Below are 57671 nucleotides of genomic sequence, written 5' to 3'. Positions count from 1 at the left end.
TGGGTCTTGTAGCGTTCGGAGTTCTCGAACCATTCGAGACTGGTCTGGGCGGCTTTCTGGAGCTTGACCACGTCCACCCAGCGGGATTCCTCGTAGTGCGCCAGAGCGGCGGGAATGTCGACGATCCCGAGCCGGCGGAAGCTGTCGGTGAGCTGGATGGCGTCTTCCATGGCGAGCTTGGTGCCCGAGCCGATCGAGAAGTGAGCCGTGTGCGCAGCATCGCCCAGAAGGACCAGATTGCCTCTGTGCCAGGTATCGCAGTGAACGGTCGGGAACGACCGCCAGAGCGATCGGTTGGTCAGCAACTTGTGGCCGGCGAGGTATTCCGCAAACAGCTCCTGGCAGAACGCCACGGTGTCGTCTTCGCTCGCGCGATCGAGACCGGCTCTGCGCCAGACCTCTTCGCGGCACTCCACGATCCAGGTCCCGAGTCCGGTTTCGCCGGCCGCGCCGGCTTCACCGGATTCGAATGGATAGGCATGCACCTGAAACAGGCCGTGCGGCGTGTCTTTGAAAACGAAGGTGAACGCGCCCAGTGGTTTGTCGGTCCCGAGCCAGCAGAACCTGCATTTGCGCCAGTCGACCTTGGCGCCGAAGTGCTCGGAATAGGTTTCGCGAATCGCGCTGTTCACTCCATCCGAGGCCACGATGAGATCGGCGTCGGCAAACTCCGCCACATTCTCCACCTCTCGTTCGAACTCGAGCTCGACGCCCAGCTCACGGCAGCGTCTCTGCAGAATCAGCAAGAGCTTCTTGCGCGACAGTGCGGCGAAGCCGTGACCCGTCGAGATCACGCATTCGCCGGCGTGGTGGGTCTCGATGTCACGCCAGTACTTGAAGTTGGCGGTGATCTCGGCGTAGCTCTCCGGGTCCGCGTCCTCGAACGCTCCGAGGGTTTCATCCGAGAACACCACACCCCAGCCGAACGTGTCGTCGGCACGGTTCCTCTCGAGCACACGAATCCGCGAATCCGGAAAGGCCTTGCGCATCAAGATCGCGAAGTAAAGTCCCGCCGGGCCTCCTCCTATGCAGACGATTCTCATGGTGTGAACTGCCGTCGGCAGCTGTCCCGATTCTACCGGGCGAGCGGTAAGAGGTCGGGCAGCGCCCAGCGGGACCTACCAATCAGGCGCCATCAGCCGGCGCCTGCCGTCCTTCGACAGCCTGACGCCGGGCTCGTCGAGATTCTCACGATCCCAGAGCTGGCAGGTGACCTGTTTGTGTTTCTGGTCGAGCCCTTCGCAGTAGTTGGTGTAGACGCAACGGCGAATCTCGTCGCCGCGGCCGAGGCCGATCTTTCGGAACCAATCCGGGTCGGCGAGGCTCTGCCGGGCCGCAGCCACGATGTCGGCGTCGCCGCGGCGGAGGATGGCCTCGGCCTGCTCGAAGGTCGAGATTCCACCGGCCACGACGACGGGCGTGGCCAGGCCCGCCTCGCGTATCGCGGCCCGAATGCGGGCTGTTGCCGGTACGTTGCGTCCGAAGGGACCGGCCCGGTCCGAGATGGCGGTCGGCATGCACTCATAGCCACTGGGGCCGGTGTACGGATAGACCGCCCAGCCGATCTTGGGCTGCAGGGCGTCCTCGAACTTGCCGCCGCGTGACAGCGACAGAAAGTCCATGCCGGCGCGAGCGAACTCGACCCCGAAGTAGGTCGCGTCTTCGATCGAGCTGCCGCCTTCGATACAGTCCTCGCTCAAATAGCGGCAGCCCACCGCGAAGCTCTCCCCTACTCGCTCGCGAACCGCCTGGAACACCTCGAGCGGGAGTCGTACACGGCCCGCGAGCGAGCCTCCGTAGCCGTCGTCGCGCGAGTTCAGGCGCGAGAGAAAGGAAGCCATGGTGTAGGCGTGCGCAAAGTGCAGCTCAACACCGTCGAACCCCGCTTGCTGCGCCCGGCCGGCGGCGGCGGCGAAGAGTCCGGGCAGAACTCGAGGCAGTCGGCGAACGTGCTCCAGGTGGGTGTCGGTGACCCGCTCGCGGTAGCCGAAGCGGAGCGACTCGAGCTCCCTCGGAGTGAGCACCGTTTCCAGCTCTTCCTCGCCGAGGCCCTTCAGGAAGTCTCGCACGCGGGTGTCGGAATCCGGCCAACCGGCGGAGCGGCGGTGGCGATCCTCGATCTCGAGGTAGCGATCGAAGAACTGCTCCGGCCGCGGGCGGCGGCGGACGGTCAGAAAATCGATGATCTGTATGAGAAGCCGGGTGTGCCCCGCGCTCGAGTGCTTGACGGTTCGCGCCAATCGGCGCAGGCCGGGCACAAACCGATCATCGCCGATCCGTAGCAGCGGTCCGCTCGGGATGTCGCGAATGCCCGTGGCTTCGACCACCAGGACCCCCGGCCGTCCGCGAGCGAAGCGCTCGTACCAGTCCAGGATCTCCGGAGTCACGAAGCCGTCTTGGCTGGCCCGCCAGGGCACCATGGCCGGTACCCAGGTTCTCTGCTCGATCTCCACGGGGCCGAGCCGGAGCGGGCTGAAGAGCCTCGAGCTCGAGGCTTCTGCGGCTGTCGGCCAGCGGGCCCAGAGTTGAGAATGCTTGATCCGCTCGGGCGGCTTCCACACTGGACTAGAGGTGCCCTGGGCGGAGGATCTCGCGGGCCACGATGAGCTGCTGGATTTCGCTTGTCCCCTCGTAGATCCGCAGCGCGCGCACCGAGCGGTAGTAGTGGTCGATCGGGTGGGTCTTCAAGACCCCGCCGCCGCCAAGGATCTGTACCGCATCGTCCACGATGCGCTGCGCCGATTCGGTGGCGTGATACTTGGACATTGCCGAACGGAGCGTGACGTCGGCGTCGCCATCCAACGCCGCCCGGGCGGCGCGAAAGGTGAGGAGCCGGGATGCCGCAAGGTCTGTCGCCATGCGCGCGATCTTCTGCTGAGTCAGTTGGAAGCGCGAGAGCTGCCGTCCGAACTGTTGGCGCTCGACCGCGTGTCTTCGAGCCTCCTCCAGCGCCCGCGCCGCCATGCCGCACGCCGCGGCCGCAACCGTGGCCCGCAACCGATCCAGCGTCCTCATCCCGATCTCGAAGCCTTCGCCTTCATCACCCACGAGTGCCGAGGACGGCACCCGGCAGTTCTCGAAGGCGATCTCGCCCAGGGGGTGGGGCGCGCTCAAGACCTGCTCGCTAACAAATCGCAATCCGGAGGCGTCGGCAGGCACGACCAGACACGACAGACCGTCCGCCGACGTACGGACGAAGGTCGAATAGAAATCCGCCAGTCCGGCGTTGGTGATGAAGGTCTTGAGCCCGTTGATCGTGTAGCCGTCGTCCAGTCGCTCGGCCCTTGTCTCCAGCGCCCGAACGTCGGAGCCGGCATTGGGCTCGGTCATCGCGAATCCGGCCATGGCGGTGCCGTCAGCGACTCTGGGAAGCCAGCGGCGCCGAGCCTCATCCGTACCGTAGAGCGCTATCGGCAACGATCCCAGGCACTGGAGTGCGAACACGGAGTCGGCGAGCGGAGAGACGGCCGCGAGGATCTCGCGGATGAGGCAGCAGGCCACCGTGTCGACCCGTTCGGAGACACCTCCGAAAGCTGCCGGCACGGCGTACCTGCACCAGCCACCGGTGCCCAGGAGCTCGAGAATCTCGCGGGCCTGGATGCGGGCCTCGCCGTCGTCGTCCAAGAGCCCGAGCGGCGCGATCTTTTCGGCCGCAAACCTCGCCGCTGCCGCCGCCGTCTCCCGATGCCCGGCGTCGAGGAAGGGAGCTACGGTCTCGAGATCGCCAGCCCTACTCAAAGCGCGGTTTTCGCTTCTGGACGAAGGAATCATAGGCCTCGCGAAAGTTGGGATCTTCCATACACGCGGCCTGGATCTCGGTCTCGGCGGCCATTGCGGATTCAAGATCCATGGAGGCCTCCCGCAGCACCATTTTCTTGGTGATCTCGAGGCCGAAGGACGGCCCCTGGGCGAGGCGCTCCGCCCAGTCTCGAGCCTCCTGCGCCAGGCGGTCGTCCGCCACCACGCGGTTGTAGAGCCCGATTCGGTGCGCCTCATGGGCGTCGATGAAATCACCCGACATGAGGAGCTCCATCGACCGACCCAGGCCGACGATTCTGGGCAGGAGCCACGAGGCTCCCATGTCGGCTCCGGAGAGGCCGACCTTGGTGAACAGATAGGCGATCTTGGCGCGCTCGGAGGCGATCCGGATGTCACAGGCGGCGGCGATCACCGCTCCGGCCCCAGCCACGGTGCCGTTGAGGGCGCCGATAACCGGACGGCGGCAGCGCAGAATCGACAGGATCAGATCGCCGGTCGAGCGCGTGAACTCGAGCAGGCCGCGATAGTCCTTGGCGAAGAGCTCACCGATGATGTCTTCGACGTCACCCCCGGAGCAGAACGCGCGCCCGGCTCCGGTGAGCAGGACGGCTCTCACTCCGGGCTCGGTGTCGAGCGCGAGAAAGACCTCCTTGAGCTCCCGGTAGACCTCGAAGGTCAAGGCGTTGAGCCGATCCGGCCGGTTGAGCGTAACCGTCGCGACCCCGGTCTCGCGATCATGCTGGTAGAGAAAGCTCTGCGGGTCTATCGCCATCTAGTGTCCGTCTCCGACATAGTTTTGCAGACTGCTGGTTCCAGCGGCGTTGCTCGCGAGTGGCTCCGGAATCAGCTCACCACGGCGGTGGCCTCGATCTCCACCATGGCGCCAGGCTCGAGCAGTGCCTGGACCTCCACCAGCGCCATGGCAGGATAGTGACTTCCCATCAGGCTTCGGTACGCTCGCCCGATGTCTTTGATTTGAGCCAGATACTCCGAGCAGTCGGTTACATAGATAGTGAGACGGCCGACGTTCGCAGCTTCGCCCCCGGCCGCGTTGACGACCGCGACCACATTCGCCAGAGCACGAGCGAACTGCGCGACGAATCCACCCTCGACCAGGCGCTGATTCTCGTCCCAGCCGATCTGGCCGGCAACAAATAGAATCCTGCCGCCTTCGGGTGCGAGCATTCCATTGGAGTAACCCCGCGGGAGCTTCCAGCCGTCGGGCTCGATCACTGCCATGGGAAGCTGTCCGAGGCGCTCTCGGTCCTCACTCACGACTGCACCGCTCCACCGTCCAGCACCAGTCCCTGGCCATTGACACCGCCCGCCCGCGGGTCACACAGGCTCAGCACCAGAAAGGCAACCTCCTCCGGCGTCATGAGACGGTTCTGGGGGCTGGTTCTCTGGAGATGCTCCCTGGCCTTGGCGGCCTCGGAGCCGGTCTTCGTGACGATCCGGGCGACCGACTCGTCGGTCATCGGCGTGTCGACGAAGCCCGGGCAGACGGCGTTCACGGTGACCCCGGCCGTGGCGACCTCGGCCGCAACCGAGCGCGTGAACCCGAGGGCGGCGTGCTTGGAAGCCGCATAGGCCGCCATGTACGGTCCGCCGACCTTGCCCGCGACCGAGGCCACGTTGACCACCCTCCCCCAGCCCCGTTCGACCATTCCTGGTACGAAGGCCTGGGTACAGAGGAAGGTACCGGTGGCGTTGACCGCCATCATCCGGTTCCAGCTCTCGAGCGAAATCGCCTTGAGTGGTGCCGAGTCCGCGACGCCGGCGTTGTTCACCAGAACGTCTACCTGACCGAGCCGTTCCAAGGCCGCTCGGTGGAGCTCCGCTATCTGGTCGGGATCGGAGACGTCACACGGAATCGCCCAGGCCTGGCGATCGGCAGCGCGCAAGCTCGCGGCGACTGCCTCGATCTCGTCCGTGGATCGTGCGCTGACCACGATCCGGGCTCCTTCTCGGGACAGAAGATCGGCAATCGCCGCGCCGATTCCGCGTCCGCCGCCGGTTATGACGACACCTTTGCCCTCGAGGATCACGGTGCCACGTTAGAGGGGCGGCGAAGACACGTCAAGACGAACCGGCTTCGGCCGCGATCACGGCGTCGCGCAGAATGGAGCCCAGCACCGCGATCGTTTCCCGGCCCTCGGCGGCGGTCGCCGCCGCCGGATCACCGAAGTAGGCCTTCGGGCCCTGCGCCTCTTCGAAGCTCCGCTTGCCCTCGCCGATCGCCACCGAGAGCGACGCCGGGTTCGCGGCCAGCTCCCGCTGGATGTCCTCCCGGACCAGGTCCGGGCGCGCGGCCATGACCACCGAACCTTCGAAGCGCCCCGCGTGGCAGGCTCCCGACCTGAACTCCTCGGTGAGCCTCGGTGCCCAGGGCTTGCGGGTGAGGTCCGGAAACGCGAGAACCACGCCTTCGGCCTCCAGCTGCCGGACGGCCTCGTGGATTGATGCCAGATGCGTCGGGTCGAGGTGGGCGTTGGCGATGGCGAGCGTCCGGATGCCGCCGTGTCGCAAAGAGGACCCGATATCGACAATCAGCTCGGTCACGGCGCCGGGTCGAACCGAGAGGGTCCCCGGAAAACCGGCGGCAAAGAGTGCCGAGGTGTAGGCGAGCGCGGGCAGGAGCACGACGCTCCTTCCAGCTTCTGACAGGAGGCCGGCTCCGCTCTCCGCCATCGCCAGGGCGATGATCCGATCTGTTGCGAGGGGCAGGTGAGGGCCGTGGGCCTCGACCGCGCCGATGGGAAGGACGCCGATCGCCGCACCGCCCTTCAGCCCTCGAGCCTCCTCCCAGGTCATCTCGTCGAATCGCTTTACCGGCATGGCGAAAAAGGCTAGCACGCCAAACCGAGGCGCCGCGCTAAGGAAAGGGCCGGAAGGGAATCTCGATTGGGTTCCGAGCTCCGGGGTCGCCATTCGTCGGCTCGGCCGTCTTCTCGCGCTCTTCGAACCGCCGCGCGATGGAGTTCCCGGCCAGATCCTCGAGCCCGGGATGAACCTGCACAGAGTGCTCACCCGGCCGCCACGGCAACGCCGGCAGGAAGCTCCAGCGTGTCCCGTCCTCCGCAAGCACCACCTGGCCTTCGACGGCTTCTCCATCCGGCCCAGCGACTCGAAGAAGTCTCAGCAGGAGCGCCCGATCGAGCGGCTCCGGAAAGACGATCGCAAGCCGGGCCTCGGCGGATTCGGGCACTTCCAGCTGCCACCGGCCAGGATCCGGCGATTGGCGATCGGCGGGGCCGACGCGAAACCTCTTCTCGAAACCCGCGGCCAGCGGCAGCCCACGGGAATCCTCGAGCTCGCGATCGACGACCAGCCTGTAGACCTCTCCGGCTCGAATCGGCGGCCCCATGACCAGGTTGGGTCCGACGCCGCGCTTGACCCGGCCGGGGTGAAAGAACAAGGTCAGGCGCCTCTGCCGGGCGTCCCAGAGTCCGTTCTCGATTTCTACGAAGGGCAGCTCGACTTCCGACCCGGTGGAGTCGAACAGATGGATGTGAGTGGTGACCTGCTTGGCCGCCATCGGAGCCGAGAACTCGAGGTAGAGCCGCAGAGCGTTCTCCGGAATCTCGTCGGCCGAAGGATAGGCAGCCAGAACCCGCGCCGAAGGCACGACGTTCGGCTCCGAGATCGAGAAGCTCAGCAGCTCGCTCGCCGTGCCACGGCCGGCCTGCCCGCTCAAGATGTCGAAGACCCCGCCGTCGAAGCGCGCGTGGTACTCGAGTCCAGCAACGAGCGGGAATCTCGGCGTGAAGCGAAGTCTCGAGTCGTCCAGGCGGTAGAGCCCCAGAACGGCCGGGCCATCGGGCCATGCCGGATCGGTGCGAAGGGACAGGAGCCGTTCCCACTGGTCGACGGTCAGGCTCGCCTCGTCCAATCGGTTTAGCTCCGCCAGTGGCAAACCGGTAACCACCAGGGAGCCCGAGCCGGGATTCCCCTCGACCGCCTCGAAACGCAGTGACGGCGCGGGGGCTCCGGCTTCGCCGAGGGGGGCGCACGAGACCCAGAGCAGGGTCAGCCCCAGCAGACTCCGAACAACGAGCCGCCTCCCAGCCATCTCGATCTCGAGAATCAGAAGTGCCGGGTCTGAAGCGTCACCAGATCGAGCGTCCCTCCCGGTAGCCGCTGAAGGGCGACGAAGAAATCCGGGCTCAGCAGGTCCAGCTGCTGAATCCCGGTTCCGGAATGGGGTTCATAGCTCAGCCCAGCCAGGTAGGTATCGGGCTCCTCCAGAATCTCGCCTTCGAACTCCTCGATCGACTTGGGATCGACGACCATCAGCGGCAGGTTGCTGTTGGCGATCAAGAGCCGGTCCTCACCGCTCTTCTGGTAGACGACCATATCCAGCGGGTAGTTGCCCGAGCCGAACTCCGCGATCGTACGGCCCTTGACGTGCTTGCCGGGCTCGAGATCGCTGACTTTGAAGGTCACGAAAGGCGTGCAGAGATAGGAGGCGAGGACGTGAGACTCGCCCTTTAACCGGTATGGAACGAAGGTCCGGATCGGAGCGTGAGTCTCGAATGCGCCATGGGCGCCGTGAAAGATCTCCAGGGTGGTCGCGGCGGATTCGCCCGCGAACGGGAACGGGATCCTCCACATGGTCGACGCGAACTCCTCGTTGGACAGTCCGGCGACGAACAGGGTCTCGTCGGCGTAGGCCATGTCGGTAATGGTGTCGGCCCGCAGGCTGATGCCTTTCTTCCACATGTGGGTCTTGGCGGCGTCCACCGGGTTCGCAAGTGCGGCGCGGGTGTACTCGACGCCCAACAACGAGACTTCCCGGATGGAACCGTCGTTCTCGATTCGGAGCAGGATGCTGGCGTCGGCGATGTCGTTGGGCAGGAGCCAGCGGGAGTCCCATTTTCCGCGCCCGCGTGAGACCGCCAGATAGACCTTGCGCGACACCGGATGTACCGCCAGATCGTGGATCATGACCTGGTCGGCCGTGGTGCCCAGAGCCGCGCCGATCTTGGTCTCGATGTCCTTGATCGACAGCCCGTCCTTGACCTCGCCGGGCTCGGAGTCTCCGACGTCGATCGCGAGAACCGCTCCCGCTTTGCTGTCACCGATGAACAGGACGCCCTCCGGGCCGAAGGCGAGTGCGCTCATCGAATGGATCTCCGGGGCCCGGATCTCCTCGGCGTTCTCTGTCCCCTCGGAATTCTGGGCCAGGGTGACGGTAGATCCCAACAGGCCCGCCGCCAGTAGTGCCAGGCCGAAGCTGAATACGATGTGTCTCTTCATGAACATGCCTCCGAGTCGTCTTGTCGGTCGCTAGCGGCGCGCCTTGGATACGGTCCGCCACACCAGATAGATTCCACCCAGCACAAGCAGCACCGCCCAAAAGACCTGCGCCGACGGCAGGATCTTCTTCAGAAAATCGAATCGGGCCGCGTAGCCCATCAAGCCCAGTGCGGACAGAACGACGCCGGCCACGAGGAGATTGGTGCTCTCCTTCTTGCTCGCAATCGAGGTTGTGATGAAGGAAAGCCCCAGGATCATCGGGAAGCTGGGCAGCCAATCCAGGATCTTTTTGAAGCTGGTGTAGTTGAGGGTCAGGGCAAACGCGAGAATCCCGAAACCGACCCAGGCCACGGCCCAGCCCGCCGACCGCGGCGCCTTGCTGAAGCCGAAGTAGTCCACCAGCGAAGCCACACCGGCGAACACCAGCAGGCTCGGCCAGAGATCCTTGAACTGCGGGATATTCGCGCCCTGGGCGTTGAGCAGCAACCACAGCCCACCTATGAGAGCGCCTATTCCCAATGCCAGCGATAGTCCGACGCTCTTCCTCTCCCCTGATGCCGTCATCTTGTTCTCCTCCTCAGGTCTCGAGACCGTTTCAGTCGCCGGAGTCTACTCCAAGTGCCGGCGCCGTCGCGTCGTCGGCGGCTTGTCGACCGGCGCGGTGCGGCTCTATGATCCGCAGTGATGCCGAGTCCCGACGAAGCCCGCAACTACTCGGCGCACGCTGTCACGCGCGATGGCGAGCCGCTCACCATCCGTGCGATCCGCCCCGAAGACAAACAACACTTTCTGGACGCTTTCCACTCGGTAAGCAAAGAGACCATCTACTTCAGGTTCTTCGAGCTCAAGGAGGACCTCACCGATCGTGAGCTCGCCTACCTGACCGACGTCGACTTCATCGATCACGTGGCTCTGGTAGCGATCCTGGGCAAGCCTGGCAATCAGGAGGGCGCTGGAGTCGCTCGCTACGTCATCGATCGCGGCACAGACCCGCTGCGCGCCGAAGCCGCCTTCGCTGTAGTGGACAAACATCAGAACAAGGGCATCGGTACCCAGCTGCTCTACCATCTCGCCGACGTGGCCAGAAACGCCGGTGTCGAGGAGTTCACCGGCGAGGTTCTGGGCGAGAACCTCAAGATGATGGAGGTCTTCTTTCACAGCGGCTTCGACATTCATCGCAACGTCGAGTCGGGAGTCATCCATGTCTCCTTCTCGATCAAACCCGACGGCGGCGGGCCGCCCCGACTCTTCGGCGCGCCACCCGAGCCCGACGCCGGCTAGTCCGGAGCCGTCAGTCGAACAGCGCGTTCATCTCGCCGTGCAGGATGATGTCCTGGGCGAAGCCGTAGTTGCCCGACCCCTTGAGCTCATCGAGAGCCCTGCGAACCAACGTCGCCGAGGCGAGGGAGAACAGGCCACCGATGCTGACTCTGCCTACGCCGAGCTCCTCCAGGCGCGGCAGCGGTGGGCAGTTACCGCCGGCGAGGATGTTGATGGGCCCGTCGATCTCGCGAACCAGGGCGGCGATGGTTTCGTCGTCTCGAACGCCCGGCACGAACAGGCAGTCCGCGCCGGCTTCGCCATAGGCGTTGGCGCGCCGCACGGATTCGGCGAAGACCTCAGGGCCGTTCCCCACCCGTAGATAGCCGTCGGTCCGGGCGTTGATGACCAGATCCACACCGGTTGCGCCCGCCGACTCTCGGGCCACGCGAACCCGCTCGACCGCGAGCTCGAAATCCAGCAGCTGGCCACCCCGCGCGTCTTCCAGGTTCATGCCCACCGCTCCCGCCGCCACGGCCCGGCGAACGGTCTCGGCGACATCCTCGGGATCTCGGCCATAGCCGGATTCGAGGTCGGCGGTCACCGGAACTTGGACGGCGTCGGCGATCCTGCGGACCATCGACAGCATCTCCTCCCGCGAGATCTTCTCTCCGTCGGCATAGCCCAGGATCCAGGCGATTCCGGCGCTCGATGTGGCGACCGCGGGAAAATCGGCCTCCTCGACCAGCCGCGATGTTCCGACGTCACTGGTGTTTGGCAGGACCAGGATCTCGGGATCGAGATGGAGTTTCCTGAAGAGCTCGGCCTTGTCTTGCTGCTTCATCGAGACCACCGCCGGAGGTTATCAAGCCGGCACACCCACCTCCCGCCGATCCAGCGTAGGCCTGGGCCGCGTAGATCATTGGGGCGAAAGATCGCCTGCTAGCATGGTTAGAAATGCCTCGAGAGGGCCACCGCCGAAGACTGCGAGCGAACCGAGCCGGACGAGTACAGTCGTTGGCGATTCTGGTCGGCGCCTTGCTCTTAACTGTGCTGGCGACGCCGGTCTTCTGCGAGAACGCCGAGCCGCAGGCCGCCGAAGTCAATCCTCTGGAGCTGACCGCCGAGATGCGCGCCTTTGTCGATCGGCTCGTTCAGCGCGACCAACCGCGCCATCTGCGACTGTTTGGACTTCAGGACGCGATCTTCGACCCAGACGAGGGCCTGGGCGTTGCCTATAGCGACTCCACTACGCACACGGCGGCCGGTACCTTCGAGACCCGCAGCGGCAACTGTCTGTCGTTTACGCTCTTGTTCGTGGCCATGGCCCGGTATGTGGGCCTCCAGGCTCATTTCATCGAGGTCGATGAGGTCACCGGGTGGAGCCAACGCGGCGACGTAGGCGTGAGTCATTGGCATATGTACGCGGAGGTCGAGCTCCCGACGGGCGCCGTACGGGTAGATTTCCTGCCCTGGTTAGAACGACGCTACCGCTCGAGCAGACAGATCTCCGAGGCTCGAGTTCGCGCGCACTACCACAACAACGTCCGCGCCGACGTGCTGACCCAAGGTTTCCCCGGTAAATCTCTGGTCCATTTTCAGAAGGCCCTGCAGCTGGATCGGACCTTCAACCCTGCCAGAATCAACATGGCCGTCGCGCATCGCAGAACGGGAGATCCGGCCAAGGCTGAGGCCGGCTTGCTACAAGTGCTCCGAGATGAGCCGACCAACGCCGTGGCGGCCACGAACCTCGCCGGGCTCTACCTTGCCTCAGGTCGCCAGGAAGATGCCAAGAAATGGCTGAGGCGTCGGGAGAGATTCCTGAATCGGAACCCTTTCCACCACTTTCGCCTCGGCCTGAGCGCCCTTCACGCGGGCGGCTTTGCTCGGGCACGGACACACTTCAAGCGAGCGATCGCGCGGCAGCCCGACGAGCCGGCCTTCTTCGAGCAGTTGGCAGAGTGCCACTTTCGACTCGGCGAGACTCGCAAAGCCCAAAAAAGCCTGCGCAGGGCTCTTCGCCTCACTAGGGATCCCCAGCGCCGGCGGTCGCTCGAAGAACGCCTCGACGAGGAACGGCGTCAGGCCGATGGTAGCTCCTGAGCGGCCCACCGAACGACGACCCTCGCGCTGATCGGGCCGAAGAATGTCGGGCAACAGGCCAGAACAGACAAACTCGCCACGGCCGGTTTGGCCGCTGGCGCTGATCTTCCTGCTCGCTCTCGCGGTTCGGGCCGTCTACTTCGCCGAGCTTCGCGGCTCGCCATTCTTCGCGGTTCTTCTCGGCGACGCCTATCGCTATGACGCCTGGGCTCGGGAAATCGTCGCTGGCGACTGGATCGGCAGCCAAGTCTTCTATCAGGCACCGCTCTACCCCTATCTGTTGGCGCTGGTTTACAAGCTGGCGGGCCCGTCAGCCGGGATCGTACGCCTGGCGCAGGCATTGGGCGGCGCAACCGCATGCGTGCTTCTGGCACTCGTGGGCAAGCGGCTCTTCGCGCCTCGGGTCGGTTGGCTCGCTGGGATCATGCTGGCGCTCTATCCGCCGGCGGTCTTCTTCGACGGTCTGCTCCAGAAAGCCAGCGCCGGACTCCTGTTCTTGACCGCCCTTCTCTACCTGCTCAGTGGGATCGAAAACGGCCGCCGAGCTTCCTGGCTCGTAGCGGGCCTGACAATGGGAGGCCTGATACTCCTGCGCGAGAATGCGATGCTCTTGCTACCGGTGATCGGACTCTGGCTGATTGTCGAGTCCCGGGGAAATGGAATCGCGGCCCTCGGCCGCAGGGCGGCGCTCTTCACTCTCGGAGTCGCGCTGTTTCTTGTACCGGTCGGCCTGCGTAATCGGGCCGTGGGCGGCACGTTTCTGATCACGACGTCGCAAGCCGGGTCGAATTTCTTCATCGGCAACAGTCTCGAGGCCAACGGCCGGTATAGACCGCTGCGGCCTCAGGGCGGCGACGCGCGGGTCGAACGATTCGACGCCAGAGAGCTGGCCGAAGCCGACACGGGTCGCGAGCTGACGGCGGAGGAAGTCTCGGACTATTGGTTCGGCAGAGCACTGGCCGACATCCGATCGGATCCAGGGCACTGGCTTCGGCTGATGCTTCAGAAGTCGCTCTTGCTCTGGAACGCCAGAGAAATCGTCGACACCGACAGCATCGAGGCCTATGGCGACTCCTCGAGTCTGCTTGCAACGCTCGCCGCGGTGTGGCACTTCGGCGTTCTCGCTCCGTTGGCGCTCTCGGGCCTGTGGCTCACTAGGGGGCGCTGGCGAAGTCTCTGGCTTCTCTACGGCATGTTGCTCGCAATGGCGGTGAGCGTTGTGCTTTTCTACGTGGTCGCTCGGTACAGATACCCGATGACGCCACTGCTCATGCTTTTCGCCGCCGCCGCGGTGTTCGAAACCTGGGAGCTGGTCAAACGGCGCAAGCTGTCTGCGCTGCGCCCGGTCGCGGCAGTTCTATTGATCGCGGCCGTCATCACCAACTGGCCCCTGGCGGCGGCGGCGGGCATCGATAGCCGAGCCACGAACTACCTCAACCTGGGCATCACCTTGAGCGCGGAAGGCGACCCGAGGGCGGCGATACCCCAGCTCGAGAGAGCGATCTCCCTCGCCGGGGACTTCGCGCCCGCCCGCCGACAGCTCGGCCGGGCCCTGGTGCGGACGGGCCGCACGGCAGACGCCATCCCGCAGTTCGAGCGGGCTCTCGAGATCGAGCCGGGCGACGCCGAGGCTCACAACCAACTCGGCTACCTGTTGACTCAGGCCGGAAGACTGGACGAAGGGGTCCGGCACCTGCGAGAGGCCGTCGAGATCGACCCGGACCTCGCCTTTGCCCACAACCAGCTCGCGAACGTTGCGGCGAGCCGTGGGCAACTCGAGGAGGCGGAGGCCGCCTATCGCAGGGCATTGGAGTCGGATCCCGACCTGGCCGACGCTCGCTACAAGCTGGGACAGCTTCTATCGACGCGCGACGACGCCGAGGCGGTTATTCATCTAGCCGCGGCGGCCCGTCTTCTCCCCGACTTCGCCGGCGCGCACTATTCCCTGGGAGCCGCGCTCGAGCGCCGGACGCGATTCCTCGAAGCAGCCAAGGCCTACCGGCGCGTTCTGGTACTCGATCCAGGACATGAGGAGGCAGCGGCGGGGCTCGAACGGCTCCTCGCCTCGGGCGATTCGGATAACAATACGAGTCCGGTTCGAGACTGACCGAACCGGGCTCGGATACTCAGCGCCAAGAGCATGACCCCGCGAACCGCACTTCCAGCCCTGTTGGCTCTCTCGTTGTCGCTCGGCGCGGCGGTCGCTCGGCCGGCTCGTGGCCAGGTTCCAGGCGAGTCGGAGACATTCAGCGAAACAGTCCAGGTCAACGTAGTCAATGTCGAGGTATACGTTGCAGACAAGCAAGGGCGACCGGTTTCGGACCTGACGGTCGGCGACTTCGAGATCTTCGAGGACGGCCGACCGATGCAGATCGCGAATTTCGCCAGATTTGTCAACCGAAGGAGATCTTCTCCGGACGCCGGTGAGGCGGCGCCCCCTCCAGCCGCTGACTCGAACCGGGCCCGGATTCCGCTGCTCGAGCCCACCGAAGTACCCGAAGACGAGCGAGTGCGATTGGTGGTCTATATAGACAACGTCAACATCCGTCCGCTCGAGCGCAAGCGCGTCATGGACGAGTTGCGCAGCTTCCTCGTGACCCGGCTCGAGAACGACGATCGCGTGATGGTCGTCTCGTACGACCGGGCGCTCAACGTGCGACAGACCTTCACCAGTGACTTCGGCCTCGTTACCGAGGCGCTGCGGGAGGTGAACGAGGTCAGGGGCGAAGGTGCTCAGTTCGACTCCGTGCGACGCGGTCTGATTCGCCTGCTGGATAAATCCGAAAGCGCCGATCAGGCCTTGATGGCCATCCGGCCGCACGCGGATTCTCTTCTGGATACGCTCAATCGTTCGGTCGACGCGCTCAAGGAACTGGTCGAGAACCTTGCCGGCCTACCGGGAAGAAAGGCCGTCCTCTACGTCAGCAGTGGGCTGCCCATGGTGGCAGGAGCGGATCTTTTCAGTGCCGTCGAGTCAAAGTTCGAGTCCTCGTCGGCGATGAGTGACTTCCTCAACTACGACGCCGCGCGGAGGTTTGAAGAGCTCGGCGCGAGCGCCAACGCCCATGGCATCACTTTCTACACCATGGACGCCGGCGGCTTGCGGCCCAACCTGGCCGGGGCCGCCGAGAATCCGGGTGTGGCCGACGATCGGATGGCAACGCACTTGTACAGTGATCACTTCGCCAACATGCAGGATCCATTGTTCTTTCTTGCCGATGAAACCGGCGGTCGGGCGATCCTGAATCGCAACGACATGCTGCCGGCACTCAACGAGATCGGCGAAGATCTCAACACCTACTACTCATTGGGCTACTCACCTGGTCACTTCGGAACCGGGCGGCGTTACGACATTCAGGTCAAGGTGAAGCGCCGGGGTCTGCGGCTGCGCTACCGCAGGAGCTATCGCGACAAGAACGAGCGGAGCCTGATGGACGAGCGAACCCGAGCGGCTCTCGTGCACGCGGTAGAGGACAACCGTTGGAACCTCGAGCTCGAGATCGGTCCTCCCGAACCGCGCGACGCCGACACTTTTGTCGTTCCGGTTCGAATCAGGATTCCCCTGAAGAACGTCGTGCTGCTACCTCGAGGTGATTTTCATCAAGTGAGCCTCAAGTTGTATGTCGGCGCCATGAGCGACGTCGGAGGCCTCTCCGCGGTCGAAGAGATACCCCTCGGGCTCAGGATCGCAAATGAGAACGCGGAGGCCGCGCGCGGCGAAAGCTGGCTCTACACGCACAGACTTCTGCTGCGGGCCGGTCGACAGAGTCTGGCGATCGGTTTGCGCGATCAGTTCAGCGGCGAGGCTGCGATAGTCACCCGCCTGGTGAGCGCCGGGCGTTGAGCCTTGCCAGGTCGGATGCGACCGCGGCGTTTTCCGGATTGATCTCGAGTGCTCGTTGCAGATGCTCTCGGGCCTCGTCGACCTGCCCGGAGATCACGAGAGATGCAGCCAGTATGTGGTGCAAGCCGTCGTCGTTCTCCCTCAGCGCCAACGCTTTTCGGTAGAGCGCTACCGCCTCTGCAGATCGCCCTTGCGCCGTTCGCAACCGGCCGAGATCGATCCAGGCCTGGAGTAGCGTCGAATCGAGCTCGACCGCTTTGTTGAACGACGCTTCGGCCTGGTCCCAGTCTCGCGCTTGGGCGCTCATTCGGCCCGCAAGGTGGTGAAGAGCAGCTGCTCTCGGGTTCGCCGCCAGTGCTCTCGTGAGAGCTCCAGCCGCGCGCTCGGCTTGGGACGACGCGCTCAAGTCGGTCACCAGCAGCATCCAAGCCTCGATCAAGCGCGGATCGAGATCGACGGCTCTCTCAAGAGCCTCGATGGCAGCCACGGAAGAACCGCCGTCTCTGGCAAACAGCGCCTTTGCCCGCGCCAGATGGGCCGGCGCGATGCGCGAATCGAGGTCCAGGATCTTCTCAAAAGCGCCCAGAGCCTCGGCGAAGCGACCCAGCTGCCCGAAGACAAGGCCCCGGTTGAGCCTCGCCTCGAGGTAACCAGGCCTGAGGGAAATGGCGCGATTGAAGCTGTCGAGCGCCGCATCCAGTTCACCACGGTCAAAGTGGATCTTGCCGACGGTATTGTGCGCCTCGGCAAACTCGGGCTCGAGCCGGAGAGCCCTTCGCGTCGCCTCGTGTGCCTTGTCCAGGCTACCCTTGGCTGAGTAAGAGATGGCCAGGTTGTTCCAGGCCGCGGCGGCCTGGGGATCGAGAGCCACAGCCCGCTCTCCGGCAGCCGCCGCCTCGTCCAGGCGAGACGCCGCTGCCAGGGCTACCCCCAGGAGGTCGTGAGCACGCGACGCTTGGGGATTGAGTCTGACGGCCTCCTGAAGGCTACCGATGGCGGCCCCGTAGTCCAGTCGCTCGAGCTGCACCGAGCCGGCGTTGTAGTAGACCTCCCAATCCTCGGCCAGGACTTCGGCGGCCAGGCGAACGTACTTTTCCGCCTCGCGTTTCTTCCCTGCCCAGATCAGGACCTTGGAGAGGTTCTTATAGGCCTTGGCCTGCGCCTCGTCATCGACCCGGGCCAGAACGGCGGCGCGAACGCTCTCGTCGATCGGCCCGGCCCAATCCGCGGGCAGGCTGACGAGCCCCATCTCGCTCATTCGCTCGACCAGAGCGCGTGCCAGAACGCCGTTCCCCTCGACCGTCGGGTGGGCGTGGTCCAGGAACAGCTCGTCGCCCAGATTGGCGTGCCCCGCCGTCTCGACCATGCGCTGCTTGAGGAGCGCCCGGAAATCCACCAATGGAGCTTGGCCACGGCTCGCGGCTTCGAAGACGAGCTGGTTCGTTCTGGCGAGAGCGCGGAGCGGGCAGACGTCTTCTTCGATGGCCCGGGCAAAGGATGTCGCAGCCTCGTCGAAGAGCCCGAGCGACTGTAGCGCTCGCCCCAACTGGAAGTGACTCTCGGCGTACAGTGGGTCGATGGACACCGCGGCTGCCGCGGCTTCCCGCGCTCGTTCGCCCTCGCCCGCCGCGAGAGCGTCGGCGGCCTCGACCACGAGCTCGGCGACTCGAGCTCGCTCGTCTGCCTTCAGCTCATCGCTATGCTGACTCTTGAACGGTCCGAAGTCCTTTTCGTTGACTGGGATTGAGGCCAAGATGACTCGCGCACCCACGGAGCTCGCCAGATCGATCATGCGCTGCAGGTTGAACCGGTAGTGATCGAGAACCTGCTCCTCGAAGCCATCGTCGCGGAAGTAGTAATTCAAACCCGCCGAGCTCTCGAGCAACTCCTCCACTTCCCCCTCGAGCTCGTAGGCTCGGCGTGCTCTGGACGGACGTCGCTCGACGACCTTGCGACCGAGCGCTACAAGGCGACTTCTCTGCAGCAGAAGCTTGCTGCGGGTGATTGCCTTGGGCTCATCTATGATGTCGCCGTAGGTTCGTTTTTCCAAGAACTCGTTGTGGCCGGAGAGAATGATGAAGAGATCGGGCTGGTAGTCGATCAGCTCTTCCATCAGCTTGGCGACCCGATAGCTGGCGTAGGAGATCCCACCGGCATTGATCACCTGCCATTGCCTCTCCGGAGCCGCGGCCTTCAGATAGGTCCGCAACCAGCCTGAATACGAGGTGCTGTCGTCGAACGGCCGGCCGTATGTGACCGAACCGCCCAGGGTGAAGATCCTGAAGGTCTCCGGGGTCTTCTTTCGGTCGAAGGCTTGATCGTTGAAAAGGGAGAGCTTGTTCCTCGCCGTCCGCATCTTCCCGGTCTCGCCCTCGCGCTCGAACAGTCTCAGCTCGCTGGCAAAACCGACATATGGATCCCTCTCCACCACGATCGGCCTGACACCAAGAAGCGCGAGCACCACCTCGGCGAGCCCGAGAAAAAGAGCGACTGTCACAGCGGTAAAGGCAACTCGCTTTCCCCGAGAGATCGGCGTCAGGTCCTTTCGTTTTCGAGATGATCTCGGCATGTCGTAGGCCCTTCGAAGCCTCGAAAGTCAGTGCCTTGACTCGCGGTCAGGCAGTGGCCTCGACCAAGATTCTAGCTCGGCCTCTTGTGCGGCCATTGCCCGAGCGGCGCCGACACCCTACCGCTTGCCCGACGGCCTCGCACCGGCCCACCATCTTTGCTAGCCTTGCGTCGCTCTCCGGGTTCCATGCCGACAAGAATTCTCGGCCTCTCCGCCTTCTACCACGACAGCGCGGCCTGCCTGGTCATCGACGGCAAGATCATCGCCGCGGCACAGGAAGAGCGATTCAGCCGAGTCAAGTTCGACGCGGACTTTCCGCGCCGAGCGATCGGCTACTGCCTCGAGGAAGGTGAGCTATCGAGCGCCTCCGATCTGGACGCCGTGGTTTTCTACGACAAGCCGATTCTCAAGTTCCAGAGACTGCTCGAGACCTATCTCGCCTACGCTCCGAATGGCCTGCCGTCGTTCCTCGAAGCGATGCCGCTGTGGATGCGAAAAAAGCTCAGGACCCGCGATCTGCTCCGGCGCGAGCTCGATTTCGAAGGACCGATCTACTTTACCGAGCATCACGAGTCTCATGCTGCGAGCGCGTTCTTTCCCTCGCCGTTCGAGGAGGCGGCAATCGTCACTGCCGACGGTGTCGGCGAACGCGCCACCGCATCGATCGGGGTCGGCCGTGGCAACCAGATTTCGATACTCGAAGAGCTTCACTTTCCGCATTCCCTGGGGCTCCTCTACTCCGCCTTCACGACGTTCTGCGGCTTCAAGGTCAACTCGGGCGAGTACAAATTGATGGGACTCGCGCCCTTCGGCGAGCCCAAGTACGTCGACCGCATCCTCAACGACCTGGTGCATCTCTACGACGACGGCTCACTGCGCCTCAACCTGAAGTACTTTGCCTACTGCACGTCTCTGCGCATGACGAATCGACTCTTCGCCGAGCTGTTCGACGGTCCCGCCCGCCTACCCGAGGCCGCGATCACTCAACGGGAAATGGACCTCGCGCGATCCGTGCAGGCGGTCACCGAGAGAGCCATGCTCGGCATGGCAAGGCGCGCACGCGCGATGACCGAGTCCCCGAACCTGGTCCTCGCGGGTGGGGTCGCTCTCAATTGCGTCGCGAACGGACGCATCGTGCGGGAGGGTTCCTTCGACAACGTCTGGATCCAGCCTGCGGCCGGTGATGCCGGCGGGGCCCTGGGCGCCGCGCTGTTCGTTCACCACCAGCTGAACGGTGGCGGGAGGAAGGCCGATGGCCAGAACGATCGGCAACAGGGCTCCCTTCTCGGGCCCGCTTTCAGCAATCGCGAGGTGGCCGCCTTCCTCACCGAGCGCGGGCTCGACCCCGCCGAGCTCGACGATGAGGGGCTGGTCGACCGGGTGGCGGCACTACTGGCCGAAGGCAAGGTGGCCGGCTGGTTTCAGGGGCGCATGGAGTTCGGCCCTCGTGCCCTGGGCGCTCGTTCCATTCTCGCCGATCCGCGACGCGCGGAGACGCAGACCGTCCTGAACCGGAAGATCAAGTTCCGGGAGTCGTTTCGGCCCTTTGCGCCGGCTGTTCTCGTGGAGCACGCCCCGCAGTACTTCGGGCTCGACGGCGACAGCCCCTACATGCTTCTGGTGTGCGGCGTCGATCGGCGGCAGCGCCGCTCCGTTCCCGAGAACGCCGAACAAGACGCAGCCGGCCTCGAGCGCCTGCGCCAAGTTCGCTCGACGATACCCGCAGTCACGCACGTCGATGGATCCGCGCGCGTCCAGACCGTTGGCGCTGAGGCCCAGCCTCGATTTCGAGCGCTTCTTGAACGCTTTCACGAGCGAACCGGCTGCCCCGTGCTGGTCAACACGTCCTTCAACGTGCGCGGCGAGCCGATTGTGCGCACACCGGCGGAGGCCTACCGCTGTTTCGAGCGAACCGATATGGACTTTCTCGTTCTCGGCTCGTTCATCGTCGAGAAAGACCCGACCCGGATCGCGCGGACTCGTTGGACGGCTCGGCAATCTAGCGAGGCAACGTCGGGCTCTGCCCCTGACACGGTAGAGCGAGACGCGCGGCGCTTTGGTCTCATTCTGGCGGTTGTGCTCATCGTTCTGGCCGTGCTGGCTGGCGTCTTCGCTCATCCTGGGCGCGCGCGCGTCGCCGGAGCGGCGGCCGCTGTCGTAGCTCTCGCGAGTCTGCTGAAGCTCCCGGTCTGGACCCTTGTCTACCGGCTCTGGATGAGGCTTGCCGAGAGAATCGGCAAGGTCGTTTCCGGTGCGGCTCTGGTGCTCAGCTTCTTCTTGGTGGTGACTCCCTTCGGTCTGTTCCGGCGCATGGTCGGTCGACCCTCCCTCGATACGCGATGGCCGGGTCAGCGGCAGACGAACTGGCGTCCGAAGCAGACCCCCGCGGAGGGCGACGACCGCTACCGTCGCCAGTACTAGTGGCCTGCTTACCCGGATAACCGTGGGGGGTGAGCTGATAGCCTGTCACGGCCATGTTGTCGTTGCTCAAAGAGTACTGGCAGTTCCTCAAGCAAGAGAAGAAGCGTTGGATGTTCGCGCTCGTGCTGGTGCTGCTTCTGGTGGGTGCCCTGGTGACGGCGACCTCGAGCGCCGTCGCTCCCTTCATCTACGCACTGTTCTAGTCTGCACCTCGTGGGGAGCCTCGCGCCATCTGTGGTTCCGCCGCTATTCCGGGAGCGACCGGGCCTGTTGGTCTGTCCTCTGTGTAGAGCCGTTCTCGAGATCGTGGACAACGGCGCCCAATGCCGCCGCTGCGGCGAACCCTATCCCTGCAACTCCGGGATTCTCCGGCTCTACCGCGAGGAAGAGTACGACCCGACCAACGCCGTCACCGCACGGGTCAAGAGCTTCTATGAAGGAACGCCGTTTCCGGACTACGAGAGCCTCGACAGCGCAGCGAGTCTCATTGACAAGGCCCGGCGGGGCCTGTTCGCGCGGGTGCTCGATGACCAGGTTCCCGCCAACGCAACCATTCTGGACTGCGGATGCGGAACCGGTCAGCTGACGAATTTCCTGGCCCTGACCCCGGATCGAACGGTCGTCGGCGCCGACGTCTGCGGCAATTCCCTCGAGCTCGCACAACGCTTCAAGCTCGAGAATGGCATTGACAACGCCACGTTCGTGCAGATGAATCTCTTTCGAGGGGCACTCGCTCAATCGAGTTTCGATCTCGTTGTCGCCAACGGAGTTCTGCACCACACCGCCGATCCGCGAAGAGGATTCACTGCGCTGACCCGCTTGGCCCGCCCGGGTGGCTACGTCCTCGTGGGTTTGTACAACACCTGGGGCCGGCTGCCCACGGATCTGCGACGACTGGTGTTTCGGTTGATGGGAAACAGGAGCGAGCGCTGGCAAGGCCTCGATCCGCGATTGCGAAAGCCCGAGTTGGGTGAGGCGCGCCGCCGCAGCTGGTTCAACGACCAGTACCGACATCCCCATGAGACCAAGCACTCGATCGGAGAGGTGTTGGGCTGGTTCGTCGAAGACGGAGTCGAGTTTGTCAATGCGATTCCGAAGGCGACGGCGCTCGACAGATTCACGGCCGATGAGCGGCTCTTCGAGCGCAACCCCGCGGGTAGCGCACTCGACCACGCCCTGGTGCAGCTCGGCATGGCCCTCGGAAGCGGTGAGGAGGGCGGTCTGTTCTTGGTAATCGGCCGCAAGAAGGATGGTCCTGAGTGACGTCTCCGCCGCCGTTCTCACGAGCTCACAATCTCGCGCCGCATGTCGTGGCCTGGTCTCTGCTGGTGGTCACGACTGCTCTGCTGTTCGTTTCGTCCTTCGAGAGCTGGGGGGAACCGATCATCGATCTCGGTCGAGATCTGTACATCCCATCCCAGATCCTCGAAGGCCGGGTTCTCTACCGCGACCTGCTCTACAACTACGGGCCCGCCGCGCCCTATCTACTGGCGGCCATCACCGCTCTTTTCGGAGATGCCCTCTGGGTTTTCGCGGCATGTGGCGCCCTCACGGGTGTGACCGCCATGGTAGGCCTCTATGGGGTCGGTTGCGCCCTGGGTGGCCGCGGATTCCGAGGTGCCGCGGTGGGTTTTGCCTCGGCGTTTCTCTTCCTGACTCTGAGCTTCTTCACCAACTCGACGGGAGGCGCCAATTTCGTTCTCCCCTACTCGTTCGCGGCCACCTTCGCCGCCGCCTGCTCGATGGGGTCTTTCTTGCTGCTCCTGCGCCACCTCTATGGCGCTCGGTCGCCGGTCTCGCTGAGCGGCAGCGTCCTCCTGCTCTTCGCTGCCGTACTTTCCAAGCAGGAGATCGGCCTCGCGATCGCGGCCGTTCACCTGTTGGCATGGTGGGCTCACCGCATGCCTCGGAAAGCCATCCTCGGCACTCTGGCCTCGGCAGCGCTCGTCGCCGTGCTGTTTCTCGCCGCGTTCGCGCCCCGGGAACCGCACGGCGATCTCGAGGCTCTGCCCGAGCACGGTCTGTTCTCGGAGAACCTGACCAAGTTCGCCGGTGACTCTCAGAGCGCCGACTTCTTCAAGTCGGTGAGCGGCTTCGACAGGCCCCTGGAGAATCTCGTCCGCACGCTCGTGCCTGTTGGGAAGATCGCTCTGGTCTTGATCTTGGCCGGGGTGGGCGTCGTCGCGACCCGGTTCTTCGAACGCCGTTACCTCGGCGTCGTGAGCGCGATCGCGCTCGTGGCGCTGAGCGCCTTCTTGATCTGGCTCTGGGCGGAGGTGCGGCTGTTTCAGGCGACTCCCGTTGTCGCGATCGTGGCGATGGTGGGTTCTCTGGCTCGCGATCGCCGGGATCCAGTGCTCTTGCTGGCGGCGTTCGCCTTCCTCTCCGGGCTCCGGGTTCTCCTGCAGTTTCATCCGATGTGGTACGGCTTCTATCTTCTCGTGCCGAGCTATGCTTTTGTCGTGTACGCGCTCGGCGTTCGACTTCCGGCCGCTCTGCCCCACCGTTTTCTGGACCGGCGTGCGACGGTCGCGGCGCTGGCGGCGCTGGCTCTGGTACTGGTCGGGCGTTTCGAGATGGCGATGTCGCGCTCCCATGCGGAGAAGACCAGCACCCTGATTACGGCTAAGGGCATGATCCGTGACTATCCGACCGGGCGCACCGAGTCTCTCAATGAGTTTCTCGACTACGCGGCGACCCGACTCGCACCGGAGAACCCGACCATGGTCGTGCTGCCCGAAGGAGTCAGCCTCAACTACTTCACCGGTTTCAAGAATCCGACCGCCTATTACCTCCTTACGCCGGTCGAGATCGGCTCGATCGAGGTAGAGCGGCGCATGATCCGGGAGCTCGACGCCACCAAGCCCGACTACCTGGTCACGACCTCCCGCGACCTCAGCGAGTACGGACGCCGGGGTATCGGACTCGACTACGCCATGGAGCTGGGGGATTGGATCCGGGCATCCTACGACCTGGAGCGTGTCTTCGAGGCCGACGAGAGCGAGGCTTGGCGGGTGCTGCTTCTCAAGAGGAGGTCGGGCGCCGCGTCGCTTCCCGACTCGGTCCCTCCCGGCTCGCGAGCAGGTTGTTGCCCAGGATGAACTGCTCCAGCCCCTGCGCGATGAGCTCGTGTCCGATCTCATTGGGATGAGCGTCGTCGGTCGCGACCCAGAGCCGAGACAGATCCTTCCAGCCCTGCTCCGCCATCAAGCGCTGGTAGGGATGGAAGAGATCGAGGACCTCGAAGCCCCTGTCGACAAGCGCAGGGATGAGTCGGCCATGGAGCAGGCGGTAATGCTCGCCTTCGAGCGGCCTTTGCTCACTTTGCAGAAACGCGTCGAAGATGACGGCGACGGCCGGAATCCCGCGGCGAGCCGCTTGGTCGGCGATCCGGCCCAGCTGCTCGAGATGCCGATCGTAGAGTGGGCCCTCGAGGGCGTAGTCTCCGAGGAGACGGTGCTCGCGGGCAAGCGGCGTCTCTCGTCTCTCGATCTCGCGGGCGATCCGGACTCGCCGCAGTAGGAGCCTGACCAGCGCGGAGCGAAGAGGATTGTCGCCGTAGGCGGGGTCCAGGTAGCTTGCCGGCTTCTCGCGGATTGCCGGCTCCCAATCATTGTGATCGTAGTGCAGGATCAGCAGGTCGGGCTGCGAGGGCAGGGCCCAGCGCTCGCAAACAAGGCGCTCCTGTTCGCTGTTGTAGCCGGGGACGCTGTAGTTGCGGACCGCGACCGGCACGCCAAGATGCTCTTCCAAAGACCGTCTCAGAACCTCCGGGTAGCTGACCTCGAACGGCACTCTCCATCCGAACGAGGTCGAATCACCCAGGACCGCGATTCGAAGAGCCCGCTCGGGAACCGGTCTCTCGCCGGCCTCATCGACCCGGTAGGGGCCGAGCTCACTGATCGCGATCGCCTCCAGCTCGTTCCAACGCAGCCGCACACCCGAAGAGAGCTCGTAGACCAGTCCGGGGACTTCGCTGGGTCGGGTAAACGCTCCGAAGTTGGTCGCGGCATTGCGCTCGGCGATGAGGTCGGGATCGAGCTCGCGCCTGAAGAGCACTCTGGCAGCGAGGTCAAGTAGCAACAGACTAGAGAGCAAGCTCAAGGCGGCGAGCAGCAGCTTCGGGCCGACGCTCCGGCGTAGGGACCTTGCCCACGGACTTCGGTCGACGCCGGGAGTGGTGTCTTGCTCGCGCATCTGTTTCAATGGTGTGTGACCGAGAAATGAGGTACCTCAGCCTAGCAGCGGTCTTTCTGGTCTCGGCCGTCTGGCCAGCCGAGATCGTAGCCCAGGCAGAGCCGTCGCAGCCAACGAGCGGGCCGCGTACGGACCAGGCCAAGGTGGTCGTGCTGACGTTCGACGACGCGGTTCGATCGCACTTCACCGTGGTTCGCCCGATTCTTCTGGAGCACGGGTTCTCGGCGACATTCTTCGTCACCGAAGGCTTCGATTTCCCTTCCAACAAGCGTGACTACATGAGTTGGAAGCAGATCCGGCAGCTGCATCTGGACGGGTTCGAGATCGGCAACCACACGCGTGACCATCTGGCGGTCAGCGAGCGCTCCCTGACCAGGCTGAGCGAGCAGATTGAAGCCGTTAACGAAAAGTGTAGACAGCACGGTATCCCCGAGCCCGTGAGTTTCGCCTATCCGGCCAACACATTCCATCCGAAGGCGTTGCCGATTCTCGAAGCCGCTGGATTCAAGTTCGCCCGCCGCGGTGGTTCGCCGGAGTATCCGTATGAGGGCGGTAAGGGGGTCGCGTTTGCTCCGGGACGGCACCATCCGCTGATGATTCCGTCGACCGGTGATGCACGGCCGGAGTGGACCCTTGACGACTTCAAGGCAGCGCTGGCGCGAGCCGGTGACGGAGAGATTCCGGTCTTCCAGTTCCACGGCGTCCCCGATCGACGGCATCCCTGGGTCAGTACGCGACCGCACCGGTTTAGGGAGTTCATCACCTACCTCGACGGCCACGGGTACGCCGTCCTGGCGCTGAGGGATCTCGAAGCCTATCTGGACGGCGCCAAGCTCGCCGCACCGCCGTAGCCCTTGCAGCTTCCATTGCGATGGCGTCGGCTAATGAAAGGCCGGTCGTGTGCGCCTCGGAGCGAGCCTCTCTTCGCTCGCGGAGAGGCGGCACCGGCGGCCTGCACTCGGTGCAGTTCGCCTCAGCGGACGGGTCCTGGGCTGTTGTGCAGCAAAAAGGCGAGAACGGCCTTGGCTACGAGCCGGTGCCCTTCCGGCGTCCAATGAAAACCATGCCCTGGGTAGCGATAGCGCTCGTCAATGTGAGTCAGGTCAAAGAAGACGACGCCCTCTTGCTCGAAATGGCGTCTCAAGCTCGCGCTCTCGTCGATCAGCCCAACGGCAAAGCTGGCACCCTTCGACTTGACGAATGTGTCCATGGCGCTGATCAGATGCGGAGTCACGTCCTCTCGGTTGCGCAGGCGCGGAAAGCGGTCGGCAACGGTCTTCAGGACCTTTGTCCACACTGAGGCCCGCGGAACCGGTACACCGTGCAGCTCGAGTCGCCCCTGCTTGAGAATGTAGTAGGGCTTGAAATAGGCCTTGTAGTTGAAGTTGACCGAGTTGTCGAAGACGTCGGTCTCCGAGAACATGTAGATCACCGCGTCCGGGTCGTAGCGGTCGAAGAACCTCTGTAGCAGCAGATAGCACTGATCGGTGCCGTAACCGCTGACACCGAGATTGAGAACTTCGATCGCGTCGAGCTCGGCCTGCAGGAACTCGGTAAAGCGCTCTCCGACTTCGACGTCGTAGCCCCAAACGAAGGAGTCCCCCACGAACACGATGCGCGGCTGTGTCTTCTCGAGAGCATGGGGCTTGTCGCGAAAGCCCATGGCGTTGTGAGCGATCCGGATGGTCCGCGTTCCGGTGTAGCTGACCTCGTTGCCGGCCTTGGGGAACCAACCGAGCTCCGAGTCGTATCGGTAAGCGAGACTGCGCTCATCGCGCACGCGCTCCGCGGGTTCCTGGCCCAGACAGACCGTGGGCACAGCCAGAAGAGCCGAAAGGAAGACGGCGGCCGTGAAGGCTCTTGAACGCCACTCCATGCCTACAGAATACTGAATTGAGCGAATTGAGTATTCTCTAGCCCCTATGATCCATGGCAAGCGAGTGGTCACCGTGCTGCCGGCCTACAACGCCGCGAAGACCCTTCGGCAGACCGTTGAGGAGATACCGGCTGAAACCGTGGACGAGGTTGTCTTGGTCGACGACGCCAGCAGCGACAAGACGGTGGAGCTGGCACGCGGCCTGGGCCTCGTGACGGTGGTGCATGAACGCAACCGGGGCTACGGCGGCAACCAGAAGACCTGCTACCGGGAGGCCTTGGCGCGGGACGCCGAGGTCGTCGTCATGCTGCACCCCGACTATCAATATTCACCCAAGCTCGTGACCGCCATGGCGTCCATGGTCGCGATCGGCCAGTACGACGTCGTGCTGGGATCTCGGATCCTCTCCGAAGGCCTCTTGAAGGGCGGCATGCCCCGGCATCGCTATGTCGCCAACCGGATCCTTACCCTGGTGCAGAACCTGCTATTGAGCATGAAGCTCTCCGAGTACCACACCGGCTACCGGGCGTTCTCCCGTGAAGTCCTGACCAGCCTCCCCCTCGAGAAGAACTCGGACGATTTTCTGTTCGACAATCAGATCCTGTCGCAGGCCATCTACTCCGGCTTTCGCATCGGCGAGGTCTCTTGCCCAGCCAGGTACTTCCCGGACGCGTCGTCGATCAGTCTGCGCCGCAGCGTCGTCTATGGCCTGGGCGTGCTCTGGACCTCGGTGCTCTTTCGTCTCAACCGCATGAAGGTGGTGCGCAGCCGATTGTTCTCCCAAGGGGGTCGCAGCTTTGATCGAAGCTAGCGCTTCGAGCCGCTCCGGCTTGATCGGGTCGATGACACTGCTGGCCCTGCTCGCCGGCTGCGGCCGCGATGCGCCGGTGAGGCCCCACAGTGAGCCTGTCGAGAACACCGCCAGCCCTGCGTCGGCCTACCCCGAGGCGCACGCTTTCCCATTCCGGGACATCACGGCGGCGACCGGCATCGATTTCATCCACGACAAGGGTGCTACCAAAGACAGGCATTTCCCCGAGACCATGGCCCCGGGCGTGGCGCTTTTCGACGCCGACGGCGATAGTGATCTTGACCTCTACGCGGTAAATGGCGGCGCGCTGGTTGCCACCGCCGATTCCGCCCGGCCTCCGAACCGGCTCTACCTGAACCGAGGTGATGGAAGGTTTGTCGATGCGACCGATGCTTCGGGTGTCGGCGACTCCGGCTACGGAATGGGGACCGCGGTCGGTGACTATGACGGCGACGGACGGCCCGATCTTTATGTCTTGAACTACGGTCCCAACGCCCTGTATCGAAACCTCGGCGAGGGCCGGTTCGCCAAGGTGGACGTGGGCGTCGACGACCCGTTGTGGAGCGTGGGCGGCGCCTTCCTGGATTTCGACCGTGACGGCGACCTTGATCTCTACGTCGTCAACTACCTCGACTACGACGCCGGCCGGGAGACTCCCTGCAAGGCCGGGACTCTCACGATCTATTGCAGCCCGGAGATCTTCTCGCCGGCTCGCGATCGGCTCTACCGGAACGACGGCGGGCGATTCACCGACGTTTCCGAGTCAGCCGGCATCCTTGCCGACGGCCGTGGGATGGGACTGGCCGTGGGCGACATCGAAGGCGACGGGTATCCGGACCTCTACATCACCAACGATCGTTCGAGGAATCACCTCTATTGGAACCGCAACGGTGTGCTGTCAGAGGGCGGCACGGAGGCCGGCGTGGGCTACAGCATGGCCGGGCAGGTCGAGGGCGGGATGGCCGCCGTCATCGGGGACTTGACCGGGGACGGCAGGCAGTCCATTTTTGCGACCAATTTCCAGAAGGAGCCGAATCGCCTGTACACGTATGCCGGCGAGGGCTTCTTTGACGACGCGACCTACCCGAGCGGCCTGGGCTTTCCGTCGAACGAGAAGGTGAGCTTCGGTATGGCGGCGCTGGATGTGGAAGGCGACGGTGACCTGGACCTGGCCGTGGCCAATGGCCACGTCTACGACAACGCCGAGCAGTTCATTCGCGGATCTTCATTCGCCATGAGCGATCAGCTCTTCCTCAACAAGGGGCACGGCGAGTTCGAGACCTTGGAGTTCCCGGGCGCGCCTCTGTCTTCGAGGGGCGTGGCGAGCGGCGATATCGATGGTGATGGCGACCGCGATCTGGTAATCGCCAGCTCCGGAGACCGGCTTCGGGTTTGGCGCAACGACGCGGGGACGCCAAGGCGGTTCGTCGTCTTGAAGCTCCGGGCCGCGGACCCCAACAGCTCCGCCCACGGCGCCCGGGTCGTGGCCCGGTTGAACGGACGATTCCTGCTTCGCGAGTCCCACGGGGGCGGAAGTTATGCGTCCCACAGCGACACAGGTGTACATCTGGGCCTTGGGGATGAAGCCACGATCGGGCACCTCGAGATTCGGTGGCCCGATGGCTCGATGGAGGCGACTCGGGACGTCGCCGGCGGCCAGTGTCTGCACTGGCGCCAGGGCGAGGGCATCGTCTCGCGGCATTCTCTCGTGAGCGTCGAGGTGTCGGATTGAGGGCTGCGAGCGTTGGAGCCCTCGTCGTCGTGGGTGTTCTGTTAGCTGGCCTCACTTCCCCACCCCGGTCCGCGAGCGACATCGCCGGGCGGTACCGCGACGGTGTCGCGGCCTTCGAGAGGGGCCGAGTGGTCGAGGCACTGGACCTCCTGTCAGCCGTGGCCGCTCAAGATCCCGCCTTCGAGAGGGTCCAGGTGATGCTCGGCCAGGCCTGTCTGGCGGCGACCCAGCTGCGCTGTGCCCAAGATCACTTCGAACGCGCTCTGGCGGCCGAGCCCGGTGACGGCCACGCGGCCCTCCTGTTAGGACTGACTCTGTTTCAGTCCGCCCGCTACTTCGAGGCCGAGAGGGCGCTAACCAGGGCTCGCCGGCTGGCACCCGGCAATCCGCATCCACTGATCTATCGAGGCCTGTCTCTGCTCAAGTTGGGGCGTCCCGAGGAAGCACTTGGTGACATCCAGGCTGCCCTTGCCATGGTGCCCGCCGACGCAGCTGCCCGCACCGCCCTGGCCGAGCTCCGGCTGGCCCGGGGAGACTTCGCCGCCGCGGAGGAGATCGCCCGGGATCTCGTCGCGCTGGCACCGCTGTCCCTGCAGCCCAATCTCCTGCTGGGCCGGATTCTGTTGCAGTCCGGGCGCCCTTCCCAAGCGGTTCCGGTTTTGCGGCGAGCGCTCGATCAAAGACCCAGTCGATCCGAGACTCTCTATCTTCTGTCGCAGGCCTTGCTGCGCAGCGGAGAGAGTGAGCCGGCTCGGCGTGCACTGCAGCGCTTCGAAGAGCTCAAGACGGTCGAAGACAGGGTTCGCCTGCTCGAGGCTGCGATTGCCGCCGACCCCAGCGACATCGAGCCCCGATTGGAGCTGATTCCCCTCCTCGTGGAGCACGGCAATCAGACGGCGGCTGCAATCCATCTGTCGTATCTGCGCTCGGCCGCGCCAGGGGATCCACGTGTGCCGAGGCTCATGAAGAGCCTCAAAAAGAGGTAGCATTCAAGGGTTTGGATCCATTGTTTTGAATCAGGAGGCCTTGCCGGCGAGTCGTTAACCCGGCAAACGCTCTAAACACCTCATTCATTGCACCTTATAGAGATCCTTACATAAACCTCGTAGGGGTGTGGAACTTGCAGCTCAAACGTCCGTAGTTGACTAAGTACCTTTCGCTATGCGAACGTCCGTCCGAAGCCAATTCCGAACAAGAAGAAGGAGGTCCCATTGAGGCGCGTACTCTTTAGCATGGCTCTGCTGGCCGTCGTCGCCGGTGCGGCGTTTGGCCAGGCGCAGCGGGGCACCGTAACGGTCACTGTCGCTGATGAAGACGGCAGCAGGCTACCCGGTGCAAGCGTCGAAGCGCAATCCGATCAGACCCTCACCCGCCGAGTAGCAGTAACCGACGCGGCCGGCCAAGCTGTCCTCGCGGCTCTAGACCCGGCCACTAACTACGTGGTGACGACGACCCTCGACGGTTTTGCCACGGTCAGAAGCGGAGGGATCGTGGTGCGAGCCGGTCAGGACGTCCCGATCACGATCGTGCTCTCTGTTGGAGCCGTCGCGGAAGAGATCGTCGTTACCGGCGACTCTCCGATCGTCGACGTCACCAGCGCGGTAACCGGCCAGGACATCACCCTGCAGTTGACCGAATCGCTGCCGACGCAACGCAGCTACCAGGACTATCTGCAGCTCGTTCCGGGCGTTCAGGCGCCGGTCGAGTATCAAGGCCGGGGGCTCAACCCGGCGTCGCGCTCGGGCATCAACTACCGTGACCTTCAGGGTGAAGTCGGTGAGTCGCGAGACAACTACTACTATTTCGAAGGCATCAACGTCACCGATCTCAAAGATGGCGTTGGCCTCACCGACCTCAACACCGAGATCATCCAGGAGCAGAGCGTTCTTACCGGCGGGCTTCCCGCCGAATACGTCGGCGCCCAGGGTCTGGTCTCGAACGTGATCACCAAGAGTGGCGGCAATCAGTTCACGGGATCCGTCAACTACTACATCCAGAACGACAGCCTGGTCGAGTCCGACAAGAACTTTGAGGACCAGGACTTCGACATCACCGACGCCGCGGTCACCTTCGGTGGACCGCTCGTCCGCGACAAGGCCTGGTTCTTTGCCAGCTTCCGCAACGTCAACCGCGAGGACACCATAACCAACGCCCAGGGTACGCCACTTCGCACCGTCGAAAGGGACTCCGACCAGAGCTTCTTCAAGATCTCGTTCGCGGCTACCGACAAGGACCTCTTTAGTGGCGTCTTCCTGGACGACCCCACCGACGTCACGGGCCAGGCCAATCCGAACCTTCAGAACAACCGCGACTTCGGCGAGGAGCGCGGTGGCGAGCGAACCCTGCTGAGCTACTCGCGGGTGTTCGCCAATGCCTCCCTCGAGCTCGGCTTCTCCGAGCACGAGGGCGATCTCAACAGCATCTCTGCGCTTCAGGAACCGAGAAACGACGTCAGCTTCCGCTCGGGAGACCCGTTTACACCCTTCGTTGACGAGCAGCTCGGCGGCGACGGCAACAACGACGGCGACACGCGCGGCACCGAGAGCCTTCGCGGGTCTCTCGAGTACCTGTTCGACAGCTCTTGGGGTGACCACTCGATCAAGTTTGGCTTCGACTTCGCCGAGGCTACCGAGTTCGAGGACGAAAACTACGTCGGCGGTACCGGGGGCACGAACGACTGGACCTCGCTCGACACACGTTACCTGGGCCAGAACATCTCGAACCAGGACATCGTCGAGAACTTCACGACCGTTTTCTTCGACGCACTGACCACCGACGACTACGTCGGGTTCATCGAGGGTCTCGACCGGCTCTCGGCGACCGATCAGGCCACGGTCTTTGCGGCCTACGACACGAACAACGACGGCACGATCAGCCAGGCCGAGCTCGCCGCGAACATGACCTACAATTCGACCGCCGGCAATCCCGACGGCCTGATCAACTACAGCCGTCGCCAGCAGACCGCCTCGGGAGCCGCGACGGGCTTCATCGAGGGCACGACCTACTACCTCCAGGACAACTGGCAGTGGAAGCGTTGGAGCGTCAACGCCGGTATCCGTACGGAGGAATGGGAGCAGTTCGCCGACACCGGCGAGAGTGCCTTCACCTTCGACAACGAGATAGCGCCTCGCGTCAGCGTGGCCTACGACCTCAGAGGGGACGGCAAGGAGCGCCTCTCCTTCTACTACGGCCGCTACTACGATCCGATTCGGCTCAACGCGACCGACTTCGTCGGCGCGCTTACCTCGCGCGTACTCGAGGAGCAGGTGTTCGTGGACCCGATCGGTCAATGGGTCAACTACCGGACCCGCGGCGGCGTTGCCGAGGGCTTCGATGGGTTCTTCGCCCCCGCCACCGCGACGCCCTACACCGACGAATACCAGGTCGGCTACAAGCGGGACATCGGTCGCAACATGAGCTTCGAGGGCAACCTCATCATGCGCGAAACCCGGGACATCATCGAGGACTACAGCCCCACGCTGTATAACGACGATTACCCGGGCCCGGTCGATGACCCCGACTCCCTCTTCCTGGGTCTGGACTTCTTCGGCTTCACCACGCGTCCGAACGCGAACTTCCTGCTCATGACCCTGCCACCGGGGAACTTCCGCGACTGGGACGGCATCGAGCTCATCTTCCGCAAGCGCTACAGCGACAACTGGCAGATGATCGCCTCCTTCAACTATGCGGACGGCGAGGCCAACACCTCTTCGGATTCGAACTTCGACTTCGCGGGTGATGTGCTGTGGCTCGATCCACGGGCGCCGAATCTGGAGGGCACGACTCCCGGGCTCGTCGAGCAGCTGGCCAAGGTCGCCGGTTCGTACAACTTCGATAACGGCTTCCAAGTCGGTGGCTCCTACCGGTGGAACTCCGGCGCGATCGTCAACAACACTTTCCTCGCGTCTCGGCGCTACCTGCCGAACCGCGTCGACACAGCCTTCGATTTCGCTGGTATCTCCGATCGCTGGGTAGCACCGGACTCCGTCGGACAGCTGGAGATGCCCTCGTTTGGGATCCTGGACACCCGCCTGGCCTATCTCTGGACCGGCAGCGGACGACTCCAGGCCGACTTCTTTGTCGACATCTTCAATATCCTGGACGATCAGAAGGCGACTCAGATCGAGAGCCGGGTGGCTCAGCCGAATTACAGGGAGGGCCTGCGGTTCGTTCCGCCCAGGAGATACTTCCTCGGCGCGAGGCTACGCTTCTAGCCTCGCTCCGTCCCGTTCCGATCACGCGAGGGCCTTCGGGCCCTCTTTCTTTTTGCCCTTCATGGCCGGCGCGCAAACTGCCATCGGCCTCCGCTCGTAGTGATCCAGAGGCCCCGATACCGGTGATAGCCTCAAAACAGCGAGAGCCCGAGATGAACCGACGCCGCCACCTATCGATCCTCCTCGCGCTCCTTGCGATTGCCGGTATCGCATCGGCCCAGGAGACAGATGTCACCCTCACTACGCGGCCCGGGGCTTTCTTCGAAACGGTCGACGTCAATATCGTCAATATCGAGGTCTTCGTCACGGACAAGAGCGGCCTGCCGGTTACCGGTTTGCAGCGCGAGGACTTCGAGCTCCTTGTGGACGGCGCGCCTCGGGAGATCACCAACTTCTATACCGCGACTCGCGGCCGCCCCGCCGCCTTCTCGTCTCCTGATCGGGCCGAAGACCTCCAGGCTCCGGCGCTTCCCGATGTGCCCGCTCGCGTACCTTCGAACCAGACGCTCTACCTTGCGGTCGTGGTGGATAACGAGCACATCCGGTCGGTCAACCGCGCACGAGTTTTTCGAGACCTGAGGAAGTTTCTCGCGACAAGGCTCGAGCAGGGCGCCTTCGTGACGATGTCCAGTCTCAACCCCGAGCTCGTCATTCACTCGGACTTCGTCGATGATCCACGTGCTCTCGGCGCGATGCTGGACGAGCTCGAGCGCGCCGCCGACCGGCCCCGGATCAACGAGATCGAGCGCAGGCAGATCCTGAGTGAGCTCTCGACTACCGGCCGCATCTACAACCGGGCCGACTACGCCGAGGGGCGAGTCGCCTTTGACTCACCGGATCTCATCAATCGCATTCGCGCCTATGCTCAGATCGAGTTCAATGCCAGCCAATCGACTCTGAGGAATCTGAGTCGAGTGGTGAGCTCCCTCGCCGGCGTCGAGGGCCGAAAAGCCCTCCTCTACGTCAGCGAGGGGATCGTCAATCGGCCCGGTGAGGAGATGTTTCTGGCCTGGAGCTACCGCTACGGTGACGGTACCCCGGCCGCGCAAGGCCTCAGGAGCGTCGGCTCCGACACCGACTACTTCCGGGAGATCGGCCGGTTCGATCTGATGCCCCAGGTTCGTGAGCTGGCGCAACTGACCAGCAACGCCCGCGTCGGTTGGTACACGATCGATGCCGAGAGCGATCACGGTGCGACTTTGAGGTCCGCCGCGGTCGGCGGCAGCATCGCCTCGGAGACACTGGATGTGCTCGAGGCCAACGTCCGGGAACCGGCCGAGCTGATCGGTGAGCTCACGGGTGGCCGCCGCATTCAGGCCTCGACGAGCTTGGAGCGCGACCTGGCGGCCATCGACGATTTCGACACCTACTATTCACTCGGTTTTGCGCGGCCGAGCGGCAGCGAGGCAGGCGTTCACGATGTCCGTGTGAAGGTCCGGGGCAAAGGGCTGAAAGTCCGTCATCGGGCGAGCTTCCAGCTCAAGTCCGACGATGATCGCATGGCGGACGCCACCGTAGCGACTCTTCTCTATCAAAAGGCCGAGAATCCGCTCGGTCTCGTCCTCAGGCCAGGAGCTCGGCAGGAGCGAGATGACGGAGACTACATTCTCGGTGTCGAGGTACAGGTCCCCCTCCGAAACATCGCCTTGATCCCTACGGATTCAGGCACTCACGTGGCTCAGCTGTCGCTGTACGTGACGATCAAAGGGCCCGACGGTCAACCGCGCCCGGTCCAGAAGCTGCCGTTCTCTGCGGCCATTCCGGACGAAAAGCTCGAGGAGGCGCTAGGGCACTCGACGCACTACACCTTGCCGGTGGTCATGCGCAGAGGAGACCAGCAGATCGCCGTCGGGGTCCGCGACGAGCTCGGCTTCGTCGACTCCTTTCTTCGCCTCGAGATCACCGGATCCGAGACGGGCTCATAGCCCGAGGCTAGACTCCGGCCCGAATCCGCTCCAATCGCTCGAGAAGAGTCCGCCGCTCGGCCTCGTCCGAGGTCAGCTTGAGGGCTTTGACGAGACTCTGCTCGGCCTTCCCTGACTGCCCGATCCGCGCATACACGCCCGCCAGCTCGACGTGAAAGTCCGACTCGTCGGGCGCCCTCGAAATAGCGCCCTTGAAATGCTTGACGGCCGCCGCATTGTCACCGTTTCTCGTGGCCTCGACGCCCAGGCCGAAGTGGTGGAAGGGGTTCCTCTGCCGGTGTCGCTCGACCCTTCGCTCGTAGGTTTCGACTTCATCCGTTCGTTCGAGCTTCCGGTACAGAAGCGTTAGGTTGACCGCGGCCGTGGTTTCTGAAGGATCGACCTCGAGGGCCTTCAGATAGCTCGCTTCGGCGCTCTTGAAGTCGCCCGCTTGCCGGTAAGCCACTCCCTGGTTGACCCAGACCGGGCCGAGTGTGTCGTCCAGGGCGCGAGCCGTTTCGAAGTGAGCGAGGGCACGATCGATGGCGCCGTCGGCGAGTGACTCCGCTCCCAGGTTGTTGTGGTAGTGCGCCAGGGCCCGCTCGTCGCTGATTCGTCGCACCAGGCGGTAGCGCTTGTTCTCGCCAGGCAGGAAGTCCACTCGTACGCGGCCGTTCTCGAACTCCACTTCCGCGAACATGTGCCTGTTGTTGGCCACGAACTTGCCCCGCCGGTCCCAGGTCAAAATCTGCGCCACTTCATTGAAACGGGCTTCGAGGCCTGCATGCCTTGCCATCGACACGAACAGCATCGTAAACGACAGGCAGTTGCCGCTGCGGGTTGCGAAGGTCTCGATCGGACTCTTGGTGTGGCTGTTGCCGTAGGTAATACCGAGTCCGTCGGGGTCGAACACCGCGTTGATGAGCGCTCGGAGGGTTCCTCCCGGGTCGTCCTTCGATCGAACACTGGCATCGACGAACTGTTCGATCTCCGGACTGAGTCTCAGGATCTCGGAATTCGTCGATGGGAGGCCGGCAGCCAGCGCTCCTTCCGGCTGCGCTCCGAGCCAGGCCAGAGTCGCGATCAGCCCGAAGAAAAGGAGCCTTGATCTCGTCACCGGCTGGCGTCCTGGGCCGCTCCGCACCAGCTACTCGAGAAAACCCAGCATTTCCCGGGCGGTTGCCGCGTCGGCGTCGGTTGGCGCCATCTCGAGGAACTTGCCCAGATGTTCCTTGGCGAGCGAGTTCTCTCCCTTGTTCACGTGGTAAAGGCCCAGCATGTAGTGGGCCTTCGCGAGGCCAGGATCTATTGCCAGCGCGGTTTCGAGGAGCGGCCGGGCCTCCTCGGCGCGGCCTCCGTTGAAGTACTCGGCACCGCGCTTGAGGAGATTGGCGGCGCCGTATCGCGGGTCGAGTGCCGAGAGTTGAAGCAGGATCTCCGTCGCCCTGTCGCTCTGGCCCAGGCCGTTGTAGGCCTCATAGGCGACTTCGAGAGAGCGGCTGTCGTTGGGCTTGAGAGCCAGCGCGGTCTCGGCCACCTCGGCCGCATCGGCTACCTCTCCCCGTTTGAGAAGGAGGGACGCCACCGCATGCTGGGCGTCGAAGAGGTTGGGGTCGAGCGCCGCGGCCTCCCGAAACTTGGACAGAGCCGTGTCTAGATCTCCCGCCTGATAGGCCTCCCCGCCCTCGTTGTAGACCAGTCTGGCGTTGGCGGCATTGTCCTGCGCCGTCTTTAGCGCTTCGGACGCCACTCTGGCCTCCTCGTCTCGGCCCAGAGCGCGATAGGCTTCATACTGCACTTCCAACGCGGCACGTTCTCCCGGACGTAGAGCCAGAGCCCGCTCCGCGTGGGCAGCCGCTTGTTCGAACTTGCGCTGATTGAGATGGACGCCGGCCAGGGCGGCGTGCGCTTCTACGAACTCGCCCGCCTCGGCGATGGCCGCCTCGAACTTGGTCCTGGCGGTCTCGAGATCACCGGCCTGCAAAGCTACGAGCCCCGCGTTGTACGCCAGAATCGCCGCGTCGGCGCCTACCATCGGTGTCTCCAGGGCCGCGTCCTCTTCGCTCACCTGGGCTCGATGCATGGTGAACGTCTCCCTCATGACCTTTGCCGATGTACCACCGATGACCTGTTCGAAGCTCTGATAGCCGGCTCGGACGAACAGGTACCTGTAGTCGTGATGCGGCTGGTTGAAGGTCACGTCAAAGGTGCCTTTCTTGTCGGTCGTCTCCACCGCACGAAAGGTAGGAATGTCCTCACACGTGACGGTAATCTGGACACCCTCCAGGGGCCTACCGGCGTCGTCGACCACTGTGCCACGCATTCTGCCGACGGCCGCGAGCACTCCTCCGGTGGAACCCAGAAGAACCAGCGTCAACGCGGCCAGAACGTATCCGCTCTTGTGATTCATGCAGAGAAGGCTATCAGAGCAGTATTCCGGTGAACCGCCGCGACGCCCGCTACCGCGGCGTCTCGCCCGAGCTCTCGAACCGCCCTTGAATCTTGACCCCATACAACCGCGTCGGCGGGGCGACGAACACTCGAAACAGGTACTTCTCGTCTCTGGGTAAGGAAACCGTGAAGTCGCTCAGTAGGTCGAACCTACCGACCTCCCGATTGTTGCGATCCACCACGTGCAGATAGCCCTCCTTGGGAGCCGGATTCATGCCGAGCTGGAGGCGGTAGTCACCGGCCGAGAAGAAGTCCTTGAAGACCGCAAACTGCCAGCGCAAGGTGTACTGCAGCGGCTTGCCCGGTCCGTCGCGACGCAGATCCGGATGGGAGATGAAGGTCGCCTCGTCGGGCAGAAACAGGCGCTCGTCGAGATATCGGGGCTCGTCCGGCTCGAGCCGGTAAATGGTCAACCGCGGGCCCGAAGTGAAAGCGCTGGGCTCGAACTCGGCGACTTTCGGGAACTCGAGCATCTCGAGGTAGCGGCGCTTGTACTCCTCCTGATACTCACGGCGAAACTTCTTCGCGCCCACGAACCGGGCGTAGGCGGGTTCTGCCAGGACGAGATAGTCCCATTCTCCGGACTTCATCTCGGCCGGAGTCACCCAGGCGGCGAACCGGTGGCTGACGGAGGCGTAGTTCTCGCTCGGTTTCGGTGCGTAGCGCTCGCGGATCAGCGAAGCTCCTTCGGGGATGTTCTCCTCGATCCAAGTCCGGGCGATCTGCCGCGTTCCGGGACGCGTCTGGCTGATGCTCCAAGAGGTCGCTCGCCAGGCCGGGAGGGCCAGGGCGATCAATCCCAGGGCCGTCCCGATGCTCTTGCGCCCCCCTGCCCTGCTGATCGCCGCCGCGACTCCGGCTCCCACTAGAATCGCCAGAGCCGGCAGCGCCGCCTGGAGGTTTCGACGCACGACCATGCTCATCGAGAAGATCAGCGTCAGGTATACTGCCGGGAACACGGCCATGAGCAGCCACCGCCGGCGCTGGTTGGGAGCTAGGAATGCCAGGCCGACCAGGCCAAGGGCGACCGCCGGCCAGCCGAAGTTGAAAAGGAGCTTGCGGACGTACCAGATCAGACTGCTCTCGGGCTGGACTCCTATCCAGCCGCCGTAGGCGTACTGCCGGAACCCGAAGAAGACGTCGAGCCCCGCGCCTCGAAAGGCGATCTTCGGGTACACGAGCAGTCCGGGCATGACCGCGACCATCGCCCCGAGTGAAGCCAGGGCCGCCCAGAGCAGCTTCCATGACCAGTTTCGGAGCCGGATCCGCCAGTAGAGCCAGACTGCGAAGATCGCGACGGCGACCATGCCGCCGGGGTACTTGCTGGCGGCGGCCAGCCCGGCCGTCACTCCCGCGAACAGGTAGTCGCTCAGCACCTCCCGCTCCAGGAGGCGCGAAACGAAATAGAGGGTGAAGGCGGCGAAGGCGGCCGCCGGTACGTCGGCGATCAGCTCGTGCGCGACACCGTTGAAAAGCGGAGAGAAGACCATCAGAGACCCGGCAAGGGCCGCGGCGGGTAGCGCCTGAACGCGTCCCGTCGATGGCTGCAGGGCGCCCGTGGGTGCGCCGGCGACCCGGTAGGCGGCGCCAAACACCGCCCCCGCCACCAGGGCCGAGAGCAGCGCGTTCACGCTCATCAGCAGGAGACGCTGCACGCCATAGCCCTCGATCGTGTCGTAGAACACCTCGAACAGCCAGGTCAGCGCCATCGGGAAGAGGTCGTAGAACCAGATTGCGAATGCTCCTGCGTAGTAGAGAAAGTGGCCGTAGTTGAAGGTCTTCGGGATCGGCTCGCCACGGTTGATGAGTTGGGAGACCTCGTGGAACACACCCTCGTCGCCGATCGGCCGGTCCATGAGCTCGAAATCGAGCCCCACGAACTGGACTGCGAACGCCGCGACGAGAAGGCCGGCGAGAACGAGCGCTCGGTTGCGCTTCGGTCCACGCGGCGAACGCCAGAGGCCGAGGGCAGAGCTCAGCAGGAACGCGAGTCCGGAAGCCAGGAAGACCGGGGTCATCGCGCGCGCCAGCGCGTGGCTCTTGAAGAATCCGCAGATCTCGAGCAGCCAGACGGCCGCGAGTAGCGCCCCCGATACCAGGGCGAGTCGGCGCAAGAGAAGAGATGCCGGCGTTTTCACGGCGCTCAAGTCTAGCCCGCCTCTACCAGAGCTCGTCTACTCGTAGCGCAATGCTTCGATGGGGTCGAGGGCCGCGGCCTTGCCCGCCGGGTAGATGCCAAAGAAGACACCGACCAGTGTCGAGAAGCCGAACGAGAGTGCGATCGCCCAGAACGGGACATGGGCCGGCGGCCAATCGCCTGGGAGTATCCCCGCGACTCCCGCGCCGATCCCGTAGCCCAGGCCCAGACCGATCGCCCCACCCAGCGCCGACAGCGTGACCGCCTCGATCAGGAACTGGATCAGGATGTCCTGTCTTCGCGCCCCCACCGACTTTCGAATGCCGATCTCGCGGGTCCGCTCGGTCACCGAGACCAGCATGATGTTCATGATGCCGATACCCCCGACCAGAAGCGCTACCCCCACCACCGCGCCGACCACGGCGGTGACATTGCCCAGGATCGAGTTGACCGTGGATAGAAACTCGTCCTGCAGCACAACCTGAAAATCATCGGGCTCGTCGGCTCCCAACTTGTGACGTCGCCTCAGAACCTGGATGATTCCCTCCTTCACACGCTCAACAACCTGGGGACTCTCGGCCTGAAGCCGCAAGAGCACTTTGTCGGCCGCGCTCCGGCCGAACAGCATCAGAGACGTGTCGAACGGAATGAACACCAGATCGTCATTGTCGAACCCCAGCGATTGGCCCCGCTCCTCCATGACTCCGACAACGGTCACCGGAACGGCGCCGACATAGATCTCCTGCCCCACCGGGTTGACTCCCAAACGGAGCTCGTCGATCAGCTTCTGCCCGATCACTGCCACCTTCCGCCGCTGTTCGAGGTCGATTCGGGAGAGAAAGCGTCCGCGCTCGACCGTGTGGTTGCCGACCTCCGGCCAGTCCTCGTTGACACCGAAGACGGTGGTGCCGTGCTGCCGATCGCGATACTTGACCTGATTGCCGCCTAGGATCAGCGGAGTGATGAGCGAGATTCCCGGGACCTGCTCCTGAATCGCCAGGCCGTCTTCCCAAGTCAACTTAACCTGCCGAGAGATAAAGATCCCACCGCCCCGGTTATCGACCAGAGGGTTCACCGCGATGAACGTCGCTCCCACGCCCTGAAGTTGAGACGTGATCAGATACTGCAGTCCCTGGACGATCGACACGACGGCGATCACCGCCGCCACGCCGATGATGATGCCAAGTGTGGTCAACAGCGAACGCAGCTTGTTCGCCCAGAGGGCACGAAACGCGATGCGGAAGTTCTCGGAAAGAATCATCGGCTCGAGACCTGCGCGCTTTCCCTCGTGGCCCGATCCTCGAGCACCGCACCGTCGCGCAACATCACCTGGCGCTGGGTGTGCCGCGCGATGTCGGTCTCGTGAGTGACCACGATAACCGTGTTCCCGGACGCGTGGAGCTCATCGAAAAGGGTCATAATCTCTTCCGAGGTGCTGCTGTCGAGGTTCCCGGTCGGCTCGTCGGCCAGTAGGATCGAGGGTCGATTGACCAGCGCGCGGGCGACCGCCACGCGCTGCCGCTGGCCACCCGAAAGCTCTCCCTGATCGTGTGTCATCCGATCCAGTAGGCCGACTCGCTCGAGGGCCTCGATCGCCCGCTCGCGCCGCTCTTTGCGCTTGGCGCCCGCATACACAAGCGGCAGCTCGACGTTGTGGAGCGCGTCGGTTCGGGCCAGGAGATTGAAGGTCTGGAAGACGAAACCGATCTCCCGGTTTCGAATCCTTGCGAGCTCGTCGTCGTTCAGCTCCTCGACCGCGGTCCCATTGAGATGGTAGGAGCCGGAGGAGGGCCGATCGAGGCAACCGACAACGTTCATCAGCGTCGACTTGCCGCTTCCCGAGGCACCCATGACAGCGACGTACTCGCCGCGCTCGATCGAGAGGTTCAAGCCATCCAGGGCGTTGATGGTCTCCGAGCCCATCTCATAGACCTTGCTCACGTCTTCGAGATCGATCAGGGACATCAGGAGTCTTCGTCGTTGTCCTTATCGTCTTTCTGCAGACGCACGTCGTCTTCGTGGTCGAGGTCCTTGAGCGCCCGGTAGGGTCCCGTGACCACTTTCTGTCCTTCCTCCAGGCCGGCGATGACCTCGGCGTGGGTCGGGTCGGTGAGACCGGTCTCGACCGGGACCTGGCGAACCCTGTCCTCGTCGTCGCCCTCGAGGAGAAAGACGACGGGGACCTCCTCCTCGGCGGCTTCGGGCTCGCCGTCATCGCCGAGCGGAGGACGATCGACTACCGCCTGAATCGGCACCACCAAGACATCCTCCTTTTCGGCCGTTCGGATCTCGGCGCGAACCGACATCCCGGGCCTCAGAGCCGGATCAGGTGCAGCGAGAAGAACCTTCACCTTGAAGAACGTGACATCGGGCTGAGAGCGCTTCTCGTAACCCGAGCTGCCGATCTCGACCACACTCCCCCCATGGGAGGTTTCTGGAAGTGCATCCACCTTGAGCTCCGCCGTCTGGCTGAGCTCGAGGAATGCGACTTCGGTCTCATCAACCTCCACCTCGGCGAGAATCTCCGACAGATCGGCAATGGTTCCGATCACCGAGGCCGGGTTGTTCATCGTCCCGGAGACCACGACTTCACCTTCCTCGGCATTGAGCTCGATTACTCTTCCCGAGAGCGGCGCGAAGATCGTCGCCTTGGAAAGATCGTCCTTGGCCTTGTCGAGCGCCGCCCGGGCCTGCAGCACCGCTTCCCTGGCCTGCTCCAAGCCCAGCTCGCTCGAGTTGTACTGAAGCTCGGCCTGTTCGAGTTGCTCGGCGGAAGCAATCTGTTCCTCGGCGAGGCGTCGCATCCGATTGAGCTTGAGCTCGCTGTCGCGCAGGTTGATCTCGGCCTGTCGGGACCTCGATTGAGCGATGGCCAGCTGCGCCGCAGCCGAGTCCCGTGCGGCAGTGAAAGCCTCGCGCTCGAGCTCCAGAAACGGCTCGCCGGCTGCGATCTCGTCGCCCTCCTCGACGTACAGCTTCTCGATCTTGCCGATCACGTGCGCGGAGATGTTCACCTTGACCCGGGGGTCGATCTCTCCGCTGGCCTTCACCAGGCGAGCGATACTCCGGCGCTCGACCTCGGCCCCGTAGACCCTCGGGCCCTTCTTCTTGCTGGTGGATTTGAGGCTCGCAAAAACCACACCGCCCAGCACCAACACCACCACCGCGCCGATCAGAATCCGCTTCATGCTCGAGTCTCCTCTATCGATCGGCGCAGCCCACGAGTCGGGCCTAGCCCCGCAAGGCCGAGAGGCCAACCTTTCCGAGCACGTAGACCACCCAAAGCGCAATGACGCCGCCGGCGGCCGCCCCTCTCGACACCTTCGAGACCACTCCGTAGCCGATCACCAGCAGGGCCAGCGCCCAGAGCGAGAACAGATCGAAGCTGGAGAGCAGCGCGACCAGGGCAGGGCCGGCGCCCTCGGGGGCAAAAGCGCCGAGGTTCGACGTCAAAACGCTGCCGTCCTGAAGCTCCTCGAAGCCGAATTCGTCTTTGCCCAGGATGACCGGAATCGAGAGCAGGCTCGCCACGGCTCGAGGCATCATGCTGTGCAGAATCACCGAGAAGCTGCCCAGGAAACTCAGCTCTCCGCCCAGCATCTTGAACAGCACCATGAAGACCAGCGCCAGCAGCAAGTAGACCACGGGCTGTCCCACCAAGCCACCACCGATCATCAGGGCCGGACCGGCCTTCTCCTGAATGTCGATAATGCGCTCCAGCTGTTCTTCGGGAATCTCCCGATCCTGCGCCTCCAAGGAGTCTCGAGTGACCTCTGCCCAATCGATCTTGCCCATCATCGTGATCCCGGAAACCAGACCGATGACGATCAGGACGACCAGCGCGACCGCCCAGGTCGGCTTCCCGGAGATTGCCGCGAAGGTCTCGACGGGCGAGACCAAGACCCCTACCAGCCGCCCGAAACTCGACTCTTCCATCGAATCCTCCCTTCGGGGCCGGCTACGGGTCAGGCGTCGGGATCCGCGATCTCCACGCCGCTCTCTTCGGTCAACCGGCCTATCGCCCGATAATACTGCACCAGCGCCTTGCGGTAGCCGGTGATCGCCGCGACTTCACGACTGCGAGCGCTGGTCAGATCTTCCTGGACCTCCAGGATCTGGAAGCTGGTCGACATACCGTTCTGGTAGCGCTTCTGCTCAGCCTCCAGGTTTCTCTCCTCGAGTCGTCGCGAGACGCGAGCGGATTCGAGAGCTTGCCTGGCGGTGTCGACAAGACGCACGATCCGGCGAACGGCCGTCGAGACCGCCAGCTCGAGGTCCGCGAGCTCCGCCTCGCCTCGCTCGAAGCCTGTTTCGGCGAGCGCCATCCGTGCCTTGGCGGTGCGATTGAAGATCGGATAGGCCACGTTCACTGCCGCACTCCAGCCGTCGAAATCCCCGCCCCCGGCCTGATCAATGGCGTCGCTGTAACCGCCCTCCTGCTCGCGTATGATCTCGCGCGTAAAAAAATCGCGCTCGCGCAGATCGCCACCCAGGCCGTTGACGCCGTAGACGACGCTCAGGTCGACGCGCGGTAGCTGCTGATTCCGAAAGTAGTCGATGTCGAGATTCAAGTCGTTCTGCGCCAGCCGCTTACTTCGCAGCTCGGGCCGCTCCGCAAGAGCGGTCTCAATCGCCTCCGCGATGTCGATCGCCACCTCGTCGCGCTCGGGGTCGGTCTCGAGGACCAGGTCGAGCGTCCAGAGATCCGGGTCCTTGAGATTCATCAGCTGACGCAGGACGTCCTCGGAATCCCCGACCAGGCCGCGTGCGCGAATGATCTGCTCCTCGCGAATCGCGATGCCGGCTTCGCTCTGTACCAGCTCGAGCGGCGCCAGCGTACCGACGTCGACTCGAATCCGATTCTGCTCGTGGAACTGGTTGGCCAGAGCCAGACTCTCCTCGGCCACACCCAGTTGGGCGTTGGCCTCGACCAGGTTCCAGTAAGCGTCCTCGATGCTCTGCAGTGTCGCGATTACCTCGGCCTCGAAGTTCTCCCGGCTGATATCTAGGTTTGTGCGGGCGATGCGGATGAAGCGATTCGTGTTCATCTTGCCCAGATCCCGCATCAGCGGCTGGCTGAAGCTGAGGTCAAAATCGACTCGATAACTGGGGTTCAGGTTGGCGAAATCGGAATTGCTGGTGGAGCGGCGGTTGTTCCAGTTCACGCTCCCGGTGCCACCACTCTCGAACAGACGATTGACGCCGAAGTTCCAGTTCTGACCCTCGTTGATCTGCACGTCCGCACCGTCGAGAAACGAGACCGAAGGCTGGGTCTCGTCGAACGCACCCAGGTCCACGGTCAGGTTGGGATCGTAGATGCCCTCGTTCTGCCAAAGCGTAAGCTCCGCCTCTTCCTGGCGGAAGCGCTCCACCACCAGCGATAGGTTGCGTTCGAGCGCCAGTTCTCGCGCCTCGTCGAGAGTCAGCAGGAGCTTGCCGTCCTCGATGCGAAGGTCCGGGTTGTCCATTCCCGCCGGGATCTCCGGGCTGACGGTGGCCGCGGGCGCGACCGTGGCGAGGCCCGCCACCAGAATGAGACCGAATATGGCCGATCGACTGCTGAGCTTGATCATCCCTTCGCTCCTCTTTTCCTTCGGAATTCGCGATCGAAACCAACGCCGGACGAGGGTGTCCGTCGCTGTTCTGTCCTACGTAGTATGGTTCAAAAGGTTCCAGTGCCGCCAGTCTTTTGGGCGCCCGACGAATCCAGACTACCGGGAAAATGACAGGCCGCCGCGTGACCCGCCGGAGTCCGCGCAAGCAGGGGCACCTCGCTGCGGCAGCGCGACTCCGCGATCGGGCAGCGAGTGTTAAAGGGACAGCCGGGCGGGGGGTCGGTCGGGCTGGGCGGCTCTCCGGGGAGAATGATTCGCCGGCGGTCGGTGCCGGGCTCCGGAACCGGCACCGCCGACAGCAGGCTGACGGTATACGGGTGTTGCGGATTGCCGAAGACGCTTGCCGTGGGGCCCTCTTCGACCAGGCGCCCCAGATACATCACGCCGACCCGATCCGAAGTTTCCGAGACCACCGCGAGATCGTGGGCGACGAAGAGCATCGCGAGGCTCAACCGCTCCTGAATCTCCTTCAGCAGGTTGACGATCTGTGCCTGAACCGAGACATCGAGCGCGGACACCGGCTCGTCGGCGACGATGAACTCCGGGCGCGGGGCGAGTGCCCTCGCGATGCCTACACGCTGGCGCTGCCCGCCCGAGAACTCGTGCGGAAAGCGCCTCTTCGCCGAAGCCGGCAATCCGACCATGTCGAGCAGACGCTCGACTTCCCTCTCACGCCCCGGCTTTTCGACGATCTCGTGGATCGCCAGCGGCTCGGAGAGGATCTTGCCGATCCTCATCCTCGGGTTGAGCGAACCGTATGGATCCTGGAAGACCATCTGGAAATGGCGGCGCCGGCGCCTCAATTCGGCGGCCGGCATGCCGATCAGCGGCTCGCCCCGAAAGAAGACCTGGCCCGCATCCGGCTCGACCAGGCGGATGAGGCATCGCCCCAGGGTCGTTTTGCCACTGCCCGACTCCCCTACCAGCGCGTAGGTCTCATTGGGCACGATCTGCAGATCGACGGTCCGCACGGCTTGGACCTCGGCCACGGTGCGCTGCAAGACGCCCCGCTTCACCGGGAACGACTTGCTCAACTCTCGGGCCTCGACAAGCGGCGCGGTCTCTCGGGCGGGCGTGGGAGGCCCAGCGGAGGGCCCCGCGGTGGATTCAGGCAACAGGCTAGCTCCCATCAAAGAGAAAGCAGCGCACACGGCGCTGGTGCGCGATGCCGTATTCGGGCGGCACCTGCTCCCTACATCGCTCCATCACCTCGCTGCAGCGCGGGTGAAACGTGCAGCCCGGCGGCCGATTCGAAGCCTCCGGGACCTGTCCGGGGATCGTGATCAGACGGCCGCTACCGGCTTCGCCGCCGAGCTCGTCGAGGCGCGGCAAGGCCGCGAGCAGGCCGCGGGTGTAGGGATGTGCGGGGTCGGCGAAGAGGGCCCGGACCGTGGCCTCCTCGACCACGTCGCCGGCGTACATCACCACGACCCGATCACAGGTCTCGGCAATCACCGCGAGGTCGTGGGTGATCAGGAGGACGGCCAGCCCGAGCTCTTGCCGCAGCCGTTCGAGAAGCTCGAGAATCTGCGCCTGCACGGTGACATCGAGAGCCGTCGTCGGCTCGTCGGCCAGTAGGAGATCGGGCTGCGAAGCCAGGGCGATCGCGATCATCACCCGCTGGCGTTGGCCGCCGGAGAGCTGGTGCGGATAGTCCTTGAGCCGCCGGCGGGGCTCCGGCATGGCGACCAGCTCCAGCAACCTCTCGGCCTCGTCACGGGCCTGCCTGCGCGAGAGATCGCCGTGCGCCCTGATCGCCTCGCAGATCTGGAATCCGACCGTAAAGACGGGATTGAGCGCGGTCATCGGCTCTTGAAAGACCATCCCGATCCGGGCACCGCGCACAGAGCACATCTCCTTTTCGGAGAGCGCCATCAAGTCGTGCCCCGAGAGTCGGATTCGACCTCCTTGGATCTTGCCGGGTGCAGGAACCAGCCGCAGAAGAGCCAGCGCGGTCATCGTCTTGCCCGAGCCGGATTCCCCCACCAGACCCACGAACTCGCCGGCCGCTACGTCAAAGGACACTCCCCTGACCACGGCCGCCTGGCCGCCCCGATCTGGGAACGAAATGGTCAGGTTCTCGACCGCGAGTAGCGGCTCGCCGGGCCTCGCCTCCGCCGGTGCCGAGGGCGCCGAGCCGGCCGAGGGGTCAGCCGGCACGGCGATGGAGCCAGCCTATCGTCAGAGCAACTCCGTAGCCGGTCGCGCCAAAGGTGCCCTTTTGACCGCGCCCAACGTAGGCCGGGCCCGCTATATCGAGATGAGCCCACCGCGACGTGCTCGCGAAACACGAGAGAAAGGCGGCCGCGGTGGAGGCGCCTCCCCAGCGTCCACCGACGTTGCAGAGATCGCCGTGGGAGCCCTTGATTTGGTCGACGAACTCGGGCCACAGTGGCAGACGCCAGAGCCTCTCGCCGGCTCCGCCCGCCGCCTCGAGAAGCTCCTCGGCAAGCTCGTCGTTCGGGCTGAAGAGACCCGCTCCCGAGTGCCCGAGCGCGACCACACAGGCTCCGGTCAGGGTCGCGTAGTCCAGAAGAGTGTCCGCGCCCTCTTCACTCGCCAGCGCGAGCGCGTCGGCGAGTAGCATGCGACCCTCGGCGTCGGTGTTGAGAATCTCGACGGTCTTGCCGCCGTAGCAGCGAACGATGTCGCCCGGACGATAGGCGTCGCCATCGGGCATGTTCTCGGCGAGGGCCACGTACACCCGGAACCTGTACGGAAGGTCGAGGGCCGCCGCGGCATCGGCGATGCCGAGCACCGTGCAGGCGCCGGACTTGTCGAACTTCATCTCGTCCATGCCGGCCGAGGGCTTGATCGAGATGCCGCCGGTGTCGAAGGTCACGCCCTTGCCGACGAGCGAGATCCGTTCCTCGCCATCGCCCCATTCGAGAATCACCAGGCGGGGAGGCTTTCGCGAGCCCCGGCCGACCGCCAGAATACCCCGCATTCCCCTTTTCTCCAGCTCCTTCGGACCCAGCACCTCTACCTTGATGCCGCGCCGGGTAGCGATCTCCCGCGCCCGCCCGGCCATCGACTCCGGGTAGGCATCATTCGGCGGCGTGTTGGCGAGATCCCGAGTCGTCACCACCCCTTCGGCGGTCGCGACGGCTCTCTTGACCAGCGACCGATACCCTTGCTCTTGGCCGGCCGCCACCGCAACCCGCACCATCCGCGCCGGTGCCGGCCCTGGCTTCGACCGGTAGTCCGCGAAGCGATAACCGGTGAGCGCGACCGCACGGAGCAGCGCCTCGGACTCGTCGTCGCCATTTGCCGCGGCGTGCTCCGGCACTCGAACCACCGGCATCTTGAACCCGTTGCGAGCCGCTTCGGCGATCGCGCGGTGCGCGTATTTCTCGAGCTCCTTGCGTCCGACCGACTTGGGTTTCCCCAAACCGTAGACGACAACCGCGGGAGCGCTGTCGGCTCCGCCTCTGGCCTGAGAAGTCTGACCGGCCCTCGCCGAAAAGCCCCGGCGACCGGCTGCGATCCTGGCGGCGCGGGCGATCCGAGCCGGCAGATTGCCGGTCTCGGGCTCATCGCGCTCGAAACAGGGCACCGCGTAGAAATCCGCCCGGCTCTCTTCGCGGCCCACAATGCGGACTTTGCTGATTCTGCTCATCGGTCGCCTGATCTCCTCACCGGTTTCGGGTAAGTCTAGCAGCCACGGTGGAGCTCCAGACGGCCATGCCGCGGGCGTTATAGAGTTCGTCCCACAGGACTCATGAGCACCACCGACCTCGAGCGTCTGTTCCTCGCCAGCCGTACGTTTCTCCTGCCCGGCCCTGACGATTTCCGCTTGCTGCTGGGAGAGGAGGGCGGCGACCTCCCGTTTCCCCAGAGGATCTTCCTGGAGGACGAGGAGGCGACGCCGGTCATGGGCTTCCCCGTGCTGCAGACTCGCAGGGGCAAGGAGCTGCGATCTGAGCTCGAGCGAGCGGTTCGAGCCGAGATCGAGGTCGAGGCGGCGATGGCGAGGGGCGCGGAGCTCGGCCTGCGCAAGCGCGAGGCGGCCTGGAAGGGCTACCGCGGCCTCCTCCGGTCGGCGCTTTTCAACTCCATCCGTTCGAGCTTCGGTCGCAACTACCAGAGCGTCTTTTGGCTCTATCACTCGATCGCGATCTCGCGCGTGCTCAAGGAGGCCCCTCGGCGCCTGCTGGAGATGGACTCCAAGATCGGCAAGAAATACGGCTCGAAGATCAAATACCACATCTTCAATCGGTTTTTGGATCGAATTCTCGAAGAGACCTATGACATCGCGCAGCAGGTTGCCGAAGAGCTCGACCAAGCGGAAGAGAACCTATTCCCCAAGGTCCTCGAGCGCATGCGCGACAACGTCCTGATATTCACCGAGGATCACATCAGCCCGGATCTAAGGGAGCTGGCCGACTACCTGCAGGGTTATGTGGGTGTCGATGCCGGCGATTTTCGAACCCGGTTCGAGGCCATGTCGAACTGGCATGTCGAGCAGCTCGAAACGGATGCGGACCTGCGCAATCTGGTGCGGAGCTTTCTCGGTCTCGGAGAGATCGCCAATCCCTGGAACCTCCTGATACGACCGGGGTACGTCCGGTTTCTTTCGGAGCGGCCGCGCTACAGCCCCAAGAAGGGGCTCAGCCTCGAACAGGTCGAAGTCTGGGAGAGCCTTCTGCGGCGCCTGAAGGAGTTCGAGCTTCTGGCCGGCCTGCGGCGCTTCGTCGTCCCGGTCGTGGAGAGAGACGGGATCCTGCACTGTCCGGCTGCCACGCTCCGAGGCCGGCGCTCTCCGACGAAGGAAGTCATGCTGTCGTACTCCACTCGACCCATGGACTTTCTTTCCGCGTGGGTGGTCGATCCCTTGGTGAGACGCTTCGGCCTCATCTACGACATCACCGACTTCTCGGCGATCGTCTCCATGATTCGCCGCTCGGGAGGCGCCGAGCAGGACGCCTCGTTTCGCCAGATCTTCGGCTTCCAGAGTCGCGTCGACCGACTGGCCCGAGCTCACAAGCTGCAGCTCGAGAAGTACCTCGGCGATGGAGCCCTCTACTCCGGGCGCCACCCCACTCTTCTGCTCGCCGCCGCGATCAGGCTGCAGCGTTTCTACCGGCAAGTTCTGGAAGACGACTTCCCGTTCGACCGGGGCCTCCGGATCGCGTTGAACTACGGTCCGTACCGGCTGCTGCCGATTCAAGGCACCGGCACCAGCCACCACTACGAGTTCTTCGGTCACGGAATCGTGGAGCTCACCAGGCTGGTGAGCGGTAAGTCGACCCACGATCTCGACGACACCAAGGCCCTTCTGCTCAGCTCCGGCTACTCGGCGGTCGAAGTCGACAGGTTTTTCGCGCCGGTGACCACCAGGCGCTCCTATCGCGCTGACAGCCCCCTTCAGCAAGGCCAGTTCCACGCCTCGATCAACGCTTCCGGAGTACTGATCAACGAGGGGATCGCCGCCACCAGTCCATTCATCACCGAAGTGTCGAACAACGAAGACCTGATTCGCATGACCGGTACCCACCAGGAGAAGCTCATCAGCTATGTAGTCTGTGAGGTCGACGACGGCGTCGGGCCGGTTGGAATGGGGATCCGCCAACTCGGTGCCGCTCGGCTCAAGGGCCTCGGCGACGTCGTCGTTTTCGAGATCGTCGACGCCGAACACTGGTCCACAAAGGATCTCAAACCGCCCCTGGCGTCCAACCTGCTCGATGCGCTTTCGGCTCAGTACAAGACGGTACCGCAGCCACCGCAGGCGGAGCTTCAACCCTTCGAGGTCTTCTGACTTGACCCAAGTACCGGCGGCCGTTCGCGAAACCAGGCTCGAGGGCCTGGCTGCACCCCAGCGCGGAAAGGTGCGCGATATCTACGACCTGGGTGACACTCTGCTCCTGGTCGCGTGCGACCGGATCTCGGCCTACGATCACGTTCTGCGCCCGGCGATCCCGGGCAAGGGCAAGATCCTCAATCAGCTGGCCAACTTCTGGTTCGACACCTTCCGCGCGCGGGTGCCAAACCACGTTCTGGCGAGCGAAGCTTCCGACTTCCCCGCGCAGTTTGCCGCTCACCGCGGGCTCCTGCAGGGACGTTCGGTGCTGGTTCGTAAGGCCGAGGTCGTCCCCTTCGAGTGCGTCGCCCGCGGCTATCTAGCTGGCAGCGGCTACCGTGAATACACCGAGGACGGATCGGTCTGCGGGGTCGAGCTACCGAAGGGACTGAAGAGAGCCGGGCGGTTGCCCGAGCCGATCTTCACTCCCGCGACCAAGGCCGAGACCGGCCACGACGTGAACGTCTCGTTCGAAATCATGGCGGACGCGGTCGGGGCGGATCTCGCCGCGACGCTCCAAGATCGCACGCTCGAGATCTTCTCGGCCGGCACCGCGGTCCTCGAGCGAGCCGGCCTATTGCTCGCCGATACGAAGTTCGAATTCGGCATGATCGACGGCGAGCTTCTTCTCATCGACGAGGTCCTGACCCCGGATTCCTCACGTTTCTGGGAGGCGAGCGCCTGGACGCCGGGCGAAGAGCCGGTCTCCTTCGACAAGCAGTACGTGCGCAACTGGCTCGACGATAGCGGCTGGGATCATGAGTCCGAGCCGCCGGAGCTGCCCGAGAGCGTCGTGCAGGGCACGCTCGAACGCTATATCGAAGCCTTTCGGCGAATCACCGGCCGCGACCCCGAGTTGTAGTGGTCGCCCCTCCGTCTCGACCGTCGACGGCGCTCGGCCCAACGGAGGGAACCCCGATCTTCCTGGCGCTTCGGCAGCCGATCGGCAGCGCACCCGTCCAGGGGACGCCTCGGGCATCTCGGCCTGCCGGTGCCAGGCCCTCGGCTGCGCGCCGCGGCGCGCAAACCGCTGGTGGTAGTCGTAGCGGATTGCCGAGCGCTTGCGGCGAGCCCCCGACGAGCCCGCCGGATCGCATAGGCCGAGAGGTCTCCCGACCGGTAGGGCAGCGACCGGCACCCCTTGAAGCCTCTCCTAGTTCCGCGGCAGCGAGCCCAGCAGGTACTTCAAGTCGTCGTCCGTCCAGCGAATGCCGGCGCCGAGGAACACAGAATCCCGGTCGCTCTCCAGGAAATCGTCGAGACCTCCGACGATGTAGGCCTTGCGATGGAGCCGCCAGCGCCCGGTCAGACGCATCCGCGGATTGAGATCATCTTCCCTGCTGAAATCGAACGTATCGAGGGAAAGTAGCAGCCGATCACCGAAGAGATCGAAATCGAGACCCGCTCCCGCGGTGGATTCGATCAGGCCGGCCCGGAACCGAGCCTGCCCCAAGCCGAAGCCGACCTGTGCCGAAAGTGACGTGTCGTCCTCGGTCTTGACGGTTCGCACTGTCGAGGTCTCCACCTCCCCGCCCGGGCCGGTCGCCGTCGTTTCCAGAGTCTCGGTTCTCACCCGGCCCCGGGGATCGTCGACGATCGAAACCTGGTAGAAGCGGTTGCTCTCGCTCTGGGGGTCGAGCTTGAGGCCGAATTCCGAGCGGGAATCCTCAAACTCGTCCAGGTAGTAGCCCTCGAACCCGAGATCGAGCCTCAGCCTCTTCACGCGGCCGAGCGACTCGGTGAGTTGGCCGACGCCGGATTCGACGCTCGCCAGCGTATCGACCAGCTGATCGTGGGCCGTCTCGTCGTTGAGGAGTTTCCCCACCGTGCCCTCGCCGCTCGCGATCTGGCTCGAGATCGTCTCGAAGTGCTCGAGTGACTTTCTGAGCGTTTCGGTTGCCGAGGCCAGCTGCTCGATCGAAAGCCGGGCGTCGCCACGATTCTCCTCGAGAATCTGCTCGAACTTCGCGATCACTTGAGAGGTTTGCTCGGAGATCCTGGGCAGCTCCTCGGCAAGCACCGCGCTGAAGCGCTCGAAGTTCTGCATCGTGCCCGCAACCTGGTTCTGGTTGGACTCGACCACCGATCGGATGGTCTCGGCAGTGACTTCGAGCGACGCCAGCAGATTGCGCACGGTCTCGCCCGACTCCGCCGGATCCATCGCCGTCAAGGCTTCGTCGAGTGAGATGCCGATGCTGTTGAAGCGCGCCATGGCCTCGTCGATACCGATCGGAGTGGAGCCCACCAGAATCGCGCCTTCCGGCAACGGCGACGCCGACACCGGCCCCGGATCGAGCTCGACGTACTTGTCGCCGAGGAGCCCCATGTTCGAGATCGCCGCGGTAGCTCCCTGGCGCAGCTCCACCGGGCGCTCCAGCAAGAGCGCCACGTAGGCGCGGTCGTCGGCCAGCCGGATCCCGTCGACCCGACCAACCCGGACCCCCGCCACCCGCACCGCCGCCTTGTCGTCCAGGCCCGCGACCGTACCGAACGAAGCCTCGACAACCCGCGACTCACCCGTGAACAGGCGGAGGTCCTCGATCTTGAGAATGAAGTAGCCCAGCAGCACGAGGGCGGCGGCCAGGAAGATACCGATCTTGACTGTGTTCGACATTGCTTTCTCCTAGCCTCCGCCGGTCCTGCCGAGGAAGGCCCTTACCCTAGGATCCGGGAGAGCTTTGAACTCGGCCGGCGTGCCCCACGCGATGATCTCGCCTTCGTCGAGCATTCCGATCCAGTCCCCGATCCGAAAGACGCTCTCCATGTCGTGCGTGATCGTCACCACGGTCGCTCCGAGGTTCTCTCTGAGCTCGACGATCAACTCGTCGATGACGTCCTTGGTCACCGGATCGAGGCCGGTAGTCGGCTCATCAAACAGCAGGACGTCGGGCCGGTGAGCGATCGCCCTTGCGAAGCCGACCCTGCGGCGCATGCCGCCCGAGAGCTGCGAGGGCATCTTGGCCTCCGTTCCCGCGAGCTGCACCAGCTCCAGGCATTCTCGAACCCGCTCGCGGCGCTCGGACTCGCTGCCGATGCCCAGCCGCACCAGCGGGAACTCGACGTTCCGACGCACGCTCATGGAATCGAAGAGGGCGCCCTCTTGAAAAGCCATTCCGAAACGGGCCCGGAATCGCGTCAGTTCGCGATTGCCCATCGAAGCCAGCTCGACGCCGTCCACTTCGACGGTCCCCGAATCTGGCTCGAGCAGGCCGATCATGTGCTTGAGGAGGACGCTCTTGCCCGTTCCGGAGCCACCGATGATGACGGTGGACTGTCCGCGCGGGACGTCCAGGTCTACGCCGTTCAGCACCGTCTTGGCTCCGAAGGACTTGCTCACGGCCCGCATGCGGACGATGTTCGCTTTCTCCGTCATGGCTTCAGAAGAGCATCTTGGTGAGAAAGAAGTCCGAGATCAGGATCGCGACACTGGCGATGACGACCGATCGGGTCGTCGAGCGCCCAACCCCTTCCGCTCCGCCCCGGGTGTGCAAACCCTGCTGGCAGCCGATGACGGCGATCAGCATTCCGAAGACCGCGGCCTTGATCAAACCGGAGGTCAGATCGGAGATCTCCATGAAGCGGAAGGTGTTGTCCATGTGGGCGACCGGGTTCGCGTCCATCAGCACGACCGCCACCAGGTAGCCGCCGTAGATCCCCAGGCCGTCGGCCAGCAGCACGAGCAGTGGCAGCATGATGGTGCTGGCCCAGACTCGCGGCACGACCAGGTAATGCACCGGATTGGTCGCCATCACCTCGAGGGCGTCGATCTGCTCGGTGACCCGCATAGTGCCCAGCTCGGCGCCCATCGCCGAGCCCGCCCGGCCGGCGATCACCAGGCCGCTCAAGACCGCGGCGAGCTCTCGAACCATGGACAGCGAGACCAGTGAGCCCACGTAGCGCTCGGCTCCGAAACGCGCCAGCACGCTGAACGTCTGAAGCGCCATCACCATGCCGGTGAACATGGCCGTCAGGACGACCACGGGCAAGGAGTCGACGCCCACCCGAACCATCTGTCGAAAAAGCTCTCGAACGTCGTAGGGCCGACGCGGCGTCCAGGCGAGAACCCTCCAGAAGACCTGGCCAAAGCGGCCGACTTCGCGAAAGAAGCCCTCGAGTGGAGCCCAGCTCATCGATGAGAAACCGCCGGCCTGTCGACTAGAACGGCGGCGGGGCCTGCGCGTCGGCGTGACGAGCGAGGTTGCGGAAGCGGGTGTTCTCACCGAAGAAGACCAGCCGAATGGTGCCGGTCTCGCCGTTACGGTGCTTGGAGACGATGAGCTCGGCGATGCCCGGGTCCTCGGTGTCGGGGTTGTAGACCTCGTCGCGGTAGATGAAAGTCACCAGGTCGGCGTCTTGCTCGATCGATCCGGACTCGCGCAGGTCCGAAAGCTGCGGCCGTCGGTCGCTCCCCCGCCGCTCCGGATTTCTGGAAAGCTGGGACAGCGCCATCACCGGCACGTTGATCTCTTTGGCGAGCTGCTTGAGGCCGCGGGTGATGGCCGAGATCTCGAGGTTGCGGTTCTCGTAGCGACCCCCGGCCTGCATGAGCTGAAGGTAGTCGACCACGATCATTCCCAGGTCCTGCTCCGCCTTCAGCCTCCTGGCTTTGGAGGCGATCTCGAGCAGGGTCGGGTTGGCCGAGTCGTCGATGAACAGTGGGGCCGCCGAAACGGTGCGCACGGTCTCGACCACCTTGTTCCACTGCCTTTGCGAGAGATGGCCCGAGCGCAGGGGCCCGAACGGAACATCCGACTCCGCCGAGATCACCCTGAGCGCCAGCTCGTGCTGGCTCATCTCGAGCGAGAACACGCCGACCGCCTTGTTCTCACGGATGGCGACGTGCTCGGCGATGTTCAGAGCCAGGCTGGTCTTTCCCATGCCCGGCCGGCCGGCGACGATGATCAGGTTGGCGGCCACCAGGCCCTTGGTCATGTCGTCCAAGTCCGTGAAGCCGGTGGAGAGCCCCACCAGGCCCGAAGTCGGACGCTCTTCGAGGTCGGCCAGGGTTTCTTTGAAGATCCGCGACAGGGGCACGAAGCCCTTCTGAATGGCGTCCTCCCCCAGTCCCAGAATCGCCTGCTCGGCCTTGCCGAGCGCCTCCTGAGCCACTAATCCGCCGTCGAGACAGTTGCGGGTGATGTCACCACAGGCCGCGATCAGGCGCCGCCGCACCGAGCGCTCCTTGACGATCTCGATATAGGCGTCGAGCCGGCCCAGGTCAGGCAGCTCGAGATCGAGACTCGCCAGATAGGCGACCCCGCCGACCTTGTCGAGCTGTTTGCGCTGCTCGAGCTGCGCCTGGAGGGTGCGCATGTCGATCGCGGACTCGTTGTCCTGGACATCGAGCATGGCCTCGAAGATGAGCCGGTTGCGCTCGGCGAAGAAGTCTTCAGCGACCAAGCGGCCCGAGAGCGACGGAAAAACGCCGGGGTCCAGGAGCACTCCGCCGAGAACCGCCCGCTCCGACTCTTCACTGTGCGGCAAAGAGGCGGTTTTTTCGAGCGGCTCGATCATCGGCGAAAGCCAGAACCAACGTTCTGCGGGGCGTTGATTCTATGCCAAAACGCCTCCGGTGGCAGCAGCTTCGGAGACCCTATTTGCGCTCTTTCAGCTTGATGCTGACGCTGCCGTTACCGTCGGTGGCGTTGTTGAAGTACTTGACCCACTCGTTGGCGAAGGTCTTGAGCTTGGCGATGGACTCGGGCCTGGCGGGCTGGCC

Annotated in this window: 44 protein-coding genes (1 of these 44 running past the window's edge); 15 read left to right on the top strand and 29 right to left on the bottom strand. The window is 64.2% G+C overall.

The window, feature by feature from the left end; genetic code table 11:
* The 10 genes from GY769_19520 to GY769_19475 form a co-directional block, all read right to left on the bottom strand.
* On the bottom strand, window positions 1-1028 hold the 5' portion of the coding sequence (locus tag GY769_19520; GenBank protein ID MCP4204110.1) for a bifunctional salicylyl-CoA 5-hydroxylase/oxidoreductase. Its footprint begins 1261 nt before the window's first position; only the first 1028 of its 2289 coding nucleotides appear in the window; its start codon is at window positions 1026-1028; its stop codon lies beyond the left edge, outside the window.
* A gap of 90 nt (window positions 1029-1118) precedes the next feature.
* Window positions 1119-2561 carry an NADH:flavin oxidoreductase gene (locus GY769_19515; protein ID MCP4204109.1) on the bottom strand — a complete coding sequence of 481 codons (1443 nt, stop codon included), beginning with the start codon at window positions 2559-2561 and terminating at the stop codon, window positions 1119-1121.
* A gap of 4 nt (window positions 2562-2565) precedes the next feature.
* Window positions 2566-3738 carry an acyl-CoA dehydrogenase family protein gene (locus GY769_19510; protein ID MCP4204108.1) on the bottom strand — a complete coding sequence of 391 codons (1173 nt, stop codon included), beginning with the start codon at window positions 3736-3738 and terminating at the stop codon, window positions 2566-2568.
* The gene (locus tag GY769_19505) at window positions 3731-4531 is read right to left on the bottom strand and encodes an enoyl-CoA hydratase family protein (GenBank protein ID MCP4204107.1); all 801 of its coding nucleotides are present in this window, start codon (window positions 4529-4531) and stop codon (window positions 3731-3733) included. The genes GY769_19510 and GY769_19505 overlap by 8 nt, the downstream gene beginning before the upstream one ends.
* Before the next feature lie 71 nt (window positions 4532-4602).
* Entirely contained in the window at window positions 4603-4998 is a 396-nt protein-coding gene (locus GY769_19500) for a RidA family protein (protein ID MCP4204106.1), read from the bottom strand.
* A 32-nt stretch (window positions 4999-5030) separates the two neighbouring features.
* The gene (locus tag GY769_19495) at window positions 5031-5807 is read right to left on the bottom strand and encodes an SDR family oxidoreductase (protein MCP4204105.1); all 777 of its coding nucleotides are present in this window, start codon (window positions 5805-5807) and stop codon (window positions 5031-5033) included.
* A gap of 31 nt (window positions 5808-5838) precedes the next feature.
* Entirely contained in the window at window positions 5839-6597 is a 759-nt protein-coding gene (locus GY769_19490; protein MCP4204104.1) for a creatininase family protein, read from the bottom strand.
* A gap of 37 nt (window positions 6598-6634) precedes the next feature.
* Entirely contained in the window at window positions 6635-7831 is a 1197-nt protein-coding gene (locus tag GY769_19485) for an Ig-like domain-containing protein (protein ID MCP4204103.1), read from the bottom strand.
* A 14-nt stretch (window positions 7832-7845) separates the two neighbouring features.
* Window positions 7846-9018, bottom strand: a complete 1173-nt coding sequence (locus GY769_19480) for a hypothetical protein (GenBank protein MCP4204102.1) — start codon at window positions 9016-9018, stop codon at window positions 7846-7848.
* A 30-nt stretch (window positions 9019-9048) separates the two neighbouring features.
* A complete protein-coding gene (locus GY769_19475; protein MCP4204101.1) occupies window positions 9049-9582 on the bottom strand; it encodes a hypothetical protein in 534 nt (177 codons plus the stop codon).
* Between the two features lie 120 nt (window positions 9583-9702).
* Here GY769_19475 and GY769_19470 point away from each other — a divergent pair, with 120 nt between their 5' ends.
* Window positions 9703-10299: a GNAT family N-acetyltransferase gene (locus GY769_19470; protein MCP4204100.1), complete on the top strand. Its 597-nt coding sequence runs from the start codon at window positions 9703-9705 to the stop codon at window positions 10297-10299.
* 10 nt (window positions 10300-10309) lie between these two features.
* Here the strand turns inward: GY769_19470 and GY769_19465 are convergent, their stop codons facing one another.
* Window positions 10310-11122 (bottom strand): isocitrate lyase/phosphoenolpyruvate mutase family protein, encoded by an 813-nt coding sequence (locus GY769_19465; protein ID MCP4204099.1) that lies wholly within the window; start codon window positions 11120-11122, stop codon window positions 10310-10312.
* Between the two features lie 173 nt (window positions 11123-11295).
* Here GY769_19465 and GY769_19460 point away from each other — a divergent pair, with 173 nt between their 5' ends.
* Genes GY769_19460 through GY769_19450 form a run of 3 tightly spaced genes read left to right on the top strand, consistent with a single transcriptional unit; the run spans window position 11296 to window position 16225 of the window.
* Window positions 11296-12381, top strand: coding sequence for a tetratricopeptide repeat protein (locus GY769_19460; protein ID MCP4204098.1), 1086 nt, complete (start codon window positions 11296-11298; stop codon window positions 12379-12381).
* Window positions 12382-12424: 43 nt separating this feature from the next.
* Complete coding sequence (locus GY769_19455) at window positions 12425-14488, top strand: tetratricopeptide repeat protein (GenBank protein MCP4204097.1); 2064 nt, start codon at window positions 12425-12427, stop codon at window positions 14486-14488.
* A gap of 33 nt (window positions 14489-14521) precedes the next feature.
* Window positions 14522-16225, top strand: coding sequence for a VWA domain-containing protein (locus tag GY769_19450; protein ID MCP4204096.1), 1704 nt, complete (start codon window positions 14522-14524; stop codon window positions 16223-16225).
* On the opposite strand, the gene GY769_19445 is transcribed toward GY769_19450, so the two are convergent.
* On the bottom strand, window positions 16197-18794 hold the full coding sequence (locus GY769_19445; GenBank protein MCP4204095.1) for a tetratricopeptide repeat protein: 2598 nt from the start codon (window positions 18792-18794) through the stop codon (window positions 16197-16199). The two genes, GY769_19450 and GY769_19445, sit on opposite strands and share 29 nt — an antisense overlap.
* A gap of 186 nt (window positions 18795-18980) precedes the next feature.
* Here GY769_19445 and GY769_19440 point away from each other — a divergent pair, with 186 nt between their 5' ends.
* From GY769_19440 to GY769_19430, 3 genes are all read left to right on the top strand, one after another.
* Window positions 18981-21215, top strand: coding sequence for a carbamoyltransferase (locus GY769_19440; GenBank protein MCP4204094.1), 2235 nt, complete (start codon window positions 18981-18983; stop codon window positions 21213-21215).
* 270 nt (window positions 21216-21485) lie between these two features.
* Entirely contained in the window at window positions 21486-22478 is a 993-nt protein-coding gene (locus tag GY769_19435; protein ID MCP4204093.1) for a methyltransferase domain-containing protein, read from the top strand.
* Window positions 22475-24316: a hypothetical protein gene (locus tag GY769_19430; GenBank protein MCP4204092.1), complete on the top strand. Its 1842-nt coding sequence runs from the start codon at window positions 22475-22477 to the stop codon at window positions 24314-24316. The genes GY769_19435 and GY769_19430 overlap by 4 nt, the downstream gene beginning before the upstream one ends.
* Here GY769_19430 and GY769_19425 read toward each other — a convergent pair.
* Complete coding sequence (locus GY769_19425) at window positions 24240-25412, bottom strand: SGNH/GDSL hydrolase family protein (GenBank protein MCP4204091.1); 1173 nt, start codon at window positions 25410-25412, stop codon at window positions 24240-24242. The two genes, GY769_19430 and GY769_19425, sit on opposite strands and share 77 nt — an antisense overlap.
* 26 nt (window positions 25413-25438) lie before the next feature.
* On the opposite strand from GY769_19425, the gene GY769_19420 reads away from it, so the two are divergent.
* On the top strand, window positions 25439-26263 hold the full coding sequence (locus GY769_19420) for a polysaccharide deacetylase family protein (protein MCP4204090.1): 825 nt from the start codon (window positions 25439-25441) through the stop codon (window positions 26261-26263).
* A 122-nt stretch (window positions 26264-26385) separates the two neighbouring features.
* On the opposite strand, the gene GY769_19415 is transcribed toward GY769_19420, so the two are convergent.
* Window positions 26386-27288 (bottom strand): SGNH/GDSL hydrolase family protein, encoded by a 903-nt coding sequence (locus GY769_19415; GenBank protein ID MCP4204089.1) that lies wholly within the window; start codon window positions 27286-27288, stop codon window positions 26386-26388.
* A 46-nt stretch (window positions 27289-27334) separates the two neighbouring features.
* On the opposite strand from GY769_19415, the gene GY769_19410 reads away from it, so the two are divergent.
* The 5 genes from GY769_19410 to GY769_19390 all read left to right on the top strand — a co-directional run bounded on the left by GY769_19410 (window position 27335) and on the right by GY769_19390 (window position 35970).
* Complete coding sequence (locus GY769_19410; protein ID MCP4204088.1) at window positions 27335-28099, top strand: glycosyltransferase family 2 protein; 765 nt, start codon at window positions 27335-27337, stop codon at window positions 28097-28099.
* Window positions 28100-28130: 31 nt separating this feature from the next.
* Complete coding sequence (locus GY769_19405) at window positions 28131-29831, top strand: CRTAC1 family protein (protein MCP4204087.1); 1701 nt, start codon at window positions 28131-28133, stop codon at window positions 29829-29831.
* Between the two features lie 128 nt (window positions 29832-29959).
* A complete protein-coding gene (locus GY769_19400) occupies window positions 29960-30817 on the top strand; it encodes a tetratricopeptide repeat protein (GenBank protein MCP4204086.1) in 858 nt (285 codons plus the stop codon).
* A gap of 225 nt (window positions 30818-31042) precedes the next feature.
* On the top strand, window positions 31043-34045 hold the full coding sequence (locus GY769_19395) for a TonB-dependent receptor (protein ID MCP4204085.1): 3003 nt from the start codon (window positions 31043-31045) through the stop codon (window positions 34043-34045).
* A gap of 152 nt (window positions 34046-34197) precedes the next feature.
* Complete coding sequence (locus GY769_19390) at window positions 34198-35970, top strand: VWA domain-containing protein (protein ID MCP4204084.1); 1773 nt, start codon at window positions 34198-34200, stop codon at window positions 35968-35970.
* A 7-nt stretch (window positions 35971-35977) separates the two neighbouring features.
* On the opposite strand, the gene GY769_19385 is transcribed toward GY769_19390, so the two are convergent.
* The 11 genes from GY769_19385 to GY769_19335 all read right to left on the bottom strand — a co-directional run bounded on the left by GY769_19385 (window position 35978) and on the right by GY769_19335 (window position 49771).
* Window positions 35978-37066 carry a tetratricopeptide repeat protein gene (locus GY769_19385; GenBank protein ID MCP4204083.1) on the bottom strand — a complete coding sequence of 363 codons (1089 nt, stop codon included), beginning with the start codon at window positions 37064-37066 and terminating at the stop codon, window positions 35978-35980.
* Between the two features lie 30 nt (window positions 37067-37096).
* Window positions 37097-38359, bottom strand: coding sequence for a tetratricopeptide repeat protein (locus tag GY769_19380; protein MCP4204082.1), 1263 nt, complete (start codon window positions 38357-38359; stop codon window positions 37097-37099).
* A gap of 49 nt (window positions 38360-38408) precedes the next feature.
* Window positions 38409-40547 (bottom strand): phospholipid carrier-dependent glycosyltransferase, encoded by a 2139-nt coding sequence (locus GY769_19375; protein ID MCP4204081.1) that lies wholly within the window; start codon window positions 40545-40547, stop codon window positions 38409-38411.
* A 27-nt stretch (window positions 40548-40574) separates the two neighbouring features.
* Window positions 40575-41798 carry an FtsX-like permease family protein gene (locus GY769_19370; protein MCP4204080.1) on the bottom strand — a complete coding sequence of 408 codons (1224 nt, stop codon included), beginning with the start codon at window positions 41796-41798 and terminating at the stop codon, window positions 40575-40577.
* Window positions 41795-42496 (bottom strand): ABC transporter ATP-binding protein, encoded by a 702-nt coding sequence (locus tag GY769_19365; GenBank protein MCP4204079.1) that lies wholly within the window; start codon window positions 42494-42496, stop codon window positions 41795-41797. The genes GY769_19370 and GY769_19365 overlap by 4 nt, the downstream gene beginning before the upstream one ends.
* Before the next feature lie 5 nt (window positions 42497-42501).
* On the bottom strand, window positions 42502-43725 hold the full coding sequence (locus GY769_19360) for an efflux RND transporter periplasmic adaptor subunit (GenBank protein MCP4204078.1): 1224 nt from the start codon (window positions 43723-43725) through the stop codon (window positions 42502-42504).
* Window positions 43726-43768: 43 nt separating this feature from the next.
* Complete coding sequence (locus tag GY769_19355) at window positions 43769-44473, bottom strand: YIP1 family protein (GenBank protein ID MCP4204077.1); 705 nt, start codon at window positions 44471-44473, stop codon at window positions 43769-43771.
* Window positions 44474-44502: 29 nt separating this feature from the next.
* Window positions 44503-46110: a TolC family protein gene (locus tag GY769_19350; protein ID MCP4204076.1), complete on the bottom strand. Its 1608-nt coding sequence runs from the start codon at window positions 46108-46110 to the stop codon at window positions 44503-44505.
* An 89-nt stretch (window positions 46111-46199) separates the two neighbouring features.
* Window positions 46200-47282 carry an ABC transporter ATP-binding protein gene (locus GY769_19345; GenBank protein MCP4204075.1) on the bottom strand — a complete coding sequence of 361 codons (1083 nt, stop codon included), beginning with the start codon at window positions 47280-47282 and terminating at the stop codon, window positions 46200-46202.
* A complete protein-coding gene (locus tag GY769_19340) occupies window positions 47272-48312 on the bottom strand; it encodes an ABC transporter ATP-binding protein (protein ID MCP4204074.1) in 1041 nt (346 codons plus the stop codon). The genes GY769_19345 and GY769_19340 overlap by 11 nt, the downstream gene beginning before the upstream one ends.
* Window positions 48302-49771, bottom strand: coding sequence for a leucyl aminopeptidase (locus GY769_19335; GenBank protein ID MCP4204073.1), 1470 nt, complete (start codon window positions 49769-49771; stop codon window positions 48302-48304). The genes GY769_19340 and GY769_19335 overlap by 11 nt, the downstream gene beginning before the upstream one ends.
* A gap of 102 nt (window positions 49772-49873) precedes the next feature.
* Between GY769_19335 and GY769_19330 the strand changes: the two genes are divergently transcribed.
* Together GY769_19330 and GY769_19325 are read left to right on the top strand one after the other, a co-directional pair.
* Window positions 49874-51910, top strand: coding sequence for a hypothetical protein (locus GY769_19330; GenBank protein MCP4204072.1), 2037 nt, complete (start codon window positions 49874-49876; stop codon window positions 51908-51910).
* Window positions 51837-52814: a phosphoribosylaminoimidazolesuccinocarboxamide synthase gene (locus GY769_19325; GenBank protein MCP4204071.1), complete on the top strand. Its 978-nt coding sequence runs from the start codon at window positions 51837-51839 to the stop codon at window positions 52812-52814. The genes GY769_19330 and GY769_19325 overlap by 74 nt, the downstream gene beginning before the upstream one ends.
* Window positions 52815-53105: 291 nt before the next feature.
* Here the strand turns inward: GY769_19325 and GY769_19320 are convergent, their stop codons facing one another.
* From GY769_19320 to dnaB, 4 genes are read right to left on the bottom strand one after another with little or no spacing between them, the layout of a single operon-like run.
* Entirely contained in the window at window positions 53106-54566 is a 1461-nt protein-coding gene (locus GY769_19320; protein MCP4204070.1) for an MCE family protein, read from the bottom strand.
* Between the two features lie 9 nt (window positions 54567-54575).
* The gene (locus GY769_19315) at window positions 54576-55325 is read right to left on the bottom strand and encodes an ATP-binding cassette domain-containing protein (protein ID MCP4204069.1); all 750 of its coding nucleotides are present in this window, start codon (window positions 55323-55325) and stop codon (window positions 54576-54578) included.
* A 4-nt stretch (window positions 55326-55329) separates the two neighbouring features.
* On the bottom strand, window positions 55330-56082 hold the full coding sequence (locus tag GY769_19310) for an ABC transporter permease (GenBank protein ID MCP4204068.1): 753 nt from the start codon (window positions 56080-56082) through the stop codon (window positions 55330-55332).
* A 25-nt stretch (window positions 56083-56107) separates the two neighbouring features.
* A complete protein-coding gene (dnaB, locus tag GY769_19305) occupies window positions 56108-57466 on the bottom strand; it encodes a replicative DNA helicase (protein ID MCP4204067.1) in 1359 nt (452 codons plus the stop codon).
* Window positions 57467-57671: the final 205 nt, after the last annotated feature.

It is taken from the genome of bacterium, assembly GCA_024224155.1.
Taxonomy (GTDB): domain Bacteria; phylum Acidobacteriota; class Thermoanaerobaculia; order Multivoradales; family JAHEKO01; genus CALZIK01.
The sequence above is the reverse complement of the archived record's forward strand: the minus strand, read 5'-3'. Positions and strand labels throughout refer to the sequence as shown.

Bases quoted from the DNA above. Each gene is read 5' to 3' on its own strand.
- GY769_19505 (MCP4204107.1), bottom strand. From the start codon at position 4,531: ATGGCGATAGACCCGCAGAGCTTTCTCTACCAGCATGATCGCGAGACC.
- GY769_19500 (MCP4204106.1), bottom strand. From the start codon at position 4,998: ATGGCAGTGATCGAGCCCGACGGCTGGAAGCTCCCGCGGGGTTACTCC.
- GY769_19490 (MCP4204104.1), bottom strand. From the start codon at position 6,597: ATGCCGGTAAAGCGATTCGACGAGATGACCTGGGAGGAGGCTCGAGGG.
- GY769_19485 (MCP4204103.1), bottom strand. From the start codon at position 7,831: ATGGCTGGGAGGCGGCTCGTTGTTCGGAGTCTGCTGGGGCTGACCCTG.
- GY769_19480 (MCP4204102.1), bottom strand. From the start codon at position 9,018: ATGAAGAGACACATCGTATTCAGCTTCGGCCTGGCACTACTGGCGGCG.
- GY769_19475 (MCP4204101.1), bottom strand. From the start codon at position 9,582: ATGACGGCATCAGGGGAGAGGAAGAGCGTCGGACTATCGCTGGCATTG.
- GY769_19470 (MCP4204100.1), top strand. From the start codon at position 9,703: ATGCCGAGTCCCGACGAAGCCCGCAACTACTCGGCGCACGCTGTCACG.
- GY769_19465 (MCP4204099.1), bottom strand. From the start codon at position 11,122: ATGAAGCAGCAAGACAAGGCCGAGCTCTTCAGGAAACTCCATCTCGAT.
- GY769_19455 (MCP4204097.1), top strand. From the start codon at position 12,425: ATGTCGGGCAACAGGCCAGAACAGACAAACTCGCCACGGCCGGTTTGG.
- GY769_19450 (MCP4204096.1), top strand. From the start codon at position 14,522: ATGACCCCGCGAACCGCACTTCCAGCCCTGTTGGCTCTCTCGTTGTCG.
- GY769_19445 (MCP4204095.1), bottom strand. From the start codon at position 18,794: ATGCCGAGATCATCTCGAAAACGAAAGGACCTGACGCCGATCTCTCGG.
- GY769_19440 (MCP4204094.1), top strand. From the start codon at position 18,981: ATGCCGACAAGAATTCTCGGCCTCTCCGCCTTCTACCACGACAGCGCG.
- GY769_19425 (MCP4204091.1), bottom strand. From the start codon at position 25,412: ATGCGCGAGCAAGACACCACTCCCGGCGTCGACCGAAGTCCGTGGGCA.
- GY769_19420 (MCP4204090.1), top strand. From the start codon at position 25,439: ATGAGGTACCTCAGCCTAGCAGCGGTCTTTCTGGTCTCGGCCGTCTGG.
- GY769_19415 (MCP4204089.1), bottom strand. From the start codon at position 27,288: ATGGAGTGGCGTTCAAGAGCCTTCACGGCCGCCGTCTTCCTTTCGGCT.
- GY769_19410 (MCP4204088.1), top strand. From the start codon at position 27,335: ATGATCCATGGCAAGCGAGTGGTCACCGTGCTGCCGGCCTACAACGCC.
- GY769_19405 (MCP4204087.1), top strand. From the start codon at position 28,131: ATGACACTGCTGGCCCTGCTCGCCGGCTGCGGCCGCGATGCGCCGGTG.
- GY769_19390 (MCP4204084.1), top strand. From the start codon at position 34,198: ATGAACCGACGCCGCCACCTATCGATCCTCCTCGCGCTCCTTGCGATT.
- GY769_19380 (MCP4204082.1), bottom strand. From the start codon at position 38,359: ATGAATCACAAGAGCGGATACGTTCTGGCCGCGTTGACGCTGGTTCTT.
- GY769_19370 (MCP4204080.1), bottom strand. From the start codon at position 41,798: ATGATTCTTTCCGAGAACTTCCGCATCGCGTTTCGTGCCCTCTGGGCG.
- GY769_19360 (MCP4204078.1), bottom strand. From the start codon at position 43,725: ATGAAGCGGATTCTGATCGGCGCGGTGGTGGTGTTGGTGCTGGGCGGT.
- GY769_19355 (MCP4204077.1), bottom strand. From the start codon at position 44,473: ATGGAAGAGTCGAGTTTCGGGCGGCTGGTAGGGGTCTTGGTCTCGCCC.
- GY769_19350 (MCP4204076.1), bottom strand. From the start codon at position 46,110: ATGATCAAGCTCAGCAGTCGATCGGCCATATTCGGTCTCATTCTGGTG.
- GY769_19345 (MCP4204075.1), bottom strand. From the start codon at position 47,282: ATGGGAGCTAGCCTGTTGCCTGAATCCACCGCGGGGCCCTCCGCTGGG.
- GY769_19335 (MCP4204073.1), bottom strand. From the start codon at position 49,771: ATGAGCAGAATCAGCAAAGTCCGCATTGTGGGCCGCGAAGAGAGCCGG.
- GY769_19330 (MCP4204072.1), top strand. From the start codon at position 49,874: ATGAGCACCACCGACCTCGAGCGTCTGTTCCTCGCCAGCCGTACGTTT.
- GY769_19325 (MCP4204071.1), top strand. From the start codon at position 51,837: ATGCGCTTTCGGCTCAGTACAAGACGGTACCGCAGCCACCGCAGGCGG.
- GY769_19320 (MCP4204070.1), bottom strand. From the start codon at position 54,566: ATGTCGAACACAGTCAAGATCGGTATCTTCCTGGCCGCCGCCCTCGTG.
- GY769_19315 (MCP4204069.1), bottom strand. From the start codon at position 55,325: ATGACGGAGAAAGCGAACATCGTCCGCATGCGGGCCGTGAGCAAGTCC.
- GY769_19310 (MCP4204068.1), bottom strand. From the start codon at position 56,082: ATGAGCTGGGCTCCACTCGAGGGCTTCTTTCGCGAAGTCGGCCGCTTT.
- dnaB (MCP4204067.1), bottom strand. From the start codon at position 57,466: ATGATCGAGCCGCTCGAAAAAACCGCCTCTTTGCCGCACAGTGAAGAG.